Annotated in this window: 34 protein-coding genes, 2 tRNA genes and 1 riboswitch (1 of these 37 cut by a window edge); of the genes, 12 read left to right on the top strand and 24 right to left on the bottom strand. The window is 40.1% G+C overall.

Annotation, left to right across the window (positions count from 1 at the left end):
- Nucleotides 1–117: 117 nt before the first annotated feature.
- From ACLS0A_RS04005 to rsgA, 9 genes are all read right to left on the bottom strand, one after another.
- Complete coding sequence (locus ACLS0A_RS04005) at nt 118–1566, bottom strand: sulfatase-like hydrolase/transferase (RefSeq protein ID WP_416082433.1); 1449 nt, start codon at nt 1564–1566, stop codon at nt 118–120.
- A 3-nt stretch (nt 1567–1569) separates the two neighbouring features.
- Nucleotides 1570–3255 carry a solute:sodium symporter family transporter gene (locus ACLS0A_RS04000; protein ID WP_416082434.1) on the bottom strand — a complete coding sequence of 562 codons (1686 nt, stop codon included), beginning with the start codon at nt 3253–3255 and terminating at the stop codon, nt 1570–1572.
- Between the two features lie 191 nt (nt 3256–3446).
- Nucleotides 3447–4871 (bottom strand): dihydrolipoyl dehydrogenase, encoded by a 1425-nt coding sequence (gene lpdA / locus ACLS0A_RS03995; RefSeq protein ID WP_410678471.1) that lies wholly within the window; start codon nt 4869–4871, stop codon nt 3447–3449.
- An 86-nt stretch (nt 4872–4957) separates the two neighbouring features.
- On the bottom strand, nt 4958–6856 hold the full coding sequence (gene aceF, locus ACLS0A_RS03990; protein WP_416082435.1) for a pyruvate dehydrogenase complex dihydrolipoyllysine-residue acetyltransferase: 1899 nt from the start codon (nt 6854–6856) through the stop codon (nt 4958–4960).
- Nucleotides 6857–6907: 51 nt separating this feature from the next.
- Entirely contained in the window at nt 6908–9571 is a 2664-nt protein-coding gene (aceE, locus tag ACLS0A_RS03985; RefSeq protein WP_103852901.1) for a pyruvate dehydrogenase (acetyl-transferring), homodimeric type, read from the bottom strand.
- Between the two features lie 399 nt (nt 9572–9970).
- Nucleotides 9971–10471 (bottom strand): PTS glucose transporter subunit IIA, encoded by a 501-nt coding sequence (gene crr, locus ACLS0A_RS03980; protein ID WP_103852902.1) that lies wholly within the window; start codon nt 10469–10471, stop codon nt 9971–9973.
- Nucleotides 10472–10533: 62 nt separating this feature from the next.
- The gene (ptsI, locus tag ACLS0A_RS03975) at nt 10534–12261 is read right to left on the bottom strand and encodes a phosphoenolpyruvate-protein phosphotransferase PtsI (protein ID WP_416082436.1); all 1728 of its coding nucleotides are present in this window, start codon (nt 12259–12261) and stop codon (nt 10534–10536) included.
- 98 nt (nt 12262–12359) lie between these two features.
- On the bottom strand, nt 12360–12617 hold the full coding sequence (ptsH, locus tag ACLS0A_RS03970; RefSeq protein WP_100295592.1) for a phosphocarrier protein Hpr: 258 nt from the start codon (nt 12615–12617) through the stop codon (nt 12360–12362).
- Between the two features lie 220 nt (nt 12618–12837).
- The gene (rsgA, locus tag ACLS0A_RS03965; RefSeq protein ID WP_416082437.1) at nt 12838–13893 is read right to left on the bottom strand and encodes a small ribosomal subunit biogenesis GTPase RsgA; all 1056 of its coding nucleotides are present in this window, start codon (nt 13891–13893) and stop codon (nt 12838–12840) included.
- Nucleotides 13894–13973: 80 nt separating this feature from the next.
- Between rsgA and orn the strand changes: the two genes are divergently transcribed.
- The 3 genes from orn to ACLS0A_RS03950 all read left to right on the top strand — a co-directional run bounded on the left by orn (nt 13974) and on the right by ACLS0A_RS03950 (nt 14821).
- Nucleotides 13974–14522, top strand: a complete 549-nt coding sequence (gene orn / locus ACLS0A_RS03960) for an oligoribonuclease (protein ID WP_416082438.1) — start codon at nt 13974–13976, stop codon at nt 14520–14522.
- Nucleotides 14523–14654: 132 nt separating this feature from the next.
- Nucleotides 14655–14730 (top strand) — tRNA-Gly (locus tag ACLS0A_RS03955).
- A gap of 15 nt (nt 14731–14745) precedes the next feature.
- A tRNA-Gly gene (locus ACLS0A_RS03950) sits at nt 14746–14821 on the top strand.
- 264 nt (nt 14822–15085) lie between these two features.
- Here the strand turns inward: ACLS0A_RS03950 and topA are convergent.
- Nucleotides 15086–17692, bottom strand: a complete 2607-nt coding sequence (gene topA / locus ACLS0A_RS03945) for a type I DNA topoisomerase (RefSeq protein WP_416082439.1) — start codon at nt 17690–17692, stop codon at nt 15086–15088.
- A gap of 101 nt (nt 17693–17793) precedes the next feature.
- On the opposite strand from topA, the gene ACLS0A_RS03940 reads away from it, so the two are divergent.
- Nucleotides 17794–18699 (top strand): LysR family transcriptional regulator, encoded by a 906-nt coding sequence (locus ACLS0A_RS03940; protein ID WP_416082440.1) that lies wholly within the window; start codon nt 17794–17796, stop codon nt 18697–18699.
- 90 nt (nt 18700–18789) lie between these two features.
- Here the strand turns inward: ACLS0A_RS03940 and sppA are convergent, their stop codons facing one another.
- Complete coding sequence (sppA, locus tag ACLS0A_RS03935; RefSeq protein ID WP_416082499.1) at nt 18790–20646, bottom strand: signal peptide peptidase SppA; 1857 nt, start codon at nt 20644–20646, stop codon at nt 18790–18792.
- 205 nt (nt 20647–20851) lie between these two features.
- On the opposite strand from sppA, the gene ACLS0A_RS03930 reads away from it, so the two are divergent.
- Together ACLS0A_RS03930 and ACLS0A_RS03925 are read left to right on the top strand one after the other, a co-directional pair.
- The gene (locus ACLS0A_RS03930) at nt 20852–21085 is read left to right on the top strand and encodes a hypothetical protein (protein ID WP_416082441.1); all 234 of its coding nucleotides are present in this window, start codon (nt 20852–20854) and stop codon (nt 21083–21085) included.
- Nucleotides 21086–21317: 232 nt separating this feature from the next.
- Complete coding sequence (locus ACLS0A_RS03925; RefSeq protein WP_416082442.1) at nt 21318–21872, top strand: NAD(P)H nitroreductase; 555 nt, start codon at nt 21318–21320, stop codon at nt 21870–21872.
- Between the two features lie 61 nt (nt 21873–21933).
- Here ACLS0A_RS03925 and moaE read toward each other — a convergent pair whose 3' ends face one another.
- From moaE to moaA, 4 genes are all read right to left on the bottom strand, one after another.
- Nucleotides 21934–22386, bottom strand: coding sequence for a molybdopterin synthase catalytic subunit MoaE (moaE, locus tag ACLS0A_RS03920; RefSeq protein ID WP_416082443.1), 453 nt, complete (start codon nt 22384–22386; stop codon nt 21934–21936).
- A gap of 1 nt (nt 22387) precedes the next feature.
- Entirely contained in the window at nt 22388–22633 is a 246-nt protein-coding gene (moaD, locus tag ACLS0A_RS03915; RefSeq protein ID WP_330933098.1) for a molybdopterin synthase sulfur carrier subunit, read from the bottom strand.
- Nucleotides 22626–23114 carry a cyclic pyranopterin monophosphate synthase MoaC gene (gene moaC, locus ACLS0A_RS03910; protein WP_416082444.1) on the bottom strand — a complete coding sequence of 163 codons (489 nt, stop codon included), beginning with the start codon at nt 23112–23114 and terminating at the stop codon, nt 22626–22628. Before moaC ends, moaD begins: the two co-directional genes overlap by 8 nt.
- A gap of 13 nt (nt 23115–23127) precedes the next feature.
- On the bottom strand, nt 23128–24153 hold the full coding sequence (moaA, locus tag ACLS0A_RS03905; protein WP_416082445.1) for a GTP 3',8-cyclase MoaA: 1026 nt from the start codon (nt 24151–24153) through the stop codon (nt 23128–23130).
- Nucleotides 24142–24289: riboswitch (molybdenum cofactor riboswitch) on the bottom strand. It overlaps the preceding gene by 12 nt.
- A 203-nt stretch (nt 24290–24492) precedes the next feature.
- Between moaA and ACLS0A_RS03900 the strand changes: the two genes are divergently transcribed.
- A complete protein-coding gene (locus ACLS0A_RS03900) occupies nt 24493–25437 on the top strand; it encodes a gluconeogenesis factor YvcK family protein (protein WP_416082446.1) in 945 nt (314 codons plus the stop codon).
- A 95-nt stretch (nt 25438–25532) separates the two neighbouring features.
- On the opposite strand, the gene fadD is transcribed toward ACLS0A_RS03900, so the two are convergent.
- From fadD to ACLS0A_RS03885, 3 genes are all read right to left on the bottom strand, one after another.
- Nucleotides 25533–27221, bottom strand: a complete 1689-nt coding sequence (gene fadD / locus ACLS0A_RS03895; protein WP_416082447.1) for a long-chain-fatty-acid--CoA ligase FadD — start codon at nt 27219–27221, stop codon at nt 25533–25535.
- A 74-nt stretch (nt 27222–27295) separates the two neighbouring features.
- Nucleotides 27296–28006, bottom strand: coding sequence for a tRNA (adenosine(37)-N6)-threonylcarbamoyltransferase complex dimerization subunit type 1 TsaB (tsaB, locus tag ACLS0A_RS03890; protein WP_416082448.1), 711 nt, complete (start codon nt 28004–28006; stop codon nt 27296–27298).
- Nucleotides 28006–29952 carry an ATP-dependent DNA helicase gene (locus ACLS0A_RS03885; RefSeq protein WP_416082449.1) on the bottom strand — a complete coding sequence of 649 codons (1947 nt, stop codon included), beginning with the start codon at nt 29950–29952 and terminating at the stop codon, nt 28006–28008. Before ACLS0A_RS03885 ends, tsaB begins: the two co-directional genes overlap by 1 nt.
- A gap of 163 nt (nt 29953–30115) precedes the next feature.
- Here ACLS0A_RS03885 and ACLS0A_RS03880 point away from each other — a divergent pair, with 163 nt between their 5' ends.
- Both ACLS0A_RS03880 and ACLS0A_RS03875 read left to right on the top strand, forming a co-directional pair.
- The gene (locus ACLS0A_RS03880; RefSeq protein ID WP_416082450.1) at nt 30116–30604 is read left to right on the top strand and encodes a TlpA family protein disulfide reductase; all 489 of its coding nucleotides are present in this window, start codon (nt 30116–30118) and stop codon (nt 30602–30604) included.
- Nucleotides 30604–30918 carry a c-type cytochrome gene (locus tag ACLS0A_RS03875; protein ID WP_416082451.1) on the top strand — a complete coding sequence of 105 codons (315 nt, stop codon included), beginning with the start codon at nt 30604–30606 and terminating at the stop codon, nt 30916–30918. Before ACLS0A_RS03880 ends, ACLS0A_RS03875 begins: the two co-directional genes overlap by 1 nt.
- Before the next feature lie 51 nt (nt 30919–30969).
- On the opposite strand, the gene nhaA is transcribed toward ACLS0A_RS03875, so the two are convergent.
- A complete protein-coding gene (nhaA, locus tag ACLS0A_RS03870; RefSeq protein ID WP_416082452.1) occupies nt 30970–32142 on the bottom strand; it encodes a Na+/H+ antiporter NhaA in 1173 nt (390 codons plus the stop codon).
- Between the two features lie 76 nt (nt 32143–32218).
- Between nhaA and ACLS0A_RS03865 the strand changes: the two genes are divergently transcribed.
- The 3 genes from ACLS0A_RS03865 to ACLS0A_RS03855 all read left to right on the top strand — a co-directional run bounded on the left by ACLS0A_RS03865 (nt 32219) and on the right by ACLS0A_RS03855 (nt 36653).
- Nucleotides 32219–32365 (top strand): hypothetical protein, encoded by a 147-nt coding sequence (locus ACLS0A_RS03865; RefSeq protein WP_416082453.1) that lies wholly within the window; start codon nt 32219–32221, stop codon nt 32363–32365.
- Between the two features lie 174 nt (nt 32366–32539).
- Entirely contained in the window at nt 32540–34810 is a 2271-nt protein-coding gene (nrdA, locus tag ACLS0A_RS03860; protein WP_416082454.1) for a class 1a ribonucleoside-diphosphate reductase subunit alpha, read from the top strand.
- Nucleotides 34776–36653, top strand: a complete 1878-nt coding sequence (locus tag ACLS0A_RS03855; RefSeq protein WP_416082455.1) for an ATP-dependent nuclease — start codon at nt 34776–34778, stop codon at nt 36651–36653. The genes nrdA and ACLS0A_RS03855 overlap by 35 nt, the downstream gene beginning before the upstream one ends.
- 71 nt (nt 36654–36724) lie before the next feature.
- On the opposite strand, the gene dapD is transcribed toward ACLS0A_RS03855, so the two are convergent.
- The 5 genes from dapD to ftsH form a co-directional block, all read right to left on the bottom strand.
- Nucleotides 36725–37552, bottom strand: coding sequence for a 2,3,4,5-tetrahydropyridine-2,6-dicarboxylate N-succinyltransferase (gene dapD, locus ACLS0A_RS03850; protein ID WP_416082456.1), 828 nt, complete (start codon nt 37550–37552; stop codon nt 36725–36727).
- Nucleotides 37553–37665: 113 nt separating this feature from the next.
- A complete protein-coding gene (kdsA, locus tag ACLS0A_RS03845; protein ID WP_126372289.1) occupies nt 37666–38520 on the bottom strand; it encodes a 3-deoxy-8-phosphooctulonate synthase in 855 nt (284 codons plus the stop codon).
- 17 nt (nt 38521–38537) lie between these two features.
- Nucleotides 38538–39356, bottom strand: a complete 819-nt coding sequence (locus tag ACLS0A_RS03840; RefSeq protein ID WP_416082457.1) for a SirB1 family protein — start codon at nt 39354–39356, stop codon at nt 38538–38540.
- Nucleotides 39356–40264 carry a peptide chain release factor N(5)-glutamine methyltransferase gene (gene prmC, locus ACLS0A_RS03835; protein WP_416082458.1) on the bottom strand — a complete coding sequence of 303 codons (909 nt, stop codon included), beginning with the start codon at nt 40262–40264 and terminating at the stop codon, nt 39356–39358. Before prmC ends, ACLS0A_RS03840 begins: the two co-directional genes overlap by 1 nt.
- A 151-nt stretch (nt 40265–40415) precedes the next feature.
- Nucleotides 40416–40578, bottom strand: partial view of an ATP-dependent zinc metalloprotease FtsH gene (ftsH, locus tag ACLS0A_RS03830; RefSeq protein ID WP_416082459.1) — the 3' end only. Its footprint extends 1760 nt past the window's final position; 163 of the gene's 1923 nt are visible here — the last part of the coding sequence; the start codon falls outside the window, past its right edge; it ends in the stop codon at nt 40416–40418.

Below are 40578 nucleotides of genomic sequence, written 5' to 3'. Positions count from 1 at the left end.
AAACTTTTTAAACAAGAAGTGGGTAAAACTCATACTTTTATACACTAGAACGGGAAAGTAGACAAAATGAAGGAAAAACCAACACTTTTGTCTACTATGTCTTTTTATTTAGAAGAATTAGATCTCATTAATAATACGATATACCCAGTTTTCTAATGGATCCTTATACTTCAGCATTTCTGCCCGCATTTCTTCTAACATTTCTTTTTTCACTTGCTGGTATTCTGGGTCGTAAAACAAATTATGTAACTCCTCAGAATCATTACGAATATCGTACAACTCTCCTACATCACTTGCATTGAAGACCAATTTATAATCTTTCCTACGCCACATTCTTTGTTCAAAATAAACAAAATGCCCTGCAAGCTGAGCTAACACTCCTTTACGATCATTGGATTTATTTTCCCGTAAAATTGGCAATAGGCTTTCACCTTGGAAAGTTTTTGGAATGGCTTGTCCAGCAACATCAAACACAGTTGAAGTCAAATCGTGTAGATAAACTAAATTATCGTCCACTTCATTGATACGCGGAGATTCAGGATCTTTAATAATCAATGGAATATTGTAGGTGGTCTCAAACATAAACTCACCCTTTTCAATCATTCTATGTGCGCCCATTGCATCGCCATGATCTGCGGTGGCGACAATAAAACAATCCTGATAAAGATTGTGTTTTTCAAGGAAATTAAATAGTTCACCAATCGCATCATCAATTAAAGTGATATATCCCCAGAATTTGGTGATCACTTCCTTCCAACGTTCTTCACTCGCTTCCCACATTCCCCACATTTTAGAAATGGTACGATAATGGCCTGGTTTACCCTCTAAAGGTTTAAAGAAACTTTCATCTAGGACAACATCTTTTGGATCATACATTGAATAATAAGGCTCAGGAACAATGCAAGGCGTATGTGGCCCCCAAAAATTAATCCAAGTAAAGAAAGGCTTATGCTCAGCAAGAGATTCCAAAATAAAACTTTTCACCTCATCAATAATAAAATAGGGAATCGTTTGTTCTTTTGTTCCTGAAAGTAAACCACACAATTCTTGTACTCTTAAATGTGGGTTATCACCAAAATAAGCTAGGCTGACTTCTGGCGTAGGGAAGCCTTTTTCTACAAGCCATTCAGGGTAACGATTTGACTGGGTAGGCGCTTGATCAAACACTAAATTTTTATAAACGTGACTGCCTGGGTAGCCATATCCATCAAAATTATGCCCTTTAATACCGTAATCTCTTGGAACAGATCTCGTGCCAACGTGCCATTTTCCTGCAACATAGCAATTATAGCCGTCCAGTTTTCCGATATGTGGTTGCTCTGCCGGAATTTCTCCTGTTCCACCTTTTTCACCATTTCGAATAATGCCATGGGTAGAAGGCATTTGCCCTGTAAAAAGTGATGTTCTAGCAGGGCCACAAACTGAAGCTGGCGTGAAGGCATTATCAAAACGAACCCCTTCTCTCGCTAAACGATCTAAATTCGGCGTTTTTACAATCTTATGTCCATAAGTACCAAGCATATCTTTTCTAACTTGATCTAAAAGAATATAAATTACATTTTTCATTAGTTACACCTTTTTCTTATTTCGACCAATTACCACAAATAAAATCACTTGAAGAATTGCATAAGCAGCAAGTACCCAAAGTGGTTTTCCATTTTCTGAAGCAAGCCCAATTGGAGAAAGCAACGCATAAAGAGAAACTAAGCCTAATGCAAGAGATGCCACAGTGATATTAACATATTCCCAGTTACTTAAATCTACATTGCTTTGGTTAGAAACGTTATCAACATAAGGTGTTTTTCTGCGTAAGAACGAACCTAATACTAGCATTAATACTACATCAAAAACGAATAGTGCAGCCATTACATACACAAAATTCACTTTTACATTAAATACCCAAACAATAAGGAAATATAAAATAACATGTACCAATAAGGCAATACGCGCTGCTAGTCCTGATACAGTTTTATTGAATAATCCCACTGCAAATAGAGCAACAATAGGAATATTCACAAAACCTGCAAAACGTTTAGTCAGTAAGAAAATGCCATCTGTACCAAACATAAGCAATGGTCCAATAATGATGGTGATAACTGCCATGACCGCCGAGACTTTTTTCGCATAAACAATTAATTCAGTTTCGCTAAAGGTTCTTTTGGTTAGTGAAGGCAATAAGTCTTTACAATAAATTGTTGCTGCTGAATTTAAGAATGAATTGAATGTACTTAAAATTGCCCCAAATAAAGCTGCAATAAAGAAACCTTGTAGGACTGTTGGCAAGACGCGATTAACTAATTCAGGATAAGATAAATCAATGGGATTAAGTCCTTCACCTAAAATGTGAAAGCTCAGTAAACCTGGTAAATTAAGAATTATCGGTAATAAAAGTAAGAAAAGTGCAGCAATTAAAATCCCTTTTTGCCCTGCTTTTAAATCTTTCGCACCTAATGCACGTTGCACAATCGCTTGATTGGTTGTCCAATAGAAAAAGTTTACGATCAAAATTCCCGTAAACATTGCTGGCCAAGGTACAGCATCTGTCGCACTACCAATGGCATTAAATTTTTCAACGTGCGCTGTACCAATAATATGTAAGCCTTCCATAAAGCTACCATTGCCTAAATAAATTAGGGCAAAAATTGGTACTAGAATAGCCCCAATGACCAAAATAATAGCATTCGCAGTATCTGATACTGCCACCGCTTTTAAACCACCAAAAATAGCATAAATCGCACCAATAACACCTATCGCCATTACGGTGTAAACAATGGATTCACCATAGCTAATTCCAAATACGGTTTCCAAATTGAAGATTTTATTGAAGGCAATTGCCCCTGTATAAAGTGCGGTGGGAATAACGATAAATAAATAGAATACTAAAAATAACCCAGACATTATTAAGCGTGTTTGACGATCAAAACGGCTTTCAAAGAATTCTGGAATTGTCGTGTAACCATTGCGAATATATTTCGGTAATAAATACAAAGCGAGAAAACAAAGTGGAATGACTGATTGAACCGTCCAAGCAATAATAGAAAAATTGCCTTTATAGGAATTGGCATTGACACCAATTAATTGTTCAGTAGAAAGTGAAGTTAATACCATTGAACAACCAATGACAACTGCACTTAATCCTCGTCCTGCAAGAAAATATCCTTTCGCGGTTGATAAATCATCATTTCTGGTTTTCCGCCAAGAAATCCAAGCCACAAAGCCTGTGACAATAATAAAACTGAAAACTGTCAGAAACATCACTTCCTCCCTATTAGCAGATTAAACTCATAATGAGATTAGTCTATTTACAATGAAGTGCCTATGACAGTAGTCATACTTTGGCTGTGATATTGATCACAAATCTTTCAGTTTAATTAGAATTAAATAAACATTCCTTTTCGCATAAAAAAGCCTTTCATCAGAAAGGCTTTTGAGAAGAAGTTAGAAAACTATTTTTTCTTTTTCGCTTTTGGATTTGGTAAGTCGGTGATTGAACCTTCAAACACTTCTGCCGCTAAGCCCACAGATTCGTGTAAGGTTGGGTGAGCGTGGATAGTTAATGCAAGATCTTCTGCATCACAACCCATTTCAATCGCAAGACCGATTTCACCTAGCAATTCACCACCGTTTGTTCCTACGATTGCTCCACCGATAATGCGGTGAGTGTCTTTATCGAAGATCAATTTGGTTAAACCATCTGCACAGTCAGAAGCGATTGCACGACCTGACGCAGCCCAAGGGAATTTCGCCACTTCGTAGTTAATGCCTTCGGCTTTACATTCTTTCTCGGTTTTACCTACCCAAGCTACTTCTGGCTCAGTATATGCGATAGATGGGATCACTTTCGGATCGAAATAGTGTTTCTGTCCTGCAATAACTTCTGCTGCAACGTGGCCTTCGTGTACGCCTTTGTGAGCAAGCATTGGTTGTCCCACAATATCACCAATCGCGAAGATGTGTGGTACGTTGGTACGCATTTGTTTATCTGTATGGATAAAGCCACGATCATCCACTTCTACGCCTGCGACATTAGCATCGATCAATTTACCATTTGGTGTACGACCGATCGCCACTAATACAGCATCATAACGGCGTGTTTCGTTCGCTGCTTTGCCTTCCATTGATACATAAATACCGTCTTCTTTCGCTTCAACTGCGGTTACTTTGGTTTCAAGTAATAAGTTGAATTTCTTCTCGATACGTTTTGTGTAGATTTGAACAATATCTTTATCCGCTGCTGGGATCACTTGATCAAACATTTCTACTACGTCAATGTTAGAACCGAGTGCGTGATATACCGTCCCCATTTCAAGACCGATAATACCACCGCCCATAATTAATAGGTTTTTCGGCACTTCTTTTAATTTCAGTGCGTCTGTTGAATCCCAAATGCGTGGATCTTCGTGTGGGATAAATGGCAATTGAATTGGACGTGAACCTGCTGCGATAATAGCATTATCAAAATGAATGGTGGTTTCGCCTTCATCACCTGCAACGATAATGGTGTTAGGGCCTGAGAATTTACCGTAACCATTTACCACTTGCACTTTACGCATTTTCGCCATTCCCGCTAAGCCGCCGGTTAATTGGTTGATTACTTTTTCTTTCCAACCACGGATTTTGTCAATATCGGTACTCGGCTCGCCAAATACGATGCCGTGTTCTGCTAAAGATTTTGCTTCTTCAATAACTTTGGCAACGTGTAATAAGGCTTTAGATGGGATACAACCCACGTTTAAGCACACCCCACCAAGGGTTGAATAACGTTCAACGATAACGGTATCCAAGCCTAAGTCCGCACAACGGAATGCCGCAGAATAACCTGCTGGGCCTGCACCAAGTACAACAACTTGTGTTTTAATCTCTTTATTCATTTTTTACCTCGTTAAATTGTTGCGATTTTTACACCGCACTTTAACTAAACAGCGTTTCCCATTATCAATGAGAAACGCTAAGGAAATTACATTACTAAACGGCGAAGGTCGCTTAATACGCCATTGATGAAGGTGATAAATCTTGCACCATCTGCTCCATCGATCACGCGGTGATCGTAAGAGAGCGATAATGGTAACATTAAGCGTGGAGTAAATTCTTTACCGTTCCATACTGGTGTCATTTCAGATTTAGACACACCTAAAATCGCCACTTCTGGCGCATTCACGATTGGGGTAAATTGTGTACCACCAATACCGCCTAGGCTTGAAATGGTGAAACAACCACCTTGCATATCAGATGCGGTTAATTTACCTGCTCGGGCTTTTTTCGAGATTTCTGCTAACTCACGAGAAAGCTCAATGATGCCTTTTTTGTTTACATCTTTAAATACAGGCACAACTAAGCCATTTGGTGTATCTACCGCTACGCCAATATTGATGTATTTTTTCAAGATCAAGCTTTGTGCATCTTCAGATAATGAGCTATTAAAGCGTGGGTAAGCCTCTAACGCTTTCGCTACCGCTTTCATAATAAACACAAGTGGGGTGATTTTTACATCAAGTTTTTGTTTTTCCGCAAGCACGTTTTGCTCTTTACGGAATTGCTCTAAATCTGTGATGTCTGCTTTATCCCATTGTGTTACGTGTGGAATCATTACCCAGTTACGGTGTAAGTTCGCACCAGAGATTTTTTGGATACGGCCTAATTCAACTTGTTCTACTTCACCGAATTTGCTGAAGTCCACTTTCGGCCAAGGGAGTAAGCCTAAACCTGCACCATTCGCTGCACCTGTTGATGCTGCGGATACAGAACCGCTTTCTACCGCTTTCACCGCGGCTTTCACATAGGCTTGAACGTCTTCTTTCAGGATACGACCTTTACGGCCTGTTCCTTTCACTTTATCTAGGTTTACCCCAAACTCACGAGCTAAACGGCGAACCACAGGGGTTGCGTGAGCAAAACTTGCACTTGCTGTAACTTCTGCTTGGTTAGCAGGCTGCGCTGATTGTACTGGCGCAGCAGGTGCTGCCGCTTGAGTTTGTGCAGGTGCTGTCGCTGCTGGTTGAGCCGCTGGGGCTGCTGCAGGTGCTGAACCCGCTACTTCAAAACGCATAATTAATGAACCAGTTGAAACTTTATCCCCTGATTTCACTAAGATTTCTTTCACTACACCGGCAAATGGTGCAGGAACTTCCATTGAAGCTTTGTCGCCCTCAACAGTGATTAATGATTGCTCTTCAGAAACGCTATCACCCACAGCAACCATAATTTCAGTTACGTTTACTTCATCACCGCCAATATCTGGAACGTGAACATCTTGTACGCCACCAGATACTGCAGCAGGTGCTGCTGGTGCTTCAGCCGTTGGTTGAGCCGCTGGCGCTGCAGCAGTGGTTTCAAATTTCATCACTAATGAGCCAGTTGAAACTTTATCACCTACTTTGATAAGAATTTCTTTTACCACACCAGCCACAGGTGCAGGCACTTCCATAGAAGCTTTATCACCTTCTACGTTTAAGATAGATTGCTCTTCTGCAACGCTATCGCCTACGTTTACTAAAATTTCAGTTACGTTTACTTCATCGCCACCGATATCTGGAACGTGAATTTCAATCACAGAACCACCCGCACTTTGCGGCGCTGCTGGTGCTGCTTTTTCTTCAGCGGCAGGCGCTACTGCAGCTGCTGCTCCTTCTCCTTCTAAAATAAACATTGGCGTACCCGTTGAAACTTTATCGCCAACTTTTACTAAGACTTCTTTAATGACGCCCGCTTCTGGAGAAGGCACTTCCATTGATGCTTTATCGCCTTCAACATTAATTACTGATTGATCAATTTCAACCGTATCACCAGCTTTTACCATCACTTCGGTAACGGTTACTTCATCGCCACCAATATCTGGAATTTGAATTTCTTTAGCCATTTTCTTTTTTCCTCAAAACTCCCCCTGCTAAAGCAAGGGGAGCGATGTTAATTATGCGTAAAGTGGGTTAATTTTATCTGCATCAATGCCATATTTTGCAATCGCATCTGCAACCACTTTCTTGTCAAAGATACCTTGTTTAACAAGCTCAGTTAATGCTGCGATTACTACATAATGTGCATTCACTTCAAAATGCTCGCGTAAGTTTTCACGGCTATCTGAACGACCAAAACCATCTGTACCTAATACACGATAGCTTTGCGCTGGAACAAATGCACGCACTTGCTCTGCATAAAGTTTGATGTAATCTGTTGCAGCTACCGCTGGTGCATCATTCATCACTTGAGCAATGTATGCTGTTCTTGGCTCTGCTTCAGGGTGTAATAAGTTCCAACGCTCTACATCTGCACCATCACGCGCTACTTCAGTAAATGAAGTTACGCTATATACATCAGAAGTTACGCCGAAATCATCTGCAAGTAATTTCGCTGCTTCACGAACGTGGCGTAAAATTGCACCAGAACCTAATAATTGAACTTTACCTTTACCTTGGCCAGTTACCGTTTCGAATTTATAGATACCTTTACGGATACCTTCTTCTGCGCCTTTTGGCATTGCTGGTTGGTCATAAGTTTCGTTTAAGGTTGTGATGTAGTAGTACACATCTTCTTGTTCTGGCCCGTACATACGGCGAACACCGTCTTGGATAATCACTGGTACTTCAAAGGCGAAAGCTGGATCATAAGAGATACAGTTTGGAATTACCGCTGATTGAATATGGCTTTGACCATCTTCGTGTTGTAAACCTTCACCGTTCAATGTTGTACGGCCTGATGTACCACCGATCATAAAGCCACGCGCACGTTGGTCGCCTGCTAACCACATTAAATCGCCCACACGTTGGAAACCAAACATTGAGTAATACACAAAGAATGGAATCATTGGTACGTTGTTTGTGCTGTAAGAAGTTGCTGCGGCAATCCAAGACGCTGTTGCGCCTTGTTCGTTAATCCCTTCTTGTAACACTTGACCATCAATGGCTTCACGATAGTAAGAAACTTGTTCGCGATCTTGTGGGGTGTAGTTTTGTCCGTGTGGGTTATAAATACCGATTTGACGGAATAAACCTTCCATACCGAAAGTACGCGCTTCGTCTGCGATAATTGGCACAATGTGTTTACCCACAGATTTGTTTTTCAACAATACGTTTAATGAACGAACAAACGCCATTGTGGTTGAAATTGGACGAGATTGTGCTTCAAATAATTGTGCAAACTCTTCTAACGCTGGCACTTCAAGTTCGTGAGTAAAGCGTGGCGCACGAGTTGGTAAATAACCATTTAATGCTTGACGGCGCTCGTGAAGATATTTGTACTCTTCTGAACCTTCTTCAAACTTGATGTATGGTAATTTCTCAATATCTTCATCAGATACCGCAATATTGAAACGATCACGAACGTGTTTAACGCCCGACATATCCATTTTCTTAACTTGGTGAGCGATGTTTTTACCTTCAGCCGCATCACCCATACCATAACCTTTGATGGTTTTCACAAGCAATACAACAGGTTTGTCTTTAACTTGTTTTGCTTTATTGAATGCAGCGAAAACTTTTAATGGATCGTGACCACCACGGTTTAATGCCCAGATTTCATCATCTGTCATTTCTGCCACTAAAGCTTCAGTTTCAGGGTAACGACCAAAGAAGTGTTTGCGTACATAAGCACCATCTTTTGCTTTGAAGGTTTGATAGTCGCCATCAACAACTTCCATCATTAATTGTAATAATTTACCTGAAGTATCACGTTGTAATAAACGATCCCAACGGCGACCCCAAACAACTTTGATCACTTCCCAGCCACAACCGTTAAATTGAGCTTCTAATTCTTGAATAATTTTACCGTTACCTGTTACTGGTCCGTCTAAACGTTGTAAGTTACAGTTAATCACGAAAACAAGGTTATCTAATTTTTCACGTGCTGCGAAAGCAAGACCACCGCGAGATTCCACTTCGTCCATTTCGCCATCACCTAAGAATGCGTAAACGGTTTGATCTGCTGTGTCTTTTAAGCCACGGTTATGTAAATATTTTAAGAAACGTGCTTGATAAATAGCATTCAATGGCCCAAGACCCATTGATACCGTTGGGAACTGCCAGAATTCAGGCATTAATTTAGGGTGTGGGTAAGAAGAAAGGCCTTTTCCGTGAACTTCTTGACGGAAATTATCTAATTGCTCTTCAGTTAAACGGCCTTCAACAAAAGCACGCGCATAAATTCCAGGAGAAATATGACCTTGGAAGAAAACTAAGTCGCCACCATTTTTTTCGGTACGCGCTTTAAAGAAATGGTTGAAACAAACTTCATAGATTGTCGCAGAAGATTGGAAAGATGACATATGGCCGCCAAGCTCTAAATCTTTTTTAGAGGCTCTTAATACCATCATAATTGCATTCCAACGAATCGCACTACGGATACGACGTTCAAGATCTAAATTACCTGGATAGTTCGGCTCTTCTTCAACAGGGATAGTATTAATATAATCTGTGGTAACACCTGTTGGTAAAGACACTGAATTTGCACGAGCGTGCTGCATTAATTGCTCAATAATAAACTGTGCTCTTTCAACACCTTCTTCACGAATTACTGAATCGATCGCCAATAACCAATCATTGGTTTCGACTGGATCTACGTCATTTCTTAACATTTCTGACATAGTCTTTTCCTTATTTGTTAAGTTGAAGTTAAGTTCAATTTCTAGACGAAACTGAACAACGAATGGATAACTAATACCTATATCTAGGCTATTTTACAACTATTAAAACCTGTTTACAAATCTTTAACAAAGATTATAAAAAATATAAGATTTGTTGAAATTAGAAAATTTTTTGATAAGTCTTAGGAAAGGCAAAAAATTTATTAAAAAATTCCACCGCACTTTAAATAATCGGTAAAAATAGCAGATGACTGATAATTTTTACTTAAAGCGCTTTAATCTTTATCAATCCTACTCCTCAGCTGATTGACGGATAAATTTTATCAGCGCTTAATAAGATTCCCCTTATAAGAAAAAGCCCATTCACTCAATGGAATGGGCTTTGTTATATTGCATTTTTTATTTTTTCACTACAAGAACCACAGACTCACCAGCAACAACTTCGCCTGTTTTTTTCTCAATATGGCTAACTTCATCCATATTAGAAATCACTACAGGGGTAAGCACTGATTTTGCTTTGGCTTCAAGTAATTCTAAATCTAATTCAATAATGGTATCACCACGTTTAACAGTTTGACCTTCTTCAGCAACACGTCTAAAGCCTTCACCTTTTAATTCAACGGTATCAATCCCAAAGTGAACGAATAATTCCACACCATCGGTAGATTCCATTGAGAACGCGTGATTGGTTTCAAAGATTTTACCTACAACACCATCAACAGGGGCTACAAGTTTGTTACCTGTTGGGCGAATTGCGATACCATCACCAACAATTTTTTCTGAGAAAACAACATCTGGTACATCTTCAATGTTCACAATATCACCTGAAAGTGGTGCATAAATCTCTACTTCAACGGTTTTATTGCTTTTTGAACCAAATAATTTATCAAAAAAACCCATTTTTAGTCTCCTACTAAGTGAATGTTTGGGCTATTCTAGCCCAAAACTTGAATAATTGGTATCTAGTTTAACGCATTTTCTGCTAAAAAGTCTGCAACCAATTTTTCAATATCTGCTGCTGTTGGCTGTTCGAGCGCTTTATCAGCAAGCAATTTTGCATCTTGATAGTTTACATTGCGGATTAATTTTTTAATTCTTGGCACTGAAATTGCACTCATACTAAACTCGTCTAAGCCCATACCAAGTAGCAATAATGTTGCTCTTTCATCACCCGCTAGCTCACCACACATACCTGTCCATTTACCTTCGGCGTGGGAAGCATCAATCACCTGTTTGATTAAGCTCAATACAGATGGGGTCATTGGGTTATATAAATGAGAAATTAATTCGTTACCACGATCCACCGCAAGAGTATATTGGGTTAAATCGTTCGTACCAATACTGAAGAAATCCACTTCTTTTGCTAAGAATTTCGCATTCACTGCCGCAGATGGGGTTTCCACCATCACGCCAATTTGAATATTCTCATCAAAAGCTTTGCCTTCATTGCGTAACTGCGCTTTTAATACGTCAATTTCTGCTTTTAATGTACGAATTTCTTCCACAGAAATAATCATTGGGAACATTACAGCTAATTTACCGAAAGCTGATGCTCTTAATACGGCTCTTAATTGCGCGTGTAAAATTTCTTTACGATCTAGGGCAATACGAATTGCACGCCAGCCTAAGAATGGATTCATTTCTTTTGGTAGATTTAAGTAAGGTAACTCTTTATCACCACCAATGTCCATTGTTCTTAATACCACTAAACGGCCATTCATCGCTTCAACGACTTCTTTATAAGCGATAAATTGCTCTTCTTCCGTTGGAAGCTGATCGCGATCCATAAATAAGAATTCTGTACGATATAAGCCTACGCCTTCCGCACCGTTACGATCAGCCCCTTCCACATCGCGAATTGTACCAATGTTTGCTACCACATCAACGCGATGACCGTCTAAGGTGAGAGCTGGTAAATCTTTCAATTTCGCTAATTCAGCTTTTTCTTCGGCTAATTGCGCTTCTAACGCTTTTAAGCGATCGATTTCTTCTTGGCTTGGATTCACATAAACATGATTATTCACCGCATCAAGAATTAAGAAATCACCGGTATTAACTTGTTGCGTAACGGTGTTTGTCCCCACAATCGCTGGCAATTCTAATGAACGTGCCATAATTGAAGTATGAGAAGTTCTGCCACCAATATCAGTAATAAAACCAAGCACTTTATCAAGGTTAAGCTGCGCAGTTTCTGATGGTGTTAAGTCATACGCGACAAGAATAGCCTCTTCGTTGATCTCACCAAGATCAACAATGTGCATACCTAAAATATTCTTGATTAAGCGATTACCAATATCACGAATATCCCCTGCACGCTCTTTTAAATATTCGTCATCAATTTCTGACAACATTGCCACTTGCTGATCAATAATCGTGCTTGCAGCAACACCAGCATTTACTTTATTAGAACGTAAATAATCAATGATTTCTTCTTCTAATTCCTCATCTTCCAAAATCATTAAATGGCCTTCAAAGATTGCCGCTTTCTCTTCTCCTAATGAAGCATAAGCACGATCTTTAATTGCGGTTAATTGCTCAACGGCTGCATTACGTCCTTCATAAAAACGTGCAACCTCAGCTTCAACTTGATCGTCTTGAATTTTTTGCGTATCAAGTACGATTTTTTCTTCTTTTAAAACAAGTGCTTTACCGAAAACAATGCCGGGGGATGCTGGAATACCTGAAATCATAGTGACCTTCCGAACTAATAATTAAATCTGGCTATAAATAGAACAATAGCCACAAACAGACTTTCCCTTGAAAGTGAAATTTGTGGCTAATGGTATGATTACTCTAATGTAGGAATTAAAGCGACTAAATGATCTACTGCTTTTTGCTCATCTTCGCCTTCAGCAGAAATGGTGATCACAGTTCCTTGTGTTAAACCTAAAGTTTGTAATTTAAAAAGGCTTTTTGCACTTGCACTTTTGCCACCAGAAGTTACAGTAATGTCAGAAGCAAAGGCTTTCGCTTCTTTTACAAACTGAGCCGCAGGGCGAGTATGTAAACCATTTGGAGCAATAATTTCAACATCTTTTGAGTACATAGTAAAATCCTCTTAATAATTGTTTGAGTATAAATCTTGATTTGAAACCAAACGGTAAAGATTACCGTTCAATTATGTATTTATTTCATCTCTAAAAATAAATCTTGAAATAGTATTCAACTTAACACAACAATAATCAACCCCAATCACCACAAAATTTGAACTAAGTCACAAAAAAACACTTAAAGCGGCGTTTTTTTATGCGGTTATTAACCTTTATTTAACCATTGTCCTGTGTGAAGAAGTGTCTATGCCCCTTTGTTTCAGATAAACTTTCAATTAAATTATGATAGTTTTTAAATCTTACGGGATCGATTTTTCCTTGCTCAACCGCTTCACGCAACGCACACCCCGGATCATTCAAATGTTTACAATCCCTAAATTTACAAGTGCCTAGCACATATTGAAATTCACGGTATCCTTTCGTAATTTGATCTGCGTCCAAATGCCATAAACCAAACTCACGAATCCCCGGCGAATCAATCAAATCGCCTCCTTGCGATAAATGATACAGACGAGAAGAGGTGGTAGTGTGGCGACCTAATCCTGTTCCCTCACTCACCGCACCAACCTGCGCATTCACATCAGGTAAAATGCTGTTGATTAAACTGGATTTGCCTACCCCTGATTGCCCCACAAAAATAGACGTACCTTCCGATAAAAGTGCGGTGAGATTTTGCATATTTTCGCCTGTTTTGGCAGAAATCATCAGCGTTTGATAGCCAATTTTTTCATAAACCTTAAGCTGTTTTTCCACGGCTAATCGTTGCGTGTCAGACAATAAATCAGACTTATTAATCACAATCACCGAAGGAATTTTAGCGTTCTCACATACCACCAAATAGCGATCGATAATATTCCAAGACAACTCAGGCACCACCGCGGACACAATAATAATGCGATCAATATTTGCCGCGATCACTTTTAAGCCATCATAATAATCAGGGCGTGTAATTTCATTTTTACGCGGATGAATGGCTTCAATCACACCGCTCACGCCTTGTAACTGCTCACTGCCTTTACGCCACAAAACTTTATCGCCAACCACTAAATTCGCCAAAGTGCGGCGTAAATTACAGCGGAAAATTTCACCTTGCTCATTTTCCACATCGGCGTGCAAAGAATAACGGGTTACCACTGTACCTTCTTGCGTTGGACCAAGCATTTCATCTTGCCACTGAATATCATCATTTCTTGATTTGTGACGTTGTAATGTTTTTGCGTTGTTAGAACGAATTCTGCGCTGCTGATTGTAAGTTAATTTTTGTTTGCTCAAAGATAAATCCTTAAAGTGCGGTTGGTTTTCGGTTAAAATATGCCGAACTCATCAAAATAAAACTCACATAGGATACCCTAATGCAATTAGATAAACAAAACCTTATTTGGATTGACTTAGAAATGACGGGCTTAGATCCCGAAAAAGAACGCATCATTGAAATTGCCACCATTGTAACTGACAAAGATCTCAATATTCTTGCAGAAGGTCCTGTATTGGCCATTCATCAACCAGACAGTCTATTAAAGACAATGAACGATTGGTGTCAGAAAACCCACAGTGAAAATGGCTTAATTGATCGCGTAAGACAAAGCAAACTCAGCGAACGGGCTGCTGAATTACGAACCTTGGATTTTCTAAAAAAATGGGTGCCTAAAGGCGCATCGCCTATTTGTGGCAACAGCGTTGCGCAAGATAAACGCTTTTTATTCAAATATATGCCTGATCTTGCCGACTATTTTCATTATCGCCACCTTGATGTCAGCACCTTGAAAGAACTTGGAGCGCGTTGGAATCCTGAAATGTTAAAAGGTTTTAGTAAGAAAAATACCCACCTTGCTTTAGATGATATTCGTGAATCTATTGCGGAACTGGCTTATTATCGTGAGCATTTTATCAAAATGCCTTAGCCTATTTATTGCTAAGAAATGGGAAAAATCTCGCTTTCTGATCAATAACTAAACAAGCAATCAAATTTTTTATAATTTTACTTGCGGGCGTAAAAATTTTTCGTATAATACGCCTCGTTTCTTACGGAATATGCGGGAATAGCTCAGTTGGTAGAGCACGACCTTGCCAAGGTCGGGGTCGCGAGTTCGAGCCTCGTTTCCCGCTCCAATCTCCTTATCTCTTGCGGGAATAGCTCAGTTGGTAGAGCACAACCTTGCCAAGGTTGGGGTCGCGAGTTCGAGCCTCGTTTCCCGCTCCAAATTTCTCTAATATTTTAATTAACAAACTTTTTCTGTTTATCTTTTTTATTCTTTCTTATTATCTGCTTTTTCCTAATGAAAAAAGCGATAGCTAAAACTGAACATTTCAAATTAATATAGAAAAATATTTTTCTAGAAAAAACAAACAAAAAAGAGAATAAAAGCAGAAAAAGAAAAGTGCGGTAGAAAAACGCCAAATTTTCCACCGCACTTTCTAGCTGATTAATATCGCCTTTTCACAAAATAACTTCTATATCAAAGGGTTATTTACCATTCTCAACCCATTTTCCGTCAATATAATCAGCACGCCATTTGGTGGCTTTGCCATTTTTTTCAGAAGTAATATATTGACGTTTTTCCTTACGGCTAAAGCGAACGATGGCCTCGTTGCCTTCAGGATCTTTCTGCGGCGCATCAGCTAAATATTGCAATTTTTCAGGCAAACGATCACGATATAGCGCCAATTCTGCCACTTTTGCAGCACGAGTTTCACGAGATTTCGGGAAATTATGCGCAGACATAAACACGCCACTTGCGCCATCACGCAATACAAAATACGCATCAGAATTTTCACATTTTAGCTCAGGGAAATGTACTGGCTCTTCTTTTGGTGGCGCAACTTCGCCATTTTTTAAGATTTTGCGCGTGTTATCACATTGAGTACAAGCCATATATTTACCAAAACGTCCCAATTTTAAGTGCATATCTGCGCCGCACTTATCACATTCCACCACTGGGCCGTCATAACCTTTAATCTTAAACTCGCCTTGCTCCACCACATAGCCATCACAATTTGGATTATTTCCGCATACGTAAAGTTTTCTTTGCGGATCAATAATATAGCTATCCATTGCCGTGCCACATTTCGGGCAACGTTTGCGATCCATTAGAGCTTTAGTTTCAGAAGCTTCGTCCAGTACATTTAATAATTCGGCTTCTGGGATTAAATTTATTGTGGTTTTGCACCGCTCTTTTGGTGGTAAGGCATAGCCTGAACAGCCTAAGAATACACCTGTACTTGCAGTACGAATCGCCATTGGACGGCCACAAGTTGGGCATTTAATATCGGTTAGCACAAGGCTATTTGGCTTCATTCCGCCCTCTAGCTCATCTAATTCGGCTTGGCTCAGCTGTGCAGAAAAATCTTTAAAGAATTGATTTAATTCCGCTTTCCAATTTTTCTCACCGTTGGCAATTTGGTCTAGCACATCTTCCATATTGGCGGTGAAATCATAATTCATTAAATCGGTGAAAGATTGGTTAAGGCGATCGGTAACAATCTCCCCCATTTTTTCTGCATAAAAACGGCGATTTTCCACCCGCACATAACCACGATCTTGAATGGTTGAAATGATCGCGGCATAAGTAGAAGGACGACCAATTCCGCGTTTTTCCAGCTCTTTTACCAGTGCCGCTTCAGTAAAGCGCGCAGGTGGTTTAGTGAAATGTTGCTGTGGGATTACTTCTTTTAAATTTAGCTGATCGTTCACCGCAACGGCTGGCAGCACTTGATCTTCTGCACTTTTACTCATTGGCGGTAACACTTTTGTCCAACCGTCAAAACGCAAAATACGCCCTTTGGCTTTCAGACTGTAATCGCCTGCCGTTACCGTGAGCGTTGAGCTGTCATATTGTGCCGCAGGCATTTGGCAAGCAACAAATTGACGCCAAATGAGATCATATAAACGCACCGCATCTTTTTCCATTCCTTGTAGATCTGCTGCCAATACACGCACATCAGAAGGACGAATAGCTTCGTGCGCCTCTTGCGCATTTTCTTTGCTCGAATAAAAATTCGGTTTGCTCGGTAAATAACTGTCGCCATAATGTGAGCCGATATAATCACGCACCATATTTAAGGCATCTTGACTTAAGTTGGTGCTATCAGTACGCATATAGGTAATATAACCTGCTTCATACAAACGCTGCGCTAGCATCATTGTTTTTTTCACGCCAAAATTAAGGCGGGTACTTGCCGTTTGTTGCAAGGTTGAAGTAATAAATGGCGCTTTCGGTTTAGAGCTGGTTGGCTTGGTTTCTAAATCAGAAACGACATAGTCAGATTTTTGTAAAAAATCCACCGCACTTTGCGCTTGTTGCGCATTCTTCGGCTCAAATTTTTTCCCTTTAAAACTGGTTACATCAAGACGCAAACCAATTTTCTGTGCGGTTTCCGTTTGCACCGCCACTTCCCAATATTCTTCAGGTTGGAAAGCTTTGATCTCACGCTCGCGTTCTACTAATAATTTCACCGCGACCGATTGCACGCGTCCTGCTGATAAGCCGCGCGCCACTTTCTTCCATAATAATGGCGACACCATAAAGCCCACCACGCGATCAAGAAAACGGCGTGTTTGTTGGGCATTAACGCGATCCATATTGAGATGTTCTGGGTGTTCAAAAGCTTGGGTGATAGCATTTTTGGTGATCTCGTTAAATACCACGCGGCTAAAGCGATCATCATCACCGCCAATCACTTCACGCAAATGCCAAGCAATGGCTTCCCCTTCTCTATCCAAATCGGTAGCGAGATAAATATGATCCGCTTTTTTCGCCAGCGATTTGAGTTCCGCCACCACTTTTTCTTTACCCGGTAAAATTTGGTAATTGGCTTTCCAATCGTGATAAGGATCGATCCCCATACGCTTCACCAAGGCATTACGTTCTTTTTCTTGCTTAATGGCTTGCTTTTCTTCGGGGCTTAATCCTTTGGTAGAAATTGGCTTGGCTTTTTCACCTGTACTCATTCCAGCAGTAGGTAAATCGCAAATATGCCCTACGCTGGATTTCACTATATAATCTTTTCCTAAATACTTATTAATGGTCTTCGCTTTCGCTGGCGACTCCACAATCACTAAAGATTTACTCATCTTTTTCTTTACCTAATTTCTGCTAACTTGTGTAAAATTGCCCGATATATTGCGGACTATCTGTGGATTGGTCAATCATTTTTTAAAAAAAGGAAGAATAAATGGATAAACTCAATGCAATTTCTGTCTTTTGTAAAGTGGTGGAAACGCAAAGTTTTACCCAAACCGCTATACAGCAAAATATCTCCGTGGCAATGACGAGTAAGTTAGTTTCACAACTGGAAGAACAGCTGAAAACCCGCTTGTTGCAGCGTACCACCAGAAAGATTGTGCCGACCGAAGCAGGATTGATGTATTACCAGCGTTGCCAACCCATTTTAGCTGAACTGCAAGAAGCTGAAGCCAGTATCAGCAATCTTGCTAGCGCATTACAAGGCAAGCTGCATATTTCCGTGCCACGAGATTTTGGCTTGCGTTTTATTGCGCCTAATTTGGGCTTATTCTTACACGCCAATCCTGATCTTGAAGTGGATATTGAATTTAACGATCGTTTAGTGGATTTAATCACCGAAGGCTTTGATCTCGCTTTACGCATTGGCAATTTGCAAGACAGCTCGCTAGTAGCGAAAAAAATTGCGAGTTCAACAATGCACATTGTGGGATCGCCCGATTATTTCGCCAAAAATGGTATTCCACAAACGCCAGAAGAACTCTATCAACACAAAATAATGCTGTATAAATCCAATAACAATCAAGTATTTTGGGAATTTATCAACGGCACAAGAATTGAACGCTTGCGCGTACAGGCTGATGTAATGTGCAACAGTGGCTTAGCCTTAGCAGAACTGGCAAAATCAGGACTCGGCATTGTGAATTTACCACGTTTTCTGATTGAAAATGAATTAGCTTCAGGGGAATTGGTGGAAGTGCTGGCTGACTATCCGCAACATCAAATTGATATGAATATTGTCTATCCCCACCGCCGTCATTTGGCGGCGAAAGTGAAAGCTTTTGTGGACTTTTTAAGTCAACTTGGATTATGCCAAGAAACCGCTAGCAATAAATAGAAGAAATAATAGAAATAAAAAGAAATAAAAAGTGCGGTGCAATTTTTAAAAATTTTCCCCTTCTATTTGCATAAAAGGGGAAAATAATTTTTAGCGTAACGTCCCGCAATTAATACAGTATAAATACTGTCCTTTAGGATCGTTAAATTGGCTCAGTTGGTTGAGCTGTTGTTTTACTTCATTGAACGGTTTTGCCAAGCCAAGCGCATTGAATAATTGCTGTTGCGCGCCTTTGCCGAAGCCTTTCACCAAGGCATCAAGCATAGAATCATTACGTTCAATTAGCCATTCCACGCTAAATTCTTCCGCACTTTGCTCACTTTGTTTTGCTTTAGCTAATTCCGTTGCTTTTTCCACCGCACGATCAAAATCGCCTAGTTCGTCCACCAATTTATTTTGCAAGGCTTCCGATCCCAACCACACTTGACCTTGTGCGATTTTATCCACATCTGTTTTAGCTAGCTGACGGCCTTTGCTGACAAGTGAAAGGAATTTATCGTAACCCCGTTCAATTTCCAGTTGATAAAGATCACTTTTTACTTTTGAGATCCCGCCAAAAGAAGATTGCTGGCTTAATGGTGAAGTGGCCACGCCATCAGCATTCACGCCAATTTCTGCCACGGCTTTCTCAAAGGTCGGGAACATCGCGAAAATACCGATAGATCCCGTAATGGTATCCGCATCAGCTAAAATATAATCTGCAGTGCTAGAAATCCAATAACCACCTGAAGCAGCCATTGCCCCCATTGACACCACCACTGGCTTGCCTGCTTGCTGTAAATGCACAATTTCCTGACGGATAATTTCTGACGCAAAGGCACTGCCACCGGGGCTATTTACACGCAAAATCACGGCTTTGATTTTTTCATCTTCATAAGCTTGACGTAGCAATGTGGCAATGGTATCACCGCCAACGCCATTTTCATCGCTTTCCCCATCAATAATTGCACCTTCAACATTGACCACCGCAATACGGTTTTTGCCTTCCCCCTCAATACGATCAGGTAAATCTGCCAAATAGCGATCAAACGGCAACAATTTTGCTTTACCCTCTGCATTTTTGCCAAAAAGTGCGGTGAGTTTTTGTTCTAAAGTGAAACGATCGGCAAGTTGCGTCACAAATTTTTGCTGTTGGGCATAAGCCGTCAAATCCCCATTTAACGCTTTCAAATTCGCGAAATATTGCTCCGCTTCAGGCAATACATTATCAACAGGGATTTCACGATTATTTGCGATCAGCGTTTTATAATCCGTCCACATTGTGCTTAACCAGCGTTGCATATTGGCTCTGGCTTCTGCCGACATATCATTACGCAAAAACGGCTCAACGGCAGACTTATACGTCCCTACACGGAAAATATGTGGCGTGATTTTTAGCTTGTCGAGCAAATCTTTGTAATACAGGTTTTCCAGCGCCAAGCCTTGAATCTCCACTGCACCAATCGGGTTGAGATAAATTTCATCGGCATAGCTTGCGAGTACATATTGTTTTTGCGTATAGCTATCCGCATAAGCAATCACCGGCTTACCACTTTGCTTAAACTGATTAATCGCCTTGCCCACATATTTAATCGCAGGCAAATCAGCGCCTTCAAAACGATTCAGATCTAACACCAAACCTTTAATGCGTGGATCATTCACTGCAGATCGAATGCTATACACCAAATCAAAGGTAGAAATTTGACGCGGCACATATTGAGAATCCACTTCTTTTAACAAATCTTGCAAAGAGTGGATTTCTTCACGATTATCCGCTAAATATCCATCTAAATTCAGCAATAACGCCCCTTCATCCGCGCTCAGTGGCGCTTGAGTTTCTTTATTTGCATTTGTGAGCAAACTCACCACTGTAAAAAGAAACAACACAAAAACAAGAAAGACTAAATTCATCACAACATTGCGCACAAAATTTAATCCTCGCCATAGCATAGAGCCTAGTTTCATCAGCGATTTCATAGATTTCCTTATTTTTTGATTTTATTTGAGAGAGCGTATCATAAACAGATTAACACCCAAATGCGAATTATTCTTTCCAGAATGCCTGTTTTTATCCACTTTGATCTGTTTTCTCGATCAGGATCGCAGAACTCACCAAAAAATCACCGCACTTAAAAAGATTTTGCTATGGTTGCCCCAGCACAAGGAGAACCCAATGTTAAATTTATTCAAACGCCCGATTGAAGTCGAAACCTTAGAGGCTTGGGCAAAAATGGTAGAAGATATTGCCAACGTTGTGATACTTGCAGTCCCCGTGATAATATTTGGTCAGAATGGAATACTATTTAAGATTATGAGTAGTCTTACATTAATGTTTGTTATTTATGCCACTCTCGTTGCTGGAAAGTTGCTTAGAAAACACAAATCCCAGCTATCAAAGGAGGATTAAATGGAACTCACCATTGGATTACTTGTTCTTTTAGGGATTGTTCTGGCTTTTTTAGCTGCTATTAATCACACCATAAAACAAGCTGAAAAAGAAGCCGATAAAGAGAGTAAAAAGAACTAATTACATAAGCCCCCGATATAAAGGGGGCTTTTCTATATCACCTATAAGACCAAAAACTATGCTATAATCCACCGCACTTTTCATAACAAAAATGATCATAAAAGGACTGATTATGGACGCTTTAACCCTACTCACTTCACGTCGTTCTAACAAGAAACTCTTTGCGCCTGCGCCAAACCAAGCACAACTTGAACAGATTTTCCAAGCCGCACTGCACGTCCCTGATCACGGTAGATTGCAACCTTATCGCTTTGTAGTGATTGAAAAAGACGGTTTAAACAAACTTGGCGGCTTATTAAAAAGTGCGGTACAAGAACTTAATCTCGGTGAAGAGCGGTTGAAAAAAGCGGAAAATTTACCGAATCGTGCGCCAATGATCATTGCCGTAATCGCAAAAATCCAAAAAGATATTGCTAAAGTCCCCGCTTGGGAACAAATGCTTACCGCAGGTTGCGCCACTTACGCAATGCAACTTGCCGCCAATGCACAAGGCTTTGACAATGTATGGGTTACTGGCCCTTGGGTTGATGGCTCTGCATTGCGTGATACGTTACAATGTAACGAAAGTGATAAAGTAGTTGCCTTAGTCCTGATGGGGACGGGGGAAGAAAAAGCCAACCGAGAACCTAAGCATATCGAGCTGGCAAATTTTGTGAGTTATTTATAATGTACGAGAAAAAATCACCGCACTGATAAAATGCGGTGATGTCTTATAACCCCTCACTTCTCTACCACCTTTCCAAAGCCTGCTGATCACTTTCTCGATGTTCGATCCAACGCTCGCCTTTTTCTGTCTGTTCTTTTTTCCAAAACGGCGCTTTGCTTTTGAGAAAATCCATAATAAATTCATTGGCTTGATAAGCTTCACCACGATGAGGAGAACTCACTGCGACTAGCACAATTTCATCGCCCGTATGCAGTAAGCCCACGCGGTGAATTACCGCAACGCGTAATAAGTTCCAACGTGAGCAAGCTTCATCAACAATTTCACGCAAGGCTTTTTCTGTCATCGCAGGATAATGTTCTAAAAATAAGCTGGATACGCTATCGCCCAAATTCATTTCGCGCACTTTCCCCACGAAAACAACGGCAGCGCCGACACTATTTGGCGCGGAAACCCAACGATAAACCGCATTTTGATCAAAATTGGCAGTTTGTACCGCAATTTGAATTTCTGCCATTTTAGCCCCCTGTAACAGGTGGGAAAAAGGCAATTTCATCGCCATTTTGCACCGCACTTTCAAGACTAGCCAAGGTTTGATTAATGGCAACCAAAAGCTTTTCTTTATCTAACGCCAACGCCCACTTATCCCCTTTGGCGCTCAAATGTTGGCGTAGTGCTTCTGCGTTGGCAAATTGGCCTGAGATTTCAATTTCATCAACCCCAATCAGCTCTCGTGTTTGGGCAAAAAATAATACTTTAATCATTCAGTTTTCCTGCTAAAAAATGGCCAGATTTTCCACCGCACTTTTCTAAAAGGCGAATATGTTCAATCACAATATCTTTCTGCACCGCTTTGCACATATCATAAATCGTTAAGGCAGCCACGCTTGCAGCGGTAAGCGCTTCCATTTCCACGCCTGTTTTGCCTGTTAATTTGCATAGACTTTCAATACGTACTTGATTGCTTTCAGGCAGGGCCGTTAAGGATACTTCCACTTTTGAAAGCAATAATGGGTGGCATAAGGGAATTAAATCCCAAGTGCGTTTTGCCGCCTGAATGCCAGCAATACGCGCTGTGGCAAACACATCGCCTTTGTGGTGTTGCCCTGATAAAATCATTTGCAAAGTAGATTGTGACATTGTAACCAGCGCTTCTGCTCTTGCTTCACGCACGGTTTCTTGTTTACCCGAAACGTCCGCCATATTGGCTTCGCCATTATTATTAATATGAGTAAATGTGGTCATTATAATTCCTTGATTAACCGCCAATGCTGGCAAGATGATTACGCACGCCGCTATCACCATTATGTAAAAAGTGATGTTCTCGCTTACCCTGTAACGCAGAGAAAATGCGTGATTCTAAAAGAGATTGCTGATTATCCGATTGTAACAAATCACGCAATTCGATACCTTCTTCACCAAACAAACAAAGATGAAGTTTGCCCTTGGCTGAAACTCGCAGACGATTACAACTGGTGCAGAAATTTTTTTCATAAGGCATAATTAAGCCAATTTCACCTTGATAATCTGGGTGTTTAAACACTTTAGCTGGGCCGTCTAAATAACCGCGCTGTTGCAATTGCCAACCTGAAGCCAGTAATTTTTCTGCTAAAATTTGCCCCGATAGATGATAGCGTTGGAAAAACTGATCCATTTCGCCTGTCTGCATTAGCTCGATAAAACGCATTTGAATCGGACGATATTTTATCCAATCTAAAAAGCCCGCAAATTCCTGATCATTGAGATTTTTCATCAGCACCGCATTGACTTTAACTTTCTGATACCCCACTTCAAAGGCACGATCAATACCCTGCATAATTTCCGCAAACTTATCCACGCCCGTAATACGCTGGAACATCTTCGCATCAAGGCTATCCACGCTCACATTAACAGACGTAATCCCCGCTTGTTTCCACGCGGCAATGTCTTTCGCCATACGATAACCATTGGTGGTCAAGGCTATTTGCTTAATGCCTTCAATTTGCTGAATATTTTCGACAATAGAAAGAAAATCCTTGCGCAAGGTTGGCTCGCCGCCCGTGATACGAATTTTTTCCGTACCAAGATGGGCAAAAGCACGCACTAGGCGGACAATTTCACTTTGAGTAAGAAAGCTCGGTTTATTGGCTTCTGGCTGATAACCATTGGGTAAACAATAGTTACAACGGAAATTGCACATATCCGTAATGGACAGTCGCAAATAATAATATTGGCGGGCAAACCCATCAATAAGACGCGTTTCCCCCACCTGTTTCACAGGAATTTGTATAGGAATGCTTTGCATTAGACACCTTTCTAAAATGGAGAGGATAAGCCGTTTCCAACGTATCCCTGAGCAATACAAAATGCATTGCTGGCATTGCCACCCTATTTTGCAATCAACAAAACGTAGGTGAACAAGCTCGGAGTTATGCGAAAATTTTCCCTATTCTAAGGGCTTAACAACAATTTAGCCATACCTAGAATGGGATCTATATCAAAAAAATGCCATATTTTACTTATAAATCAATTGTATAATATGCTATATAACGAAAATTCACAAAATTTCTACCGCACTTTTAGACAAATTTGTTTATACTTAACCCTAATTCTCTTATAACGCTCACATTTTAAAGGAAAAACAATGAGTGATTTAACACCGCACAGTCGGCACGAAAATTTAGATAAGATAAATCACATTGTAGCTATTGGCGGCGGACACGGACTTGGCCGCGTGATGTCTGCGCTCAGTTTTATGAAAGAACGCTTAACGGGCATTGTTACCACCACTGACAATGGTAGTTCCACAGGCAGAATTCGGAAACAACAAGGTGGCATTGCGTGGGGCGATTTACGCAATTGTCTTAACCAAATTATCACTGAACCTAGCACTGCATCTGCACTGTTCGAATACCGTTTTTCTGCCAATAGTGGAGAACTTGCAGGGCATAATCTTGGCAATTTAATGCTAAAAGCCTTAGAAAATATGCAAATTCGCCCCACCGAAGGGGTAAACTTAATCCGTGATTTATTGCGCGTAAAATCTTTTATTGTACCGATGTCAGAAAGTGCGGTGCATCTTGCTGCTTCCTTGCCTTCAGGCTCTAGCGTGGTAGGTGAAGTGGAAATTGATGAGCTGAGCGAATTACCTAACTCCATTTTCCTTGTTCCCCTTGTCAGCGCCACGCCTGAAGCCATTTGCGCTATTCAGCAAGCTGAAGTGATCCTATTTGGCCCGGGCAGTTTTCTCACCAGTATAATGCCGCCGATTTTGCTCCCCGAAATTATTGAGGCATTAAAAAACAGCCAAGCGAAGAAAATTTTCATCGACAATCTTGGGGTTGAACATAGCCCGTCCGCAGCACTTTCTTTACAAGATCGAATAAATTGGATTAACGAAACCGTTGGGCAAAAGATTATTGATGGTGCGATCGTACAAAACGGTTTAATGCCAGAAAATAGCGATCCGCAGTTAAAAATTATTGCCAGACGTCTGCGTGCTGACGACATCAGCTACCGCCACGATCGCACTTTATTGTGTAAAGCGATTGATGATTTGATTGGCGAATTACAAAGAAAAAATAGCTAAAAGCAGCCTTATCCCACACAGCTCATTATAATAAACCCGAAAACAAAAGCGGACAATCGTCCGCTTTTATTGCTATTCAAGTAAATTAAGCAAATTTAATTCGCTGGTCGTTTGGCTAATTCTTCATCGCGCAGTACGCGGCGCAGAATTTTACCTACATTGGATTTTGGTAATTCATCTCTAAATTCAATGTCTTTCGGTACTTTATATCCTGTGAGATGCTGGCGGCAATGTTGGCGTAGCTCATCACGCGTCAAACTTTCATCTTTTTTCACCACAAATACTTTAATGGTTTCCCCCGACACTTCATTTGGCACGCCAATAGCCACCACTTCTGCCACTTTGTAATTGAGCATAATCACATCTTCAATTTCATTTGGATACACATTAAAGCCTGAAACCAAGATCATATCTTTTTTGCGATCTACAATGCGTAAGCTGTAAGATTCGTCCATCACCACAATATCCCCTGTGGCAAGCCAGCCGTCTTTCAGCACTTCCGCTGTGGCTTCAGGGCGCTTCCAATAACCTTGCATCACCTGATCACCTTTCACCCAAAGCTCCCCTGGTTCACCAAGTTGAGCTTCTTCGCCATTGTCTTTGATGATTTTAATATCCGTATTCGGCACGGGAACACCAATAGTGCCGTTGTGTTTCACCACATTGATTGGACAAGCGGCAATCAGTGGTGAACATTCTGTCATTCCATAGCCTTCAATAATGTTACAGCCTGTGGTTTCGTGCCAACGGGTTGCCACAGATTGCTGAATGGCCATTCCCCCACCAACAGAAAGTTTAAGCTGTGAAAAATCGATTTCTTTGAAATTTTCATTATTTAACAAGGCGTTAAATAAGGTGTTTACCCCCGTGATAGCAACAAAGCGGTATTTTTTCATCTCTTTGACAAAACCATCAATATCACGCGGATTGGTGATCAAAATTGCGGTAACGCCCAGCTCAATAAACAATAAGCAGTTTACGGTTAAAGCAAAAACGTGATACAGCGGTAAAGCCAGAATGGCTTTGCGTTCGCGCGTATGATCGCCCACGAAAGGATAGGCAATCCATTTTGCCTGAAATACATTGGTAATAATGTTGTGGTGCGAGAGCATCGCCCCTTTTGCCACGCCCGTTGTGCCTCCGGTATATTGCAAAAAGGCGAGATCATTCGCTGAAATGGTTGGACGCACATATTGGCGATACTTCCCTACCGCTAACACCTCGCGAAAAGTTACGGCGTGAGGTAACTTATATTTAGGCACGAGCTTTTTAATGTATTTCACCACGAAATTTACCAGCGTGCGTTTACCAAAAGAAAGCTGATCGCCCATTCGGGTTAAAATAACGTGTTTCACTTCTGTATTGAACACCACTTTTTCAAGGGTTGAAGCGAAATTTGACACCACCACAATGGCTTTCGCACCGCTGTCTTGTAGCTGATGTTCTAGTTCTCTTGGCGTGTAAAGGGGATTAACATTCACCACCACCATTCCAGCGCGTAAAATCCCAAATAATGCAATGGGATATTGCAATAAATTAGGCATCATTAATGCCACAGGATCACCTTGTTGCAACTTTAATTCATTTTGCAAATAGGCAGCAAAAGCTCGGCTACGCTCTTCTAATTTACGAAAGGTCAGCACTTGCCCCATATTAATATAAGCAGCGCGATCAGGGTGTTCGCGCACCGCCTTATCAAACATATCTAAAATATTTTCATAGGCGGAAGTATCCAGTTCCCTTTCTGCACCTTCTGGATAATTGATAAACCAAGGCTTTTCCATTTGTTATCCTTATTATGTTTATTAAATTTTGCCGATTCTATCACTAGCTCACGAATGTGCCAAATGCTGATGCGTTATTCACGCCCCGGTAACTTTTTCCAAGTTACCTCATTGCGCAAATAAACTGGTTCAATTTCCACCGCACTTATCCATTGTTTCTGCCAGTAATAAGGCAAGGCTAAAGGCAACATTGCTTTGGCAGAAGGCAAGATGATGTCAGAATCTTTCGCCCAATCTAATGTAGCAAGTTGCGAATAAGCCTGCCAGCCCGTTCCCACTTTAACGCAATCTTCCGTTTGTTGAGCCAGCTGAAGCACTGACTCTGGGCTGCAAACTCGCTCGCTCACTAACGCTTGCCAGTCAAAAAACTCGCCAAAATCTGACCGCACTTTTTGTACCTGAAGTTGGCTAAAATACACTTCATTCATTCTGGCATCAATGGCGCATAGCACCTGCGTTGTGCCATATTGCTCAAAGGCTTGCTGTGCCATTGCGGTGAGATTAGAAATAGGAATCACCGGCAAATCCGCCCCTAACGCCAAGCCTTGCGCAATGCCTGCGCCCACGCGCACACCAGTAAAACTACCCGGCCCACGGCCAAAAACCAAGGCATCAACTTGATTGAGCGCAATGCCAGACTGGCTTAAAATTTCATCAACCATTGGCAAAATGCGCTTTGTGTGCGTGCGTTGCGCTAATTCATCTAAATGGGTGATTTCCCCTTTATGCAATAAGGCAACGGAACAGGCTTCCGTTGATGTATCTAAAGCGAGTAAAGTTGTCATTATTTTTTCTCTGTTAAAAATTGGATTACGTTGTTTAAATCTCGGGTTCGTTTAGCATTAGGCAAACTTTTCAAAAAGGTTTCACCGTAGGATCGCATCACCAAACGGCTATCACAAATAATCACCGCACCGCGGTCGGTCACATCGCGGATCAAACGCCCAACCCCTTGTTTTAAGGTGATCACCGCTTCGGGAATTTGGATCTCATTAAACGGATCTTTGCCCTGCAGGCGACAATCTTCCATTCGTGCTTTCAGCAAAGGCTCATCAGGTGCGGTAAAGGGCAATTTATCAATAATCACTAAGGAAAGGGCATCACCACGCACATCTACCCCCTCCCAGAAACTGGAAGTGGCGACCAACACGGCGTGAGATTGGGTGGTAAACTGTTCTAATAATTTGCTTTTTGCCGTTTCCCCTTGCAATAACACGGTTAAATCACTGTGTTCACGGAAAAAATCTGCCAGCCCACGCATCATTGAATAAGACGTGCAAAGCACAAAACAGCGCCCCTGATTTTTTTCGATGATCGGTAATAACATTTGTCCGAGCTGAGTTTGGGTATCCGCACGATTTAATGCGGGCAAATAGCGTGGTACGCACAGCAAGGCTTGCTCAGGATAATTAAACGGACTCGGCAAAATTTTCTGCTCTGCATTTTGAATGCCTAAACGCTGGCAAAAGTGCTCAAATGTGCCGCCCACCTCTAAGGTGGCAGAAGTAAAAATCCACGCGGCTTCTTTTTGGCTAAGCTGTTCACCGAATTTATCTGCCACGGTGAGCGGTGTAATATGCAAGCCAAAGCCACGCCCCATGGTTTCATACCAATAGCAATAGCCCACCAAATGGGTTTCTTGCAGACGTTTTAAAATCACCTGAATACTGGCAATGCGTTCAAAAATGCTGTCTAGGGTTTGCGAACGACCGAGCGCAAGTTTCACCACATCAGATAAAAATGCCAATTTTTCTTGCAATAATTCTACGCATTTTTGCACCGCACTTTTCTCTGCGGAATGCGCCATTACAGGCTGAGAATACAGCTCACGCCAGTTGCCACGGCGATTGCCTTCACCCAATAATAAACGAAAATCTTGCACCACCTTGAGCAAGGTATCCGCCGCCACACCAAGCTGTTTCATATCTTTTAATTCAGTGCGATAAACAATGTTACTATCTTTGCATAAATCAAATAATTGGCGAGAGGTTAAAGATTGACCAAAATATTGGCTGGCAATATCAGCAAGCTGATGGGCTTCATCAAAAATAATGGCTTGCGCATTAGGAATAAGCTCACCAAAGCCACTTTCTTTTACCGCCATATCAGCAAAAAATAAATGATGATTCACCACCACTAAATCGGCATTTAAGGCTTTTTTGCGCGCCGCCGCCACATAGCAATCGCCGTAATTCGGACACTCTGAGCCTAAGCAGCTTTCTGTGGTACTGGTAAGCTGTGGCAAAATCGGGCTGTCTTCCGCAATTTCCACACATTCGCTTAAATCCCCTGTCTTAGTGGCATTATTCCATTTCCGCACTTTAGCCAGATCTGCTAACACTGTGCGATCGCCCAATACCCCTTGCGCAATCAGCTGATCCAAACGTTCAAGGCAAAGATAATTGGCTCGCCCTTTTAAAAGCGCGATTTTACCTGTATAACCCAACGCTTTTTTAATGGCGGGAAGATCACGATTGAACAATTGATCTTGCAGATTTTTTGACCCTGTGGAAATAATGGTTTTCTTGCCCGCAAGCAATGCAGGCACTAAATACGCGAAGGTTTTTCCCGTACCTGTTCCCGCTTCCACCACAAGGGCTTGCTTATGTGAAATCGCCTGCGCCACGGCTTGCGCCATTTCTAGCTGCTCGGCTCGGGGGCGAAATCCTTTAATATGCTGACTCAGCACGCCCGTTTCCGCAAAGGCGTTGATCACATTTTGGCTATCCATTTATTCAATTCGGGGTTAGGGTAAATAAAATTAGTGGCTATTCTAACAGAAAAACGCTATACAGTGTTGTACTGGATAGCTTTATTGTTAATTTACAAATCAAAAAATATTGAATGCAACATTCTGTGGTAACATAGCACGTCAATTTTTTATGGATAATAGAATGCAATTAAGAAATAGTCTAAAACTTGGTTTATTAAGTGCGGTGCTTTTTTTGCTTATTTCTTGTAAAGACCAAACCGCCAACATCGGCAGCCAAGCCCCTGATATTGCGGCTTTTGATTTGCAAGGCAACAAGGTGGAATTAAGCCAATTTGCAGGGAAAAAATTGCTCATCAATTTTTGGTCAGAAACCTGTGGCATCTGCATTGTTGAAATGAAATTATTACAGCAATTTTCCCAAAGCTATCCCGAGAGCTTACAACTTTTAGCCATTAATATTGATGGTGAACGCGGTAACACGCAAGCTGTCGCAGACAAAAATCAACTCACACTGCCGATTGCCAAAGATCAGCTTAATATCACGGCTGAACGTTATCAGTTGGTTGGCACACCGACATCATTCTTGCTTGATCCTAAAGGAAAAATCCTTTATAAATTCGAGGGCTTAATCCCTGAGAACGAATTACGAAAACTATTTGAGGAAAAATAATGAAAAGTTACGCTTCTACTCTATTTTTTATTGCAGGATCGCTATTGGCGCTCAACAGTCACGCTAATGAAAGCCTTGAGCATACGCAAAAAATTTTTAATCGCTCTTGTGCAATGTGCCACGGCAAACAAGGCGAAAAATCAGCATTAAATCAATCTGCAATTATCAATAGCTTAAAAACTGAAGAAATTCTTACCGCACTTGAAAAACGTAAGGCGGGGGAAATTGTCGGTGCAGGAAATGCAGCGAAATCTCGTTTAAGTGAAGAAGAAATGAAAGGATTAGCGGAATATATTCCAACATTGAAAAAATAACATTAATGAAAAATCGGGCTACGTTGAATAGCCCGATTTTTTTATCTCATATTATACCCTAGATTTCGTACAAGCTTTTAGTAAAAAATAACCACCGACCGCTGAAATGGCTGAACCAAGTAAGATACCTACTCGAGCAAAGCTTGCCATTTCACTTGCCCCATCGCCACCAAAGGCAAGACCGGCTAAGAACATTGACATGGTAAAACCAATACCACAGAGCAAGGCAATGGCAAAAATCTGTTTAAAATTAATTCCTTCAGGCAATTTTGCAATACGGAATAATACAGAGAGATAGCTAAACAAAAAGACACCCAGTGGTTTTCCCAGTAATAGCCCTAAGATCACGCCTAAAGTGAGTGGCGAGCTTAAGGTCTCTAACCCCATTCCTGATAAGGATACCCCAGCATTGGAAAAGGCGAATAACGGTAAAATAAAGAAAGAACACCAAGGGGCTAAAATATGTTCCATATCGTGCAACACTTTTCTGCCGTTTTTGCCTTTGAGTGGAATACTAAAACCGATGATAACGCCTGCAAGCGTGGCGTGTACGCCTGATTTCAGCACGGATACCCATAACACTAAGCCGACAATCACATAAGGTCCTAAATTGGATATTTTAAAACGGTTAAGCAAAATCAAGCCCACAATGGCAATACTGGCAAGAATTAAGGCACGGGTACTTAAATCCTGTGAAAAGAATAAGGCAATCACAATAATCGCGCCTAAATCATCAATAATCGCCAATGCAAGCAAAAACACTTTTAATGCGAAAGGAACACGACTGCCAAGTAAACCTAACACCCCCAGTGCAAAGGCTATGTCTGTTGCCATTGGAATTGCCCAGCCGTCTTGATATTGCGGAGTATCCTTAGTAACAAACCAATAAATCGCTGCTGGCACAACCATTCCCCCCAAGGCAGCAACGGCAGGGAAAATGGCTTTTTGATAGCTTGAAATTGCCCCTGTGAGCAATTCGCGTTTTACTTCCAATCCCACAAGCACAAAAAACACAGCCATAAAGCCATCATTCACCCACATTAAGAGTGGCTTGTTAATTTGCACAATCGAGCCAAATTGGATCACCACTGGTGCATCAAGAAAACTAAAATAAAAACGGCTTAACGGTGTATTTGCCAATAAAATTGCAAACGCAGCGAAAAATAACAATAACATTCCGCTGGCAGCCTCTAATTTCATAAAGTATCGAATGTATCGAACCATTAATCTCTCCTAGTAAAAATCGCGGGCTTAAAAATATCCACCCAAATGGATCATTTCTCTGTTATAAGAAAAATGTATGTCATCAGTAAGTTTTTCTAACATAGAAGAGAAAAATAGGTCAATAAAAATCGGCAAATTTCTCTTAGCTATTGAAAAATTTGTGATTTTTTACACATTTTTTAACCGCACTTTGCTTTTAATTCCTTATAAAAATAAGGGATAAATCAGCTTTTATGATTTTTGCTTATTTATAAATAACTTAGTTTATGTCAATAATCGAACGTAAAATTTTGTGCTTGAAGTTTTGCTAAGAACACATTATCTTGTATCCCGTTTTCAATAAACCACTATATCTTGTGGTTTTGACAAATAATACTAACCAGTCGGAATCATTTCTATGAACAAAGCTATGATGGTCACCAAACGTGACGGAAAACAAGAACCCATCGATTTAGATAAAATCCACCGAGTCATTACTTGGGCGGCAGAAGGATTGGATAACGTTTCTGTTTCTCAAGTGGAATTGCGTTCCCACATTCAATTTTATGAAGGCATTCGCACTTCAGATATTCACGAAACCATTATTAAAGCAGCGGCAGATTTAATCAGCAAAGATACGCCTGATTATCAATATTTGGCTGCTCGCCTTGCGGTTTTCCATTTGCGTAAAAAAGCCTATGGGCATTTTGATCCACCGCGTTTGTATGATCACGTTAAGAAATTAGTGCGTTTAGGCAAATATGATCAAGCCTTGCTAACCGATTATAGCCGTGAAGAATGGGACGAAATGGACGGCTTTTTAGATCACTGGCGTGATATGACCTTCTCTTACGCGGCAGTCAAACAGCTTGAAGGCAAATATTTGGTGCAAAACCGTGTAACGGGTGAAATTTATGAATCAGCCCAGTTCTTGTATATTTTGGTGGCGGCAAGCTTGTTCTCAAACTATCCAAAAGAAACGCGCTTAGACTATGTACGCCGTTTCTACGATGCCACATCAACATTTAAAATTTCTCTGCCTACTCCAATTATGGCAGGGGTGCGTACACCAACTCGTCAATTCAGTTCTTGTGTATTAATTGAATGTGGCGATAGTTTAGATTCGATTAACGCCACGGCATCTGCTATTGTGAAATATGTTTCACAACGTGCGGGAATTGGGGTAAATGCAGGGGCAATTCGTGCCTTAGGTAGCCAAATCCGTGGTGGTGAAGCGTTCCATACGGGCTGTATTCCGTTCTATAAATACTTCCAAACTGCGGTGAAATCTTGTTCGCAAGGTGGCGTGCGTGGTGGTGCGGCAACGGTTTATTATCCGATTTGGCACTTAGAAGTAGAAAGCCTGTTAGTGTTAAAAAATAACCGTGGTGTGGAAGATAACCGTGTTCGCCATATGGATTACGGCGTTCAGCTTAACAAATTAATGTATCAACGCTTAATCAAAGGTGGCGAAATCACCTTGTTTAGCCCTTCTGATGTACCGGGGTTATATGAAGCCTTTTTCGCCGATCAAGATGAATTTGAGCGTCTTTACACGCAATATGAGCAAGATCCAAACATTCGTAAACGTAGCGTGAAAGCCGTTGAACTGTTCTCACTATTAATGCAAGAACGTGCTTCAACAGGGCGTATTTATATTCAGAATGTGGATCACTGTAATACGCACTCGCCATTTGATCCAAGCGTTGCGCCAGTGCGCCAATCTAACCTTTGTTTAGAAATTGCATTGCCAACTAAGCCACTTTCTCATATCCACGATGAAGAAGGTGAAATTGCGCTCTGTACGCTTTCTGCCTTCAACTTAGGCGCGATTGAAAACCTTGATGAATTAGATGAGCTGGCCGATCTTGCGGTGCGTGCCTTAGATGCCCTATTAGATTATCAAGATTACCCTGTGATCGCGGCAGAACGTAGCTCTCTTGCTCGCCGTTCTTTAGGTATTGGAGTAATTAATTTCGCTTATTATTTAGCCAAAAATGGTGTGCGTTATTCAGACGGCAGCGCTAACGATCTCACGCACCGCACCTTTGAAGCCATTCAATACTATTTATTGAAAGCTTCAATGAACCTTGCGAAAGAAATGGGCGCTTGTGAATATTTCGACCAAACCACTTATGCACAAGGCATTTTACCGATTGATACTTATAAGAAAGATGTGGATACACTCACGCAAGAGCCGTTACATTACGATTGGGAAAGCCTGCGCCAAGACATTAAAACTTTCGGCTTACGCAACTCAACACTAACCGCGCTTATGCCATCAGAAACCTCATCGCAAATTTCCAATGCGACCAACGGCATTGAGCCACCGCGTGGACACGTTAGCGTTAAAGCATCAAAAGACGGTATTCTCAAACAGGTTGTACCAGATTATGAAAACCTCAGTGAAAACTACGAATTATTATGGGACATTCCAAATAATGACGGTTATTTGCATTTGGTAGGGATTATGCAGAAATTTATCGACCAATCGATTTCTGCTAACACCAACTACGATCCACAACGTTTTGAAGACGGTAAAGTGCCGATGAAAGTGTTATTAAAAGATTTATTAACCGCTTACAAATACGGCGTGAAAACACTTTACTACCAAAACACCCGTGATGGTGCGGAAGACAGCCAAGAAGATCTCAATGACGATTGTGCGGGCGGAGCTTGTAAAATCTAATAATTTTATTTTAAAAACGAACTTGGAAAAGTATATGAAAATTATAAATAGAATAGAAATACATTATTTTCGTTCAGTATATAAAATAAACTTAGATCGCGCCGAAGATTTAAATATTCTTATTGGGAATAATGATAGCGGAAAGTCAAATATATTAAAAGCTCTAAATTTATTCTTTAATAACCAAACAGAATTAGATAAAAATTTCTATTTTCATGATGATTTAACTAAAAAACGTTCTCAAGAGGTAAGAAAGCAAAAAGGAAAAGCATCTATATGGATTAGAATATATTTTAATAATTTTTTAAAATGGAAATCACTACCTCAAGAGTTTTCCGTGAAGAAAAGTTGGAATAGATATTCAGAAGCTCCTGAAACAATTTATTCTAAAGATATTTCTCCAACTATAATTCCTAAATTCTTAAATAAATTATCATTTCATTATATCCCAGCTATAAGAGGAAGGGATGTATTCTCTTACTTTTTAAATATGCTACATGATACATTATTTAATGATGATAATTCTGAACTTTTATTATCAACAGAGGCATTAACAAAGTTAATCAATGAAAACACCGAAGAAATGACTAAAAAAATTGAAGAGGGAATAGGAATTAAAAGCGATATTAGCCCACCTACAGATTTAAAAGTATTATTTAATAGTTTAGATTTTTCAACAAGTTATAATGATCACCATGTTTCATTACAAAAAAGAGGGGATGGAATACAAGCACGTCATATTCCATACATATTAGATTTCATTACTAAAAATAGTACTAAATATCATATATGGGCATATGAAGAACCTAAAACATCTTTAGAACTTGGTGCAGCATTTCTCTTAGCTAAACAATTTTCAGATGAGTTCTGCAAAGGTAACCAAATATTTGTTACAACTCATTCTCCTGCGTTTTATGATATTGAGGGAGAGCACATAGCTAAATGGTATATATCACAAAATTCTTCCGATAGTAATGCTGAAACATCAGCTAAGAGGGTTACTTTAAAAGATCTACTTGATAATAATCTAGGCATAACTGCATTAATTACTAAAAGAGCTAAAGAGGAATTTGATAGAAGCCAAAAATTAAAAGAAGAAAACGAGCGTTTAAATAAAGAATTGCAAGATAAAAATTTACCTAGAATTATTGTAGAGGGGGTCACAGATAAAGATATACTAAATATAGCATATGAAAAACTTTACCCTGGAAGAACTGCCATATGTAAATTTATTAGTGCAAATGGCGCAGATAATATTTCTTCATTAATTAAGACTAGTAAAATATTCGATGAAAGCGAAAAACCAGATGGTGATTTAGAGCCAGATATTATTATAAGTCTATGGGATAGAGATGATAAAGGCATGAGTTTATTTAGTAAAATAATTGGTAACTATTCTGAAGATGAAGAAACTATCTTTTACAAGATTGGAAAAAATAAGGCTATTTATGCCGGCATTCTACCTATAACAGATGAAATAAAAGAGTTTTCTTCAAAATATACAGATATAAACATCGCAATATCAATGGAACTTATGTTTCCTATAGAGTTAATTAATCTTGCTATAAAAGAAAATATTCTTGTATTCACTAATATAAAAAGAGACACTGCTCTTACCAAAGAAAAGATGGATTTAACAGATATATTCATTAATAAATACAATATTCCAGAGAAATTCCATTTTCTACTAAGAAAACTTGATTCTACTAGCTCAAATAAAGTGTTTTTTTCCAAATGGGTAAAAAATAAAGATACCAATTACTTTAAGAACTTTAAAGTTCTTTTTGAGCAAATAGAAAATATTATTAACAATCACTGCAACAAAGATGGTACTACATTTTGATATTCTGGTATGAAAATCTGCACAGAAAACTCTCGTGCAGATTTTTATTTTTGATTAATTAGTATTAAATATTATTCATCAATACTACGCAATAACTCGTTGATACCGACTTTACCTAAGGTTTTCGCATCAACTTTTTTCACGATTACTGCACAGTAAAGATTATATTTACCGCATTTTGAAGGAAGGCTACCTGAAACGACCACAGAACCTGCTGGTACACGACCATAGTGGATTTCACCAGTTTCACGATCATAGATTTTAGTTGATTGACCGATGAATACGCCCATTGAGATTACACAGCCATCTTCTACGATAACGCCCTCAACCACTTCAGAACGCGCGCCGATAAAGCAGTTATCGCCGATAATGGTTGGGTTAGCTTGTAATGGCTCTAATACTCCACCGATACCAACGCCGCCTGAAAGGTGAACATTTTTACCGATTTGCGCGCAAGAACCAACGGTTGCCCAAGTATCTACCATTGTACCTTCGCCAACGTAAGCACCAATGTTTACATAAGATGGCATTAATACCGCATTTTTCGCGATATATGCACCTTTACGCACGGTTGCTGAAGGCACAACACGGAAACCTTCTTGTTGGAAACGTGCTTCGTCATAGTCTGCAAATTTAAGGGCTACTTTGTCGTAATATTTGGTTTCTGCGCCGTCAATCACTTGGTTATCGTTAATGCGGAAAGAAAGCAATACCGCTTTTTTCAACCATTGGTGAGTTACCCATTCACCGTCAATTTTTTCTGCAACACGGTATTTGCCGCTGTCTAAACCTTCGATCACTTCTTCGATCGCTGCACGCGTTTCTGCATCTACGCTTTTTGGCGTGATTTCTGCACGGCGTTCAAACGCCGCTTCAATGATAGTTTGTAAATTTGACATATTTTGTTTCCTATTCAAATGAAAAAATTAAAACAAGGCGGTATTTTTATCATATTTCCGCCTAAAACTCACCTGTTATTGTTCGTTTTCTCTAACATTTAATTTTCAAGCAATTAGTTTGATGTATCTAATTCCTCAAAAGACTTAACCAAATCATCTACCGCTTTCATTTGGCTCACAAAGGCTTCTAATTTGGCTAATGGCAAAGCAGAAGGACCGTCGCATTTGGCATTTTGTGGATCAGGGTGCGCTTCTAGGAATAATCCTGCAAGCCCTACCGCTAGCCCCGAACGTGCCAATTCTGTCACCTGTGCGCGGCGACCGCTTGACGCTGCACCAAAAGGATCACGACATTGCAAAGAATGGGTTACGTCAAAAATCACAGGGCAACCTTTGGAAACTTTCTTCATTACGCTAAAGCCAAGCATATCCACAATAAGGTTATCATAGCCAAAGTTAGTCCCACGATCACAAAGGATCACTTTATCGTTACCACATTCTTCAATTTTTTCTACGATATTTCCCATTTGCCCCGGACTTAAGAATTGTGGTTTTTTCACATTGATCACCGCCCCTGTACGCGCCATCGCTTCAACAAGATCGGTTTGACGCGCTAAAAATGCGGGTAACTGAATCACATCAACCACTTCAGCCACAGGTTGGCATTGATAAATTTCGTGTACATCGGTAATCACTTTAACGCCAAAGGTGTCTTTTAATTCTTGGAAAATTTTCAACCCCTCTTCCATTCCCGGTCCACGGTAAGAATGAATTGACGAGCGGTTCGCTTTATCAAAAGACGCTTTAAACACATAAGGCACATTGAGCTTTTGCGTTACTTCGACATATTTTTCACACACTGCCATTGCCATATCACGGCTTTCTAACACATTCATTCCACCAAATAGAACAAATGGTTTATCGTTCGCGACTTCAATGTTACCAATTTTAATAACTTTATTTTGCATAGTTTTCTCTAATAAATTTAGTGAATAGATTCTTTTTTTGCTTTTTCTTGCGCTTCAATATCTTTTTTAATTAACGGTAATTGCTCTTTGAACATGATTGAAAAAGAATCATCAGGTCTTTTTTCAACAAATTCTTCAAGATCTTTTAATGCTTCTTGAAGACGCCCAAGCTGCATTTTTAAAATCCCACGATCACGAATTTCATCTAAGCTGCCCGGATAACGTTCTAACACGTTTTCAATATAAGCCAAGGCTGGTTCAAAGTTATTTTCTCGCATTAAAGAATTTTTCGCTAACTGACCATAACGGAACTCTAACTCTTCTTCATCTAGTTCACCTAATAATGGAACAGAGAATTCTACTTCATCACCGTAATGTACTCTAAAAATGTATTCAATATATTTTTCTGAAGATTCTCTGCCAGTCCAAGGATCAAAATAGAGATGTTTTCCATTCACATCTGCTTTAAGCATAATATTGACTGGAAATTCCATTGCATAAATTGGTAATTCTAATTTTTCCGCGAGATACAATAAAACGCCGCCAACAGAAATTGCTACACCTCGACGATTTGTTAAAACATCAGGTAGATAATAATTAGAGTGATCAAAAGAATTATTAGAATCCGTCAAAAATCCCCAATCGACATAAACTAAATCAATTAGTTTTCTGATTTTTGCTTCATCATCTTTTTCTTGCTCAATAGCTTCTCTTGCTTGAGTAAAAAAACCATTCATAATTGAATGAATATTCCCTAGCTCGCGTTGCCCATCATTCCCTGTAAGCACATAAAAGTTAAGCATTTCATTATAAATTGCGTTGCGATTTGTATTCATCAATCATTCCCTCTTGTGTTTAATTGAGCTAATGTTATACGTTCGTTTTGGTTATAATCCTTACGAGAAATAACGTTATGCCACAAATTCTTTTGAAAAAAAGACCGCACTTTTTCTCCCTGCTGCCAACCGTGCTCCAATAACAACCACCCTTGCGGTTTTAGATAAGTTGGTGCATTGATGATAATGTGCCGCAAATCTGCATACCCCTGTTCTTTAGCGACTAAAGCACTTAATGGCTCAAATCGCACATCGCCCAACTGCAAATGTGGATCATCTTTATCAATATAAGGCGGATTACTTACAATGATATCAAAACGCTGATCTTGTAAATTTTCAAACCAATTACTTTGATAAAAAAGAATATTATCAACATCATTACGTTTTGCATTGTCTTGAGCTAAGTTTACCGCATTATCAATAAGATCAACACCCACAACAGAAACTTTAAATAATTTTTTCGATCTAGATCGCAATTCTTGTGCAAGGGCTATTGCAATTGCCCCTGTACCTGTGCCTAAATCTAATATTTTTAATTCTTTGTCAAAGTGAGCTGATGAAATGCGTTCTTCCGCACAAATTAACGCATTTTCCACTAAAATTTCCGTGTCTGCTCTTGGAATAAGAGTATCTTCAGATACCTTCAAATCAAGCGTCCAAAAGGGTTGCTGACCAAGAATATAAGCCATTGGTTCACTGTTTATGCGGCGTTGTAATAATTTCTCAAGCTGTGCAAGTTCTTGTGCTGAAAGCTCGATTTCAGAAAATGCCAAAATGGAAGAACGTGAACGCCCTGTTACAAATTGTAATAATAGGCTGGAATCCACCTTGGGATTAATGAAAGGATCTGTCTTTTTGTTGTCGGCAAGTTGTGTTTCTGCAAAAGCAAGCCAATCTGCATAATTCATTCGGTTATTCTCAATCTCACTGATACAGTAAATTAAAATAAAAAATAAGCTGGATTTTGTTATTTGAATTTACTTTATGTTAAAGCCTAAAGAAGAAAAAAGAAAGGACTGATTTCTTATAAAAATCAGTCCTTTAATATTTATTAAGTGGTTAGTTATGTTCAGATTTATCTGAATTTTCTACCGCACTTTGATCTGCCGTACTTTGATTTTGTGCAGAAGCATTGGGTTCAGCAGATTTTTCTGAACTTGCTTTGCCGTTGTCGTCCCAGCCTGCTGGTGGCGTTACTGGTTCACGGTTCATCAGCTGTTTA

The organism is Avibacterium volantium (assembly GCF_049366555.1).
Classification (GTDB): Bacteria; Pseudomonadota; Gammaproteobacteria; order Enterobacterales; family Pasteurellaceae; genus Avibacterium; species Avibacterium volantium_A.
The sequence above is the reverse complement of the archived record's forward strand: the minus strand, read 5'-3'. Positions and strand labels throughout refer to the sequence as shown.

Bases quoted from the DNA above. Each gene is read 5' to 3' on its own strand.
- ACLS0A_RS04005 (WP_416082433.1), bottom strand. From the start codon at position 1,566: ATGAAAAATGTAATTTATATTCTTTTAGATCAAGTTAGAAAAGATATG.
- ACLS0A_RS04000 (WP_416082434.1), bottom strand. From the start codon at position 3,255: ATGTTTCTGACAGTTTTCAGTTTTATTATTGTCACAGGCTTTGTGGCT.
- lpdA (WP_410678471.1), bottom strand. From the start codon at position 4,871: ATGAATAAAGAGATTAAAACACAAGTTGTTGTACTTGGTGCAGGCCCA.
- aceF (WP_416082435.1), bottom strand. From the start codon at position 6,856: ATGGCTAAAGAAATTCAAATTCCAGATATTGGTGGCGATGAAGTAACC.
- aceE (WP_103852901.1), bottom strand. From the start codon at position 9,571: ATGTCAGAAATGTTAAGAAATGACGTAGATCCAGTCGAAACCAATGAT.
- crr (WP_103852902.1), bottom strand. From the start codon at position 10,471: ATGGGTTTTTTTGATAAATTATTTGGTTCAAAAAGCAATAAAACCGTT.
- ptsI (WP_416082436.1), bottom strand. From the start codon at position 12,261: ATGATTTCAGGTATTCCAGCATCCCCCGGCATTGTTTTCGGTAAAGCA.
- ptsH (WP_100295592.1), bottom strand. From the start codon at position 12,617: ATGTACTCAAAAGATGTTGAAATTATTGCTCCAAATGGTTTACATACT.
- orn (WP_416082438.1), top strand. From the start codon at position 13,974: ATGCAATTAGATAAACAAAACCTTATTTGGATTGACTTAGAAATGACG.
- topA (WP_416082439.1), bottom strand. From the start codon at position 17,692: ATGAGTAAATCTTTAGTGATTGTGGAGTCGCCAGCGAAAGCGAAGACC.
- ACLS0A_RS03940 (WP_416082440.1), top strand. From the start codon at position 17,794: ATGGATAAACTCAATGCAATTTCTGTCTTTTGTAAAGTGGTGGAAACG.
- ACLS0A_RS03930 (WP_416082441.1), top strand. From the start codon at position 20,852: ATGTTAAATTTATTCAAACGCCCGATTGAAGTCGAAACCTTAGAGGCT.
- ACLS0A_RS03925 (WP_416082442.1), top strand. From the start codon at position 21,318: ATGGACGCTTTAACCCTACTCACTTCACGTCGTTCTAACAAGAAACTC.
- moaE (WP_416082443.1), bottom strand. From the start codon at position 22,386: ATGGCAGAAATTCAAATTGCGGTACAAACTGCCAATTTTGATCAAAAT.
- moaD (WP_330933098.1), bottom strand. From the start codon at position 22,633: ATGATTAAAGTATTATTTTTTGCCCAAACACGAGAGCTGATTGGGGTT.
- moaC (WP_416082444.1), bottom strand. From the start codon at position 23,114: ATGACCACATTTACTCATATTAATAATAATGGCGAAGCCAATATGGCG.
- moaA (WP_416082445.1), bottom strand. From the start codon at position 24,153: ATGCAAAGCATTCCTATACAAATTCCTGTGAAACAGGTGGGGGAAACG.
- ACLS0A_RS03900 (WP_416082446.1), top strand. From the start codon at position 24,493: ATGAGTGATTTAACACCGCACAGTCGGCACGAAAATTTAGATAAGATA.
- fadD (WP_416082447.1), bottom strand. From the start codon at position 27,221: ATGGAAAAGCCTTGGTTTATCAATTATCCAGAAGGTGCAGAAAGGGAA.
- tsaB (WP_416082448.1), bottom strand. From the start codon at position 28,006: ATGACAACTTTACTCGCTTTAGATACATCAACGGAAGCCTGTTCCGTT.
- ACLS0A_RS03885 (WP_416082449.1), bottom strand. From the start codon at position 29,952: ATGGATAGCCAAAATGTGATCAACGCCTTTGCGGAAACGGGCGTGCTG.
- ACLS0A_RS03880 (WP_416082450.1), top strand. From the start codon at position 30,116: ATGCAATTAAGAAATAGTCTAAAACTTGGTTTATTAAGTGCGGTGCTT.
- ACLS0A_RS03875 (WP_416082451.1), top strand. From the start codon at position 30,604: ATGAAAAGTTACGCTTCTACTCTATTTTTTATTGCAGGATCGCTATTG.
- nhaA (WP_416082452.1), bottom strand. From the start codon at position 32,142: ATGGTTCGATACATTCGATACTTTATGAAATTAGAGGCTGCCAGCGGA.
- ACLS0A_RS03865 (WP_416082453.1), top strand. From the start codon at position 32,219: ATGTCATCAGTAAGTTTTTCTAACATAGAAGAGAAAAATAGGTCAATA.
- nrdA (WP_416082454.1), top strand. From the start codon at position 32,540: ATGAACAAAGCTATGATGGTCACCAAACGTGACGGAAAACAAGAACCC.
- ACLS0A_RS03855 (WP_416082455.1), top strand. From the start codon at position 34,776: ATGACGATTGTGCGGGCGGAGCTTGTAAAATCTAATAATTTTATTTTA.
- dapD (WP_416082456.1), bottom strand. From the start codon at position 37,552: ATGTCAAATTTACAAACTATCATTGAAGCGGCGTTTGAACGCCGTGCA.
- kdsA (WP_126372289.1), bottom strand. From the start codon at position 38,520: ATGCAAAATAAAGTTATTAAAATTGGTAACATTGAAGTCGCGAACGAT.
- ACLS0A_RS03840 (WP_416082457.1), bottom strand. From the start codon at position 39,356: ATGAATACAAATCGCAACGCAATTTATAATGAAATGCTTAACTTTTAT.
- prmC (WP_416082458.1), bottom strand. From the start codon at position 40,264: ATGAATTATGCAGATTGGCTTGCTTTTGCAGAAACACAACTTGCCGAC.